This is a genomic window from Klebsiella sp. GW_Kp182 (assembly GCF_040062275.1).
GTDB classification, from domain to species: Bacteria; Pseudomonadota; Gammaproteobacteria; order Enterobacterales; family Enterobacteriaceae; genus Klebsiella; species Klebsiella michiganensis.
Genome location: NZ_JBEAFQ010000004.1, coordinates 111,363 through 167,876, shown reverse-complemented (window position 1 = coordinate 167,876; position 56,514 = coordinate 111,363). Strand labels below are relative to the sequence as shown.

Genomic DNA, 56,514 nt, shown 5'->3' with positions numbered 1-56,514 from the left:
GCGATATGCTGGCGCAAATGCAGGCGCAGGCGAGCTAACAGCACCGCGGGCGGCGTGGTTTTCAGGATATAATCGCTGGCGCCCATTTCGAGTGAGAGAATATGGTTCATATCGCTGTCCAGTGAAGTGAGCAATACGATTGGCCCCTGCCACTGGCCGCGTAAATCGCGGCACAGCGTCATACCGTCTTTACCCGGCAGCATGATATCCAGCAGCACCAGGTCCGGCTTTTCGCGCGCGATAACCTCTTCCGCCCGATCGCCGCGCGGTTCTACCACCACGTCCATATCGTGTTTGCCAAGGTAGGCCGCAATCAGTGCGCCGACCTCGGCATCATCCTCAACGAAAACAATTTTATTCATATTGTGTATGCTTGCACTCATCTTTTAATCGCTTGAATCTCTTTACCTGCATCGCGGCTGAGGTGGCGCATTCAGTATCTGAAGTCAGGTGCCTATTCATTCGCTACCGCCATTGTAAACCATCCGGACATTAATATGAGCTATATATTAGCCATGAAATTCGCTATGATTCCCGGAGCTGCGGTTCAGGACTATTTTTTGCGGAGCCAGACAATGATTCAGATACGAGCAGAAGCATTGCGCATTAAGGGAACAGGGTGCGGCACAATGTGGGCACGGGCTGTCAGGACAGCGCGTGCCCACATAGAAAATAAGTACCGGTACGCTAGCGCGAATGATGGGGAAGCCTTATTGCGGCCTCTTTTGCCTGGCGCCGTAGGGGCACAAGGCGAACTTGCAGAGGCTTCTTCGATTGCAGATGAGCAGCATAGGGTTCTGATTACCGGGGCATTCAATATTCTTTGAAAATGTTGACCATAAATTTTCCGTATAGGGGAATGCATGAATAACCTGTAAATCGCCGGGCACACCATTAATGAAAACTTCATTTTGTGTGATGTTAATAACCGAACCAATGCTCAAAAAATAATCCCCACTATACCAAATAATTAATTTCAGATTTTTGGCACTTGCCGCAACTGAAAAACCTGTTCCTGTTACAGGACATACAAGGCTATTTTCAATATTCCACTGCATGCTTGACGCTCTCCGGTAATTTACGAGCATTTTCGCGTTGATGAATATATTTTGATTAAGTTCATGGCCATTTTTACTTTGCGTGAAGCAGGTCCGAACATGGAGATTCCTTTAACTGGTTCTTATGCTGATTAATATAAAATAATAACAATTAGATGAGTGTCTAATACTAGTAATGATAATAGCAACAAGTAAAAGATTCGAAAAACTGGCATGAGCTGAACTAAATGGCTGCATTGAGGATTGTGAACAGAATAAAATTCTGTTCTGGATATCAGGAACAGATCGAAAGATTGTGAAATCATATAATTACGATCATATCTACTACCGCGCCTGTTATTAACGGCAAAGTATGCTTCCTTATGAAATCGGTTTTATATTGATGTAAATCAAAATAATTGGTTTTATTTAGCCATTTTGCTAAAAAATGGCTATGTGCGCTTATTCAGGATTTGCGCAAAAAGAATAATTTCAAAATAACCTCTTATGATAAAAATCAACCATATCAATTAACCACTTTCACTCTATTTTGCCAGTATTGATTTGAATCATTTAGTGCAAAACAATAGCTGCACTGAAGCGGTGCGGTTATTGAGCTGGGCATTTTGTAAATGCCCGTCAGGCAAGCGCGCCAGACTTTAAAATCTGTGTAAATACGTTAGGAAGAGATGCGCCGAAAATAGGCTAATTTGATTTGTATCTAAAAATACGAAAAATAATATGTTATACGTATAACTCAATAATCAGAAAAAACATTCTCTTTTTGATTTAATGAATGTATTTAGCCGAAGAGTTTTTAAGGCAGCAAAAACGGCCATCTAATAACGCGCTCCGCTTGCCAGGGATATCATCCATGCGAACGGTTATCGCCAGGAGCGGATATTCGGCATAGGGGGGGGCGGCAGTGATGAGACCGCTAAAAAATAGGTCTTTTGCTTCTACACGGTATCGGCCGCTCTTGCGCGTTTATAATTGTCGGCGCTTCCGTTATGCTGCGGGGTCTTGTTGTTTAAATGTTAAGGCTAAAGGAATGGGGTTGTTGATAAAAGCGCTGCTCGGCGCGCTGGTCGTTGTCCTGATTGGCGTGCTGTCTAAAACGAAGAACTACTATATCGCCGGGTTGATTCCGCTCTTTCCGACCTTCGCCCTGATCGCGAACTATATCGTTGCCAGCGAGCGGGGGATCGAAGCGCTGAGAACCACCATCGTATTCGGGATGTGGTCGATCATTCCGTACTTTATCTATTTGCTCTCGCTATGGTATTTCACCGGCGTTATGCGCCTGCCGTTCGCTCTGGCAGGCGCAGTGGGGTGCTGGAGCCTCTGCGCGTGGCTGTTAATTATCGGCTGGAGCCGTTTCCACTAGCGCAGATGGCGGCCGCCGTCGACGGCAAATGAGCGACCGGTCACGTAGCGGCTGCTGAACAGGTATTCGATCAGGTCGCTAATCTCTTTTTCACCTGGCGCGATTTTCATCAGCGATTTATCAAGCGCCTGCTTGCGGTATTCCGCGTCATCGCCTTCGTTAAATAAAATCAGCGAAGGGGCGATAGCATTGACCTTAATTTCCGGCGCCAGCTTGCGGGCGAACGAGCGGCTCATATTATCCAGCGCCGCTTTGCTGGCGGCGTAGGCAATGTGTTTGTCGCTGCCGCGCTCCACAACGTAGTCGGTGATATGGATAATGTCGCTGGCCGCATGGCCGTGGCCGCGCAGCAGGCTCTCCAGGGCATGGTTGAGCAAGTAGGGGGCGTTGACGTGAATTTGCATCATGCTGGCGAGCACCGTGGTTAACGGCACCCCGGGCTTTTCCGCCATCCAGCCGCTGGCGTTATGGATGATGGCGCGCAGACCGCTGCCGGCGTGCGCCTTCACCTCTTCGGCGAACGCCAGAATGCTATCGTCAGTGCTGAAATCCGCGTGCAGACAAACGGCGCCCGCTTCACGTAGCGCGTCGATGGCGGGATACCAGGTGCGGTAGCTGATAATAACGGGCTGCTGCCGGGCCAGAAAATGGCGGGCCAGGGCGAGGCCGATACGACGGCCCCCGCCGGTAATCAGGATTGGACGAGGCTGGATGTCAGCCATGGGTATCTCCTTTGAGTTCAGCGGCAGGGTAACCGCTTACCCTACCAACATCCACGTTGCCGGTACGGCGGCAACCAGCAAAAAACCAATTAATGCCAGGTCACGGCGTTTGAGCGGGCGATCGTGCTGGTGTGTACGACGGGCATACAGGAAAACCAGAAGACCCGGAGCGTAAAGTATCACTGACAACAATAAATGCACAGGGCCGGACGCATATAATAACCATAAGCCATAAATACAGGCACCGACACCGACGGCCTTGTGTAGCGGGCGCTCAGCAATCTTCAGCAAAAATGCGCCGACGAGAAAGTAGGGCACCAGGATCATCTCAGAGGCGATGGTCAGCAGCGTGTTGTAATCTGAGCCGGTAAGCCAAATCAATACCAGCGAAGCCTGTACGCTGACGTTGGTGAGCCACAGCGAAGCCGACGGGGCATTGTTTTTATTGGTCCGGGCAAACAGGCGCGGGAAGGCTTTATGCGTTGCTGCCAGATAGGGCACCTCCGCCGCCATAATGGTCCAGCTCAGATACGCGCCGCAGACGGAAATAATCAGCCCGGCGGCAATAACAATCTCCCCCCATGAGCCCATCATGTTGACCATCAGCCCGGCCATTGAGGGGTTGCGTATTTCCGCCAGCTCGCTACGCGGCACGACGCCTAACGAGAGAAGCGTCACCAGCAGATAGACCGCCAGCGCGGAGAGTACTGCCAGCAGCGTCGCGCGGCCAACATCCTGTTTATTACGCGCGCGTGCGGAAACAACCACCGCGCCTTCGACGCCGATAAAAACCCACAGGGTGATCAGCATGGTGTTTTTCACCTGCTCCCATACCGGTACGCCCAGCGCCAGGCCGCTGAAATCCAGGCGGAATGTCTCCATACGAAACGCGATGGCGGCCAGCGCGATAAACGCGCCGAGGGGCAGCAGTTTGGCCAGCGTCGCGGCCAGGTTGATACCCGCGGCCGTTTGTACACCGCGCAGCACCAGGAAATGGACAATCCACAGCAGGACGGAGGCGCCGACGATGGATTGCCAGGTGTTGCCGTCGCCAAACAGGCGCAGCTCGGGGGTATCGGTAAAGAAGCTTAGCGCAGAGAAGACGATAACCAGATAGGAGACATTGGCAACAACCGCGCACAGCCAGTAGCCCCAGGCGGAGCAGAAGCCTATCAACTCGCCAAAGCCTTCCCGGGCGTAGGTAAAAATACCGCCGTCGAGTTCGGGGCGAATGCGGGTGAGCAGCAGCATGGCAAAGGCGAGGAACAGGATCCCCACGCCGGTGATACCCCAGCCGATAAGCAGTGCGGAAGGGCTGGCGACGGCTGCCATATTTTGCGGCAGGCTGAATACGCCTGCACCCAGCATTGAGCTGAGAACCAGCGCGGTCAGGGCGCTAAGGCCCAGTTTCTTTTCCATTGCATTCCCGAGGTGACAATCATCAAACTAAGAATATTTATTTGGCGAAATCGCATAAAAATGGAGGATTGCGCTAAGGCGCGGGATTTTACGGAGTGTTTTGTATGCATGCAATGGCGAGAAATGAAAAAAAGAAAAAAGGCGGCAGATCGCCGCCTTTTTGTTCAGCTCAGACGCCGTTATTTATACAGGTCGGCGCTGATGGTGATGTTGCCACCGCGCTCCTGCCACTGGCGGGTAATATGGTAGTACTTCGCGCCTTTCTTCGCCGCGCGCTTAGCCGTCTGGTAGGAGATTTCCGTCATGTTACCGTAGTTACCGGTGAACTTGATGCTGTCGTATGGCACCATCTGCGCGGCGGTGATTTTGTTCACTTCCTCGACTTTGGTACCGTCCGGCAGAGTGACGGTGTAACGCCCGCCTTTAGAAGATTGCGTTTCAAAGAAGCGGCCTACGCCGGTGCCGGAACCGACCGCTGCGGTGGTCGCTACGCCCGGGATCTCCACTTTCTTCGCGGCTTCTCCGCCTTCAGCCAGCGCAGCGCGACCGGCTTCTGAATCTGCCGGGATAGCGTCCGGGCTTTGCAGAACGCGTTTTTTGGCATCGGCTTTGTAGATATAGGCGGTGATTCGCTGGTTGCCGCCCTGGTTGGCATCAACCTGGCGCACGATAAAGAAGGAGGCGGCGCCCTTGGCCTTAGCGGCTTTGGTGATGGCGTCGTTAACTTCCGGCTGGCTGCGGTAGAAGCCCTGTACGGTGACGGTATCAAACGGCTCCAGCTCGACGGCCTGGTCCTTCGGTAATTCCATTACGCCGTTAATCACACGATTTTTCGGCGCGTCGGCCTGCGGGGCATTTTCTTTATAAAAATCGGCCGTTACGCGCAGGTTGCCGCCGCTGCCAAAATCAGACGTGTCGACAACATAAAAGGATGCTGCGCCATCTTTGTCTGCTTTACGGGAAACGGCCTGCACCGCGTCGCCAATGGCGTTAAAACGGCCGGTAACCACTACGCGATCGTAGGGCTTCAGCGCTGCCGCCTGCTCCGGAGTCAGCTCGGTCGCTGCATGGGCAGACAACGCGGTTGTAGCCAGAAGAGCAGACGCCAGGAGTGAGTTCTTAAGCTTCATAAAAATAATCCTTTGCCTTGCGCAAACCATGTACTGGTATTGTTGTTGACTGAAAACATTTGATTATTGCATTTATCGTGAGTGACTGTCTGCGTCAATTTTCAGTTGTCGCCCTAAACGTATACTGCAGAAATATAACATTTTTCGATATGTTGAAAAAACAGCCGCTTGACCAGCAAAATCGATAATCGATATCACTTTCATAAGTTAACGTAATGTTAATGCGATGATCAAGACGGCGATAAATGGTGAATTAACCCCTCTGCCAAGCGGATTATCAGGCGCTGGCATAAAAATAAGGTAAATATTGCTGCCTGGCACGGTTAGCCGTGCGTTTTACCAATAAAATCAAAATTTCTGTTTTATTGCTGTAGATCACAATCGGTATTTTCAGTAGGTTATAAAAAGTTTGTTACTGTTTTATTTTTTCAGACATATGTTGGAAGGCACGTTCATCCGCCTTCGCGACGGTCGTTTGTAAGAAAAGTAAACCATCATCAAAAACCGATGGAAGGGAAAACTATGCGTATTGGTGTACCAAAAGAGAGACTAGCCCTGGAAACCCGGGCCGCCGCCACGCCGAAAACGGTGGAGCAGCTGCTGAAACTCGGGTTCAGCGTCGCGGTAGAAAGCGGAGCAGGTAAGCTGGCCAGTTTCGACGACGAGGCCTTCGTTCAGGCTGGAGCGGAGATCGTTAGCGGTGATGACGTCTGGCAGTCCGACGTCATTCTGAAAGTGAACGCGCCCGATGACGAAGAGATCCTGCTGCTTAATCCCGGCACGACGCTCATCAGCTTCATCTGGCCGGCGCAAAACCCGCAGCTGATGGAAAAACTGGCGGCGCGTAATATCAACGTGATGGCGATGGATTCAGTGCCGCGTATTTCGCGCGCTCAGTCGCTGGATGCGTTAAGTTCGATGGCTAACATCGCCGGCTATCGCGCAATCGTTGAAGCCGCCCACGAGTTTGGCCGCTTCTTCACCGGGCAGATCACCGCGGCAGGTAAGGTTCCTCCCGCGAAGGTGATGGTTATCGGAGCCGGGGTTGCCGGTCTGGCGGCCATCGGCGCGGCTAACAGCCTCGGCGCAATCGTCCGCGCGTTTGATACCCGTCCGGAAGTGAAAGAACAGGTGCAGAGTATGGGCGCCGAGTTCCTTGAGCTGGATTTTAAAGAGGAAGCGGGCAGCGGCGACGGCTATGCCAAAGTCATGTCTGAAGCCTTTATCAAAGCCGAGATGGCGCTCTTTGCCGCGCAGGCCAAAGATGTCGACATCATCGTTACCACCGCGCTGATTCCAGGTAAACCGGCGCCGAAGCTGATTACCCGCGAGATGGTTGACTCCATGAAGTCCGGCAGCGTGGTGGTTGACCTGGCGTCGCAAAACGGCGGCAACTGTGAATACACCGTGCCGGGCCAGGTGGTTACCACCGCCAACGGCGTGAAGATTATCGGTTATACCGATCTCCCTGGTCGTCTGCCGACGCAGTCCTCACAGCTGTATGGCACCAACCTGGTTAACCTGCTTAAGCTGCTGTGCAAAGAGAAAGACGGCAATGTCGTTATCGATTTTGATGATGTCGTTATCCGCGGCGTTACCGTGGTTCGCGAGGGTGAAATCACCTGGCCCGCTCCAGCCATTCAGGTATCTGCTCAGCCGCAGGCGGCAGCGAAAAAGGTTGAAGCGCCAAAAGCAGAGGCGAAACCGAGCTCGCCGCTGCGCAAGTATGCGCTGATGGCGCTGGCGATTATTCTGTTTGGCTGGCTGGCAAGCGTGGCGCCGAAAGAGTTCCTCGGCCACTTTACCGTTTTCGCGCTCTCCTGCGTGGTCGGTTACTACGTCGTATGGAACGTCTCCCATGCGCTGCATACGCCGCTGATGTCGGTCACTAACGCGATTTCCGGCATTATCGTGGTAGGGGCATTGTTACAGATAGGCCACGGCGGCTGGGTCAGCTTCCTGAGCTTTATCGCGGTGCTGATCGCCAGCATTAATATTTTTGGTGGTTTCACCGTCACTCAGCGCATGCTGAAAATGTTCCGCAAAGGATAAGGGGTAACAAATGTCTGGTGGATTAGTTACAGCTGCATACATTGTTGCCGCGATTCTGTTTATTTTTAGCCTGGCGGGGCTTTCCAAACACGAAACCTCCCAGCAGGGGAACTACTACGGCATTGCCGGGATGGCGATTGCGCTGGTGGCGACCATTCTGGGGCCGGATAGCAGCAACGTCGCGTGGATCCTGCTGGCGATGGTTATCGGCGGCGCGATCGGTATTCGCCTGGCGAAGAAAGTTGAAATGACCGAGATGCCGGAGCTGGTGGCGATTCTGCACAGCTTCGTGGGCCTGGCGGCGGTACTGGTTGGCTTTAACAGCTATCTGCAGCATGAAACCGGTATGGAACAGATTCTGGTCAATATTCATCTGACCGAAGTGTTCCTCGGTATCTTCATCGGCGCGGTGACCTTTACGGGTTCCGTTGTGGCGTTTGGCAAGCTGTGCGGCAAGATGTCTTCTAAGCCGCTGATGCTGCCGAACCGTCATAAGCTAAACCTGGCGGCGCTGGTCATTTCTTTCCTGCTGCTGATCGTTTTCGTGCGTACCGACAGCATCGGCATGCAGGTACTGTGCCTGCTGGTGATGACCGTGATTGCCCTGGCGTTTGGCTGGCACCTGGTGGCCTCCATCGGCGGCGCGGATATGCCGGTCGTGGTATCAATGCTGAACTCCTACTCCGGCTGGGCGGCAGCGGCGGCGGGCTTTATGCTCAGCAACGACCTGCTGATCGTAACCGGTGCGCTGGTAGGTTCTTCCGGTGCAATTCTGTCCTACATCATGTGTAAGGCGATGAACCGTTCGTTCTTCAGCGTGATTGCCGGCGGTTTTGGTTCTGACGGCACGGCGTCCACAGGTGATGAAGAAGTGGGCGAGCACCGTGAAATCAGCGCCGAAGAAACCGCTGAGATGCTGAAAGGTTCTCAGTCGGTCATCATCACCCCGGGCTACGGCATGGCGGTTGCGCAGGCTCAGTATCCGGTCGCGGAAATCACTGAGAGACTGCGCGCGCGCGGAATCAAAGTGCGTTTCGGTATTCATCCGGTTGCCGGGCGTCTGCCGGGCCATATGAACGTCCTGCTGGCGGAAGCGAAAGTCCCGTATGACATCGTGCTGGAAATGGATGAGATCAACGATGATTTCTCCGATACCGACACCGTACTGGTCATCGGCGCTAACGACACGGTGAACCCGGCCGCGCAGGACGATCCGGGCAGCCCGATCGCCGGTATGCCGGTGCTGGAAGTGTGGAAAGCGCAGAACGTCATTGTATTTAAACGTTCAATGAACACCGGCTACGCTGGCGTACAAAACCCGCTGTTCTTTAAAGAGAACACCCACATGCTGTTTGGCGATGCCAAAGCCAGCGTCGATGCGATTCTGAAAGCGTTGTAAGGCCTGGTCGTTTAAAACCTGTGCTTCTTAAGCCGTCTCTTCTGAGACGGCTTTTTTATATAGGTGACGAAGGGGTTATTTGCTCATAAAATAATCAGGCGAAGGTGTTACAATAGGCTGTTTTTCACCCAAACTGAGGATATTATGGATACCGAGTTAACCCCCACGCAACTGGCCATCGAATTTCTGCGCCGTGACCCCGCTGCTTTAACCCCCGCGCAGTATCTGAAAAAGCTGAAATTGCTGGAACTTGAGTTCGCCGATTTAATGGCGCTTTCGTCCATGGAGCTTAAAGAAGAGATCGATCACGCCTGGCGCTTAGGTATCCACTAACGTTTTCGTTACCCACAAAGCTGTTGAAATCGGGGCCAAATGGCCCTTTATTTTTGTTAATGGGATGCTAAAAAATCCCCCGCGCGGGCGGGGGATGACGTCTTATTACCACGAATGAAGTCAACGGACTAATCGCCTTCTTCGTCGTCCAGCTCAACCGGCGTCTGGTACTGGTCCGGCTTCAGAGCCAGCAGGTCGCAGCGCAGGTGGTCAATAACCTGTTCAGCGGTATTGCCGAGGAAGGCTGCCGAGAGTCCGGTTCGACCAATCGTACCCAGTACCACGATCCCCGCCTGAAGATGCTCTGACAGGTCGGGAATGACCTCCTCAGGTAACCCTTTTTCAACGTGGGTGCGGCCTTCATCGATGCCGAATTTTTGCCGCAGCGCTTTCATGGCAAGCAGATGCTGACCGCGAATGGCGTCGTTATAGACGCTGGGGTCAAAATCAGGGAGCTCAATCGCGATATTGATGGGCGTGACGGGATAGGCGCCCACCAGGTGAACCTCTGTATGGTTAACCTGTTCCGCCAGCTCAATGGTTTCTCTGACCAGTTTTTCATTGAGCGCGTTGTGGTAGTTCTCTTCACTGGCGAGATTGACCGCCACCAGCGCTTTACCGCCTTCCGGCCACGGCTGATCTTTGACCATCCAGACCGGACATGGGCATTTACGCAGCAGGTGCCAGTCCGTTGGGGTGAAAATCACCGCTTCCAGCTTGTCGTGCTGGTGCGCCATCTTCAGCACTAAATCATGCTTGTCGCTGATGATTTCCTGAATAATGGCTTCGAAGGGACGATTGTGCCACACCACTTTAATATCAATGGGCACGCCGGACTCTATATAGAATTTTGCCTGCTCGCGGATCCAGGCGGTACGCTGCCCGATGACGCCCTGGCGCATGGCCGTGCGTTCGTCGGGGGAGAGCAGGGTGGTCATTTCATAAGAAAAATCATAGATCGGCAAAAAGGCTTTGATGCGGCCACCAATCCGTTGGTGCAGATACACCGCGCGCCGCAATGCAGGCTGGTCGTCCTGATTGGGGTCGATTACTACCAGCATGTTCTGATACTTCGCCATACAGGGTCTCCTTACAACTGTAACTACAGTCTGTATTAAAAAGATAACCTATATGGATGAAATGAAACAGGGGATGAGCCTGGCCAGATCAACAAATTAGAAAAAAATTCGCGATCCGGCCGGATACGGGAGGACTATCAGGCGACGTTGCGGGCCTGGCCAGCAAGCTGCGCCAGCAGGTCGCTGTTTTCGATGGTGATATATTTGCCTTTAACCGCCAGCATACCGCTTTTCTGGAAACGTCCCAGCAGGCGGCTGATGGTTTCAACCGTCAGGCCCAGATAGTTGCCGATATCGCCACGGGTCATGGTGAGGCGGAACTCACGCGGCGAGAAGCCGCGCTGCGCGAAACGGCGGGACAGATTGTAGATAAAGGCCGCCAGGCGCTCCTCTGCGTTCTTTTTAGAAAGCAGCAGGATCATATCCTGATCGCCTTTGATCTCGCCGCTCATCAGACGCATCATCTGCTGACGCAGGTTCGGCATCTTACCGGAGAGGTCGTCCAGCGTTTCAAACGGAATCTCGCAGACCATTGAGGTTTCCAGCGCCTGGGCAAAGCTCGGGTGGTGGGCGGTGCCGATAGCGTCAAAGCCGACCAAATCGCCGGCCAGATGAAAACCGGTGATCTGCTCATCGCCCTGTTCGGTGATGGTGTAGCTTTTAATGGTGCCAGAACGAATTGCATACAGCGATTTCAGCTCATCACCGGCTTTGAACAAGGTCTGTCCTTTCTGGATAGGCTTTTTCCGCTCGATGATGTTATCAAGCTGGTCAAGCTCATGCTCGTTCAGAGTAAAAGGGATGCAAAGCTGGCTAATGCTGCAATCCTGGCAATGGATTGCACAACCGCCAGACTGAATGCGTCGTATAATTCGCTTTTCCGGGATCATAAGTCTGCTCAGGCTTTAATTGATATTGGTCAATTTTAACATCTTTTTGGTGAGCAGGTAAGTCTCGAACCCCTGAAACACGTAATATTAAAAGGGTAAATCAGTTACCCATTTTATCTCATTGATTATGAATAAGTTATCTGGCGATGTTGGATTGTAAAATTACCGGAAGATTCCAGAAAAGGCACTTACGGTCAAAGGAGCAGATAGCCTTCGTGACGCAATAGCCACTCTTTTCGCTGCACGCCGCCGGCGTAACCCGTCATGGTGCCGTTACGCCCGATCACCCGGTGGCAGGGCACCACAATACTGACAGGATTTGAACCGTTGGCGGCACCCACGGCGCGCGCCGCGCCCGGACGTCCCAGCGCCTCCGCGAGCTGACCGTAGTGCATGACCTGGCCGCAGGGGATGGTGCGCAGCGTTTGCCAGACTTCCCGCTGAAACGGCGTCCCGCCGGTGGCGGTAGGTAAGGTGTCGATAACGGCGAGATCGCCCGCGAAGTAATCGCTAAGCTTACGGCTCAGGTTACCGGGATTACGCGAATCAACGCGTTGGTAGCCTTCACGGCGATAATGAACATCCAGCAGTTGTTCCATGCGGTCGCGGTGCTGATCCCACTCAACGGCCCGCAGGTTAAACTGCTCATCGCAAATCACCCACAGCGGCCCCAGCGGGGTGTCAATTTTATCTTGCAACAGCGTGAGCATCGGTCCTCCTTCAGCGAGGTTATTTTGGCAGGGCATCACCATAGCACGACGCGATGTGGGCAAACCATACTCCGAAAAGGTCAACAAACAGGGTCAGCATGGACTATTAATTATGAGGTGAGGAAAGCGATGTTTATTTTTACATTCACTCGCAGACGCGTTGGCAAGGCGATTTTGCTACCTTTATCCGGCGGCGAATTCACCGGCAACCATCCGGCGCGGCAGATAAACAGACTGGCTTTCCTTGAGTCCATGATTTCCCGGCGTTTCTGCGCGGGTTTTTACCAACAAAGGTGGTGATATGCAATATATGATGACTGGCGTTGTAATTGTGATTATCAGCGGCTTAGTAATTCATCTGATCGCTTTGGCGATTGAAGGACTGTATAAAGTCATCAGTAACCGCACGACCTGGCGTTAACGTTTTTGTGGCCTTCCCTGGCCTGTCGCGACGTTAAGGTAATCGCGGATAAATACCCGGTCCGATGGGCAGCCCCACGAGGTACCAGCCAACCAGCAGCAGTAGCCAGACGGCAAGGAATATTAATGGATAAGGCAAGACCAGCGAGTAGTAGGTTCCAAGCTTAGCGTCGGGCCGGTAGCGCTGTAAGAAGCCGAGAAATAGCGGCACAAACGGCGATACCGGCGCCAGCGGCAGCACCGATGAGTCGGCGATGCGAAACAGAATCTGCGCGAATGCCGGGTGAAAGCCCAGCAGCATAAACATCGGCACGAAAATCGGCGCCAGAATCGACCAGATTGCCGAACCGCTGGCGATAAACATACACAAAAAGGCGGATAGCAGCGCCAGGCCGACAAACGCCGGTACGCCGTTCATTCCCGCGCTCTCCAGCAGATCCGTCAAGCCGACGGCCATAAATTTCCCCATATTGCTCCAGTTGAACATGGCGACGAACTGGGCCAGCGGGAAGACCATCACGATAAAACCTGCCATCTCTTTCATCGGCTCAATCATCAGCTGAGGCAGATCGGCCTGGCGGCGAATTTTGCCGGTGGCGATGCCGTAGGCCAGTGAAACGACGAAGAAGAAAAAGATAATGAGCGGGACGATCCCTTTTATAAACGGCGAAGGCATCACGGTATGCTTGATGGGATCGCGCAGGATACCGTTTTCCGGCACGACCATCAGCGCGATCGCCGCCACGAATAACAGCGCGGCCACGCCGGCCACGCGCAGGCCGAAGCGCTGTTCCGGCGTCAACGTCTGCAGCGTTTCATCGCTGTTGCCTTGCCATTGCCCTAACCGCGGTTCCACCAGTTTATCGGTAATCAATCCGCCAACCAGAGTGAGAACGATCACTGAGGTTGCCATAAAATACCAGTTATCAATCACGCTGACGTGGAGCGAGGCGTCAAGGGTTTTTGCCGCTTCGGTGCTGATGCCAGAGAGCAGGACATCGGTGGTGACGATGAGCAGATTGGCCGTGAAGCCGCAGCCGACGCCGGCGATGGCCGCCAGCAGCCCGGCAACCGGGTGGCGGCCGACGGCGAGGAACATCAGGGCGCCCAGCGGCGGCATAATCACCAGCGCGGCATCGGAAGAGATGTGGCTAAAGAAGGCGATAAAAAGCACCATATAGCTGGCGTAACGGGCGCTAACGTGGGATGACATTTTCACCATCAGCGAAGGCAGCAGGCCCACTCGTTCCGCAAAACCGGCCCCCAGCACCAGAGCCAGAATGGCCCCCAGCGGCGCGAAACCGCTGAAGTTCTTAATGACGTTCGGCAAAAACCAGTGCAATCCTTCAACGCTAAGCAAATTTTTCACCACCACTCGCGAGCCGTCGGTGGGGTTCTGTACCCCGACGTTCAGCGCCGACAGGATGGCGGTGGCGACCATTAACGCCACAATCAGATAGATAAACAGTAAAAACGGATGCGGGACCTTGTTACCTATTTTTTCAACCCAGCCATAAAGCTTACCGGTGGGGGAAGGCGACGGTATGGATGACATACTCATGGGCGTTCCTCAGTTGTCGTTGTTGTGTTGGTTGTCTCTTTACCCCTGGGCGTGTCAGCCGTTATTTTTTTGGCGATTACCGCGTTGCCGTACTCCATCCAGGGGGCTTTTATTATTTTAAAATCGAAGGGTTGATCTCCTGTGGAATGGGGCACCGGTAGGGCCTTTCGGCTAAGACCTGCGCCAGTTCCTGCTGGCTGGCGGTCAGTAACGCCCTGTCGCTGAACAGACGAATGGCCGTCGCGCCCAGCACTTTCCCCGCCAGCAGCATCCCTTTGTGGGCGATGGAGGTTCTGCCCTGGCTCACCAGTTGCCAGGAGTGCAGCGGCGTCCCGACGGCAAAACAGGGGCTGAAGCACTGGGCCACGGGGGCCTTCCAGCTCACGTCGCCGACGTCGGTAGAGCCCGCAAGGATGTTGTCCGTTGCCGCCCACGGCGCCACTTCATCGATCAGGCGCGTTTCGCGGTGGCGGCGGGCGAACGCTTTCCCGTCCTCGCCGCCGGTGTCGGCAATGTTTTTCAGGCTGTTATTGATATCGTTCGCGCTCAAGGTTGCGCGAATTTCGGCGGCGAATGCGCGCTCTTCCGCGCTCCAGGGCGGCGTGCCGTAATGGCAAACCGCCTGATACATCGCCGCTTCCAGCGTGCGGTTGGGCAGATAGCTGGAACAGGCTTTTTCGAAGCGACAGCTGACGCGGGTCTCGGTCATCAACGCCGCGCCCTGGGCGATTTTCTCGATCCGGGCGAAGATTTGCTGCGCGTCGGCCATTTCCGGCGCGCGAATGAGATACAGCACCTCCGCCTGCGCCTGGACAACGTTGGGGGAGACGCCGCCGGTATCGGTGATGGCGTAGTGCACCCGCGCCTTTTCGATAATATGTTCGTTAAGGAAGTTGCTGCCGGTGGTCATCAGCGTCACGGCATCCAGCGCGCTGCGGCCCAAATGCGGCGAGTTTGCCGCGTGCGCCGCGGTGCCGGTAAACCGCCACGCCGCCTGAATGTTGGCAAGGGTGCGGGTGCTGAACATCCCGGCCCAGGCTTCCGGATGCCAGGTCAGAGCGGCATCGATGTCATCGAATAACCCCTCGCGGACCATGAAGGTTTTCCCCGAGCCGCCTTCCTCGCCGGGACAGCCATAGAAGCGAAGCGTGCCGGCGCCGCCCTGTTGCTGCAGCCAGTTCCTGGCGGCGACCGCGGCGGCGAACGCCGCCGTACCAAGCAGATTATGCCCGCACCCGTGACCGTTTTCTCCCGGCGTCGAAGACGCGGGTTCCGCGCAGTGGGCCTGCTGGCTGAGCCCCGCCAGGGCGTCAAATTCGCCGAGGAGGGCAATCACCGGTTGGCCCGCGCCGAAGCTGGCGATAAAGGCGTTGGGGATCCCGCCGGCATTGCGGGTCAATTGAAAGCCTTCCGCTTCCAGCGCATCGGCCAAACGCGCAGCGGACCAGAATTCCTGAAAGCGGGTTTCCGGATGGTCCCAGATATCATCGGCAATGGCGCAAAAATCGTTGCGCCGCCCCTCAATAACGTCATCGACAAATTGATAAACGTGTTCCATTACACACCTCGCTGCCAGGGAAAGTTCAGGGCGACGCGTGCTAACGTTTCGACGGCCAGGGTCATCACGTTCTCGTCGAAATCGAATTTTTCATTGTGGTGACCGGCGCTCAGTTCCGTGCCGAATATCATGTATGAGGCGAGACCGCCGCGCTCCTGGACCCGGGCCATCATCAGGGTGGCATCCTCGGAACCCGCCGGGGCAGCGATACGATCGACAGCCTGTTTAACGCCGGGGACCTGGGCCGTCTGCTGGCGCAGATAGTCCACCCACGCCGGCGACGGGGCGCTGGAGGTGGCCGCGCCCATCAGCTGCAGCTGGTAACTGGTTTCATACATGATCGCCGCGCCGGCGATCGCCTGTTTAGCCCGCTCAAAGACGTACTGGTTAATGGCATCGGTTTCGCCACGGGTTTCGACTTTTAATAGCGCGGAGGAGGGAACCACGTTACGCCCGGTACCGGCCTGCATGACGCCGACATTAACCCTTGATGCCCCGGCGCTGTGCGGCGCGATGCTGTGCAGGGCAAGGGCGGCCTGGGCCGCCGCCAGTAGCGCGTTACGGCCATCTTCCGGTTTACCACCAGCGTGGGCGGCGACGCCGCTGAACTGCACATCGAATTTGGTGGTGGCCATAAAGTTATCGCCGCCGCAGACGACGGTGCCGGCAGGGACGCCGGTACCGATATGAATGGCGGTAAAGTAATCCACCTCATCAAGTACGCCCGCCGCGACCATGGCGCGCGCGCCGCGGGTACCTTCTTCCGCCGGCTGGAAAATCAGCACCATCGTCCCGTTGAGCTGCGCGGCATACTCCTTCAGAACGTGCGCCAGACCCAGCCCGATTGCGGTGTGACCGTCGTGGCCGCAGGCATGCATCATGCCGTCGTTGCAGGAGGCAAAACGATCGCGATGCGGACGGTGACTATCGTCATGCTGCTCGTTGAGATCGAGCGCATCCATGTCGACGCGAAACGCCAGCGTCGGCCCCGGCCGCCCGGTATCGAGGGTCGCCACCACTCCGGCGAAGCCGCCTTCAAACGCCGGTAGCCAGCGTTCAGGCGCACCCTGCGCGCGGGCGCGCTGGAACGCCTGCGCCAGCGTCTCTTCATCAGGCAGGCCCATACGGCTATCGGCATCGATAACGTCGCGCCCCAGCGCCAGCTGATAACCCAGACCGTCTAATACTTCCGCCACTTTGCTGGCGGTGCGGAACTCCAGCCAGCCGGATTCCGCATGCAGGTGAAAATCGCGACGCCATTCGGTCATTTTTGGCGCCAGCTGGTTGATGAAATCATAAAGTTGCGGCATAACCTTTCCCGTTATAAGCAAAAACTGTGATGGTGTTCACGAAGTGATAGCCTTTACTTATCACCCATCACTTTCATGCACTCTCATCCTTAACCTGCCACAGCACAATCGATTACAGTAGATGTCATTTTCTTCTGTCTGATAAACACTGGTTATCACTCACAACATGTCATTTCAGATTAAATTTCACCACATTCGCGCCTTCGTTGAGGTCGCGCGCGAAGGAAGTATTCGCGGCGCCAGCCGGGCGTTGGCGATTTCGCAGCCGGCGTTGACCAAAGCGATTAAAGAGCTGGAAGAGGGGCTCTCCGCGCAGCTGTTTGTGCGCCGTAGCCAGGGGGTGGCGTTGACCGAAAATGGCGAAAGTTTTTATCAACATGCGAGCCTGATCCTGGAAGAGCTGCGGGTGGCGCAGGATGAATTGCTGCAACGTCAGGGCGAGCAGGCCGGGCAGATTAATATCGGCCTTGGCGCCAGCGTAGCGCGTTCGCTGATGCCTTCGGTTATTTGCCGCTTTCATCAGCAGCATCCGCTGGTGAAGGTGCGGATTATGGAAGGACAGCTGCTGGCGATGATTAATGAACTGCGTCAGGGTGAGCTGGATTTCACCATCAATACTTACTATCCCGGCCCCTACGATCATGAATTCAGCTTTGAGAAGCTATTTGAGAAACCCTTCGCGGTATTCGCCCGCGCCGGTCACCCGGCGGCACACGTCACTTCACTTACCGAGCTGCTCGATCACCACTGGACGATGCCGACGCCGCGCGGTAGCTACTTCAAACAGCTGCAGGAGATGTTTAACCAGGCCGGACTGGCGCCAAAGGTGGATATCGTTTGTGAGACCTTCTCTTCGTGCATTAGCCTGGTGGTGAAAAGCGATTTTCTCAGCATTCTGCCGGTCGAACTTGGCAACGACCCGATGATGGCGGATAAGCTGGTGATGATCCCCATTCGAGAAGCGTTACCCAAAGCCACCTATTTTCTGATTCAGCGCCGCGATACGCGGCAAACGCCCTTAACCGCGTCATTAATCACGCTGTTTCGTCGTCAGAGCCGACAACTATTTCCATAATCGCGCAGAGGTGGCTAAACGCGTTGAGGAGGCGCCGCGAGACGGCTATAGTAACCACCCGGTAGTAGCTGGAGGAGCGCGCATGAACCTTGACGACAAATCCCTATTTCTTGGCGCCATGGAGGACGTTCAGCCTCTGAAACATAATCACGACGTTCACTGGCACCCCGCGCGCAATACTCGCGCCGCGCTGCGGATTGATCCCCTGCAGCTGGATAACTTTCTGACCACCGGCTATCTCGATATTGTGCCGCTGGCAACCGCCCTTGAGTTTAAGCGGGAAGGTCTGCAAAGTGGCGTCCTGGAGAAGCTCCGGCGCGGCAAATACGGCCAGCAGGCAAGCCTCAATCTGCTGCGCCAGCCGGTGGAGAAGTGCCGACAGAATCTGTTTGCTTTTGTGGTCCAGGCGCAAAAAGAGGGGCTGCGTAATGTGCTGATCGTGCATGGCAAAGGGCGCGACGATAACGCGCACGCCAATATTATTCGCAGCTACCTGGCGCGCTGGCTGGTGGAACTCCCGGAAGTCCAGGCGTTCTGCGCGGCGTTACCGCACCACGGCGGCAGCGGCGCCTGCTACGTGGCCCTGCGGAAATCGGCGGAGGCAAAGCAGGAAAACTGGGAGCGCCACGCCAAGCATAGCCGCTAGCGCATCAACAGCGTCAGTTCCCGGGCTGCTTTCTGTAGCTCGGGTAACACCCGCTCCAGCATCTCGTGCATGGAGACCTGCCCGGCGTGTACGCCGACGTTCAGCGCCGCCTGAATCTGCCCCTGAGGGTTAAAGAGCGGCACCGCCAGCGAGCGCAGCCCCATCTCGAGCTCCTGATCGTTAAGCGCGTAGCCCTGCTGGTGCACGCGCTTAAGTTCGGTACGCAGCTTTGCAACCGAATCAACGGTTTGCGGGGTATAGCGAATCATCGTGACCCGGCCCAGCATATCGTTCAGCTTCTCCTCCGGCTGATAGCTCAGCAGCACGCGTCCCATGGAGGTCGCCCAGGCGGGCAGGCGGCTGCCGATGTCGAGATCGATGGTCATAATGCGCGAACTCGACGCGCGAGCGATATAAAGAATGTCGTCGCCGTCGAGAGTGGCGATGGAGCAGGACTCATTGAGCATTTCGCTTAAATGCTTCAGCACCGGCTGCGCCGAACGCGCCAGCGGCGTGGAGGCAAGCCAGGCGTGGCCCAGCGCCAGAATTTTCGGTCGCAGCTGGAAATTTTTACCATCTTCGGCGTAAACAAAGCCCAGTTTGCTCAGCGTATACAGGCAGCGGCGCACCGCCGCGCGCGGAATGCCGGTCTTTTGGCTGATCTGCGAAATTGAGAGCAGCGGGCGCTGCGGAGTAAACGCCTGGATCACCTCCAGCCCGCGCGCCAGCGAAGCCATAAAGTTCGGATCGCCCTTAAACGGATCGCTATCGCCCGTCAGTAAATCATCTGGATGCTTCTCCATTTTCTTCTCCGTATTTGCCGTCGATCACATTCTTTCGCTAAACATACACGATGTTCGATTATCGCACCATATTTCGATTATCGCCCTTGACCAGCATCGTTAAGCGGGTCACATTTTGTGCGAACAACGAATAAAAGTGCGATTACCGCACATACAGGAGCGACCTGATGATTGATAAAAGCGTGTCGACGCTACGTGATGCCATCGCCGGGATCCACGACGGGGCGACCATAATGATTGGCGGTTTTGGCCCTGCCGGGCAGCCGACGTACCTGATAGATGCTCTGATAGAACAGGGGGCCCGTGATTTAACCATTATCAATAACAATGCGGGCAACGGCGAAGCCGGCCTGGCGGCGCTGCTGAAGGCCGGTCGGGTGCGAAAAATGATCTGTTCGTTCCCACGTCAGGTTGATTCGCAGATTTTCGATGAGCTTTATCGCCGCGGCAAAGTTGAGCTGGAGCTGGTACCGCAGGGCAACCTCGCGGCGCGGATCCAGGCGGCAGGCGCTGGCCTCGGCGCGGTGTTTACCCCCACCGGCTACGGTACGCCGCTGGCAGAGGGGAAAGAGACCCGCGAAATCGACGGGCGTCATTACGTGCTCGAATACCCCATCAGGGCCGACTTCGCGTTGATCAAAGCCCACCAGGGCGACCGCTGGGGAAACCTGGTTTATCGCAAAGCGGCGCGCAATTTTGGCCCGATTATGGCGACCGCCGCGAAAACCACCATTGTAGAAGTTTCGCAGCTGGTGCCCTTGGGCGATCTCGACCCGGAAAGCATCATTACCCCGGGCATTTTTGTGCAGCGCGTCTACTCCCTGGAAAACCTGATTGCCGCTAAAAGCGCCTGAGGAACTCTTAATGCAAAAACTGACTCGCGATGAGATGGCCCAGCGCGTGGCCCGCGATATTCCCGAAGGCGCTTACGTCAATCTGGGGATCGGCTTGCCCACCCGCATCGCCAACTATCTTCCTGCCGATAAAGAAATCTTCCTGCACAGCGAAAACGGCCTGCTGGGGATGGGGCCGAAACCGCTGCCGGGGGAAGAGGATCCGGAGCTGATTAACGCCGGGAAAGAGTATGTGACTCTGCTCAACGGCGGCTGCTACTTTCACCACGGCGACTCCTTCGCCATGATGCGCGGCGGGCACCTCGATATCTGCGTGCTTGGCGCCTACCAGGTTTCCGCCAGCGGCGATCTGGCGAACTGGAGCACCGGCGCGCCCGACGCCATTCCTGCCGTCGGCGGAGCGATGGATCTGGCCATTGGCGCTCGTCAGGTCTTCGTGATGATGGATCACCTGACCCGCGAAGGGGAGTGCAAGCTGGTAGAGCACTGCACCTATCCGCTGACCGGCGTCGGCTGCGTCAGCCGTATCTACACCGACCTGGCGGTCATCGATATCAGCGAAAGCGGCCCGGTGGTGCGGGAAATCTTTAACGGCCTCTCTTTTGAGGAACTGCAGCGCATCACGCCGGTGGCGCTGACTTTTGCACAACTGGCGGAAAGCGCGTAAGGAACCTATGATGAATCAGGCATTTATCTGTGATGCGGTGCGGACGCCGTTCGGCCGCTTTGGCGGTACCCTGGCCACCCTGCGCGCCGACGATCTGGCGGCGCTGCCGCTGAAAGCGTTGCTGGAGCGCAACCCGGGACTCGATCCGGCGCGTATTGACGATGTGATTTACGGCTGCGCTAACCAGGCGGGGGAAGATAACCGCAACGTCGCGCGCATGGCGCTGCTGCTGGCCGGTCTGCCGGAAAGCGTACCGGGCAGTACCGTAAACCGCCTGTGCGGTTCCAGCCTTGATGCGATCGGTATCGCAGCGCGCGCGATTAAAAGCGGCGAAACTCAGCTGATGATCGCCGGCGGCGTGGAGAGCATGTCGCGCGCGCCGTTTGTGATGGGCAAGGCCGAAAGCGCCTTTAGCCGTACGATGCGGATGGAAGATACCACCATCGGCTGGCGCTTCATTAACCCGCAGATGAAAGCGCTGTACGGCGTGGATTCGATGCCGGAAACGGCGGAAAACGTGGCGGACGATTTCGCCATTTCGCGGGAGGACCAGGATGCGTTTGCGCTGCGTAGCCAGCTGCGTACGGCGGCGGCGCAGGAGGCCGGACGCTTTGCCGACGAGCTGATTGCCGTCTCGGTGCCGCAGCGTAAGGGCGAACCGCTACTCTTTAGCCGCGATGAGCACCCGCGCAGTACCACGGCGGAGGCGCTGGCCAGGCTGCGCGGCGTTGTGCGCGCCGACGGTACGGTGACGGCAGGTAACGCTTCCGGAGTCAACGACGGCGCCTGCGCGCTGCTGCTTGCCAGCGAGCAGGCGCTGGCCGCCAATGATTTACAGCCGCTCGCCCGCGTGGTGGGCGTCGCGACGGCAGGGGTGGCGCCGCGTATTATGGGATTTGGCCCGGCGCCGGCGGTACGTAAGGTGCTGGCGCAAACCGGGCTAACGCTTGGGCAGATGGACGTCATTGAACTGAATGAGGCCTTTGCCGCTCAGGCGCTGGCGGTCACGCGCGATCTGGGTCTGCCCGACGATGCGGCGCACGTCAACCCTAACGGCGGCGCGATAGCCCTCGGACATCCGCTTGGCGCCTCCGGCGGCCGTCTGGCAATGACCGCGGCGTACCAGCTGCGCCGTACCGGCGGGCGCTATGCGCTGTGCACCATGTGTATCGGCGTCGGTCAGGGGATCGCGCTGATTATAGAACGCGTTTAAGGAGCCATAATGAGTTTGTTGACCCCGATGATGCGCACCAGTCCGCTGACCGCCTGGTTCAGCGATGCGCAGCGGGTACAGGGGATGCTGGATTTTGAAGCCGCGCTGGCTCGCGCTCAGGTCGAATGCGGCCTCGTGCCGCAGGCGGCGCTTAATCCCATTATTGAGAGTTGCCGGTACGAAAACATCGACTTCTCCGCGCTGGGGCAGGCCGCCGCCAGCGCCGGGAATCTGGCGATCCCGCTGGTCAAACAGCTGACCGCGCGGGTTAAACAACGGGATGACGCGGCGGCGCGCTACGTACACTGGGGGGCGACCAGCCAGGATGCTATCGACACCGGCTTTATCCTGCAACTGCGCGGCGCGCTGGCGGAAACGGACTCCCTGCTGCAGCAACTGCTCGACGCGTTAGCCCATCAGGCGGCGCGCTATCAGGATACGGTGATGCCCGGGCGTACCTGGATGCAGCATGCGCTGCCGGTCACCTTCGGTCTGAAACTGGCCGGGACGCTGGATGCGCTGCTGCGCTGGCAGGTGCGTCTGCGAGAGATGCGCTCAAGGGTGCTGGCGCTGCAGTTTGGCGGCGCGGCGGGCACCCTCGATTCCCTTAAAACGCAGGCGCCGCGGATCGCCGGCGCGCTGGCGAAAACCCTCGACCTGCAGCTTCCGGACGCGCCGTGGCACAGCCAGCGCGACCGGCTGCTGGAGGTGGGGGCATGGTACGCGGGCGTCTGCGGCACGCTGGGTAAATTCGCCAATGATTTTTCTCTGCTGATGCAAACCGAGGTTGCAGAGGTGGGTGAACCGGTCGCCGAAGGACGCGGCGGATCGTCTACCATGCCGCACAAACGCAATCCCATCTCCTGCGCCGCTATTTTGACCGCCGCCCAGCGTACGCCCGGACTGGTGGCAACGCTCTATGCCGGGCAGATCCAGCAGCACGAGCGGGCGCTGGGCGGCTGGCAGGCGGAGTGGGAAACGCTGCCGGAGCTGATAACCCTCGCCGGCGGCGCGCTGGCGCAGAGCGAAACGCTGGTCCGCGACATGCAGGTCTTCCCGCATAAGATGCGCGCCGACCTCGATATCACCCATGGCCTGATTATGGCCGAGGCCGTCACTCTGGCGCTGGCGGAGTTTGTCGGCAAAGCCGAGGCTCATCACCGGGTTGAGGCGCTGTGTCGCCAGGCGCTGGATGCGTCACGTTCGCTGTTAAGCGTGCTGGAAACCGATCCGCTGGTCAGCGAGCATCTCTCCGCCAGCCGCTTAACCCAACTGCTGGACCCGACAACGGCGACCGGCAGCTCAGCACTCTTCGTGCGCCAGGTTGTGGCGCGCTATAAGGAGCAACGTTATGAATGTTGATTATCAGATAGATGGGCCGCAAGACGCGCCGGTCATCGTTCTCTCTAACTCGCTGGGCACTACCCGGGCGATGTGGCAGCCGCAGCTTGAGTCGTTAACGCAGCATTTTCGCGTGCTGCGCTACGATACCCACGGCCATGGCGCCACCCGTAAAAACGGTAAAGTGACGCTGGCGCAGCTCGGCGAAGATGTGATTGCGCTGCTCGATCATCTTAATATCGCTAAAGCCTGGTTCTGCGGGATTTCAATGGGCGGCCTGACCGGCCTGTGGCTGGGGCGCTTTGCCCCTGAACGTTTTCAGGGGCTGGTCGTTGCCAACACCGCTGCGCGTATTGGCGACCAGGCCGGCTGGCTGTCGCGTGCCCGCACGGTGCGTCAGGAAGGGATGGCAGTGGTCGCCGCAGGCGCCGCGGACCGCTGGTTTACCCACGCATTTCGCCAGAAGACGCCGGAAGTGGTGGAAGCATTGTGTCACCAGCTGACCCATATCGATGCTGAAGGCTATGCGGCCTGCTGCGAAGCGCTGGCCGCCGCCGATCTGCGTGGAGAGGTCGCGCAGATCGCGATTCCGGTGCTGATCGTCGCCGGAGAAAGTGACCCTGTCACAACGGTGGCGGACGCCAACTTCCTGCATCAGCAGATCCCGGTCTCTGAAGTCGTCGTGCTGGCGGCTTCGCATTTATCGAATATCGAAGCGCCGCAGGCGTTCAGCTCGGCGCTGCTGGGTTTTGTTCAGGGGGAAAAGCATGGACGATAAACAGCGGTATCAGCGGGGAATGGAGGTCCGGCGCAAGGTGCTCGGCGATGCTCACGTCGATAAGACGCTGGAAAAGCTGACGCCGCTGAATGAAGAGTTCCAGGATTTTATTACCCGCTACGCCTGGGGAGAGACCTGGACCCGGCCGGGGCTCGATCATCATACCCGCAGCATGATCACCATCGCCATGCTGATTGCGCTGAACCGCGAAGCAGAGCTGAAAATGCATCTGCGCGCGGCGTTTAATAACGGCGTCACCCGCGATGAGCTGAAAGAGCTGATTATGCACTCCGCGCTCTACTGCGGCCTGCCCGCCGCCAACGCCACGATGCATCTGGCGCAGCAGGTATTTGAAGAGATGGATGCCGTTTAGCCGCCAGGCAGGTTTGTCGCTCATCTCAGGCCGTCATGCGACGGCATTCGACGGTTACCCGCCGCCAGGGGCGGGTAATATCATCCTCTTTGCTGCGAACAGCCTGCGCACTGCTTATTCTGGATCTGCTGGAAGAAGTCATTGCCTTTGTCATCCACCAGAATAAACGCCGGGAAGTTTTCCACTTCGATTTTCCAGATGGCTTCCATCCCCAGTTCAGGATAGGCCACGCACTCCAGGCTCTTGATGCTCTGCTGCGCCAGCACCGCCGCCGGACCGCCGATGCTGCCGAGGTAAAAACCGCCGTGCTTGTGACAGGCATCGGTGACCTGCTGGCTGCGGTTGCCTTTGGCCAGCATCACCATGCTTGCGCCGTGGGATTGCAGCAGGTCGACGTAAGAGTCCATGCGGCCTGCGGTGGTGGGGCCAAGGGAGCCGGACGCATAGCCTTCCGGGGTTTTCGCCGGGCCGGCGTAGTAGATCGGGTGATCTTTGACGTACTGCGGCAGTTCCTCACCGTTATCGATAAGCTCTTTCAGCTTCGCGTGGGCGATATCGCGGGCCACAATAATGGTGCCGTTGAGCGTCAGACGCGTCGAGACCGGATGGGCGGAAAGCTGGGCCAGAATCTCGCTCATCGGCTGATTAAGATCGATGCTGACGACCTTGCCTTCGCCCTGCTGGCGCAGATGTTCGGGAATATACTGACCCGGGTTGCTCTCCAGTTTCTCAATCCAGATACCGTGGCGGTTGATTTTGGCTTTGATATTGCGATCAGCCGAACAGGAGACGCCCATGCCCACCGGGCAGGAGGCGCCGTGGCGCGGCAGGCGGATGACGCGGATATCGTGGGCGAAGTATTTGCCGCCGAACTGCGCGCCGAGACCGAGGTTTTGCGCCTCCACCAGCAGTTCCTGCTCCAGCTGAATATCGCGGAAGGCCTGGCCGTGTTCGTTGCCTTCGGTCGGCAGTTCGTCGTAATAGTGGGTAGAGGCCAGCTTCACCGTTTTTAGCGTCGCTTCTGCCGAGGTACCGCCAATCACAAAGGCGATATGGTACGGCGGGCAGGCGGCGGTACCGAGCGTGCGCATCTTCTCAACGAGATAGTTTTTCAGCTTCGCCGGAGTGATTAACGCTTTGGTTTCCTGATACAGATAGGTTTTGTTGGCCGAGCCGCCCCCTTTGGCCATACAGAGGAATTTATATTCATCGCCGTCGACGCTGTAGAGGTCGATTTGCGCAGGCAGGTTAGTCCCGGTATTGACCTCTTTGTACATATCCAGCGCGGCGTTCTGCGAATAGCGCAGGTTATCCTCGGTATAGGTGTTATAGACGCCGCGGGCGAGGGCCGCTTCATCACCGCCGCCGGTCCACACGCGCTGGCCTTTCTTACCCATAATAATCGCCGTGCCGGTATCCTGGCAGGTGGGCAGCACGCCTTTAGCCGCGATTTCAGAGTTGCGCAGGAACTGCAGCGCCACGTACTTATCGTTATCGCTGGCTTCAGGGTCGAGAAGGATCTGCGCGACCTGTTTTTGGTGGGAAACGCGCAGCATAAACGCCGCATCGTGGAAGGCCTGCTGTGCCAGAAGGGTGAGGGCCTGAGGGTCTACTTTGAGGATCTCCTGGCCTTCAAATTCGGCCACGGACACGTGCTCTTTGCTCAGCAGATAGTATTCAGTCTTATCTTTTGCTAGCGGAAAGGCTTCCTGATAGACAAATGGTTTAGTCGACATTGCTTTGCTCCCTAAGAGTAAAACCGCCGGGGTTCGGCCCGACGGTTATGAATCAGAACATCATGGACATCCACGGATAGCCAATCAGCAGCAGGGCGGCCAGGAAGATGGCGCCGAAAATGGTGCCGAGACGCCAGTAGTCTTTGGTCGGCAGATAGCCGCTGCCGTAGTAGATTGGGCTGGGGCCGGTACCGTAGGGGGTGATAATCCCCATCACGCCGAGCGAGGTCACCATCAGCAGTACGAACACCTGCATATTCATCCCCGGAATGGTGGAGGCGATAGTCAGCATGGCCGGCAGCAGCGCGGTGGTGTGCGCGGTGGTGCTGGCGAACAAGTAGTGCAGCAGATAGAACGCCAGCAGCAGGACGACGGTCGCGACGCCCGGGGAGATGCCGCTCATCAGCGCGCCGCCTTCTTTACCCAGCCAGGCGATAAAACCGGTGGAGGAGAGGCCGTCGGCCAGCGCCACCAGGGTCGCGAACCAGGCAAAGGTATTCCACGCCGCTTTGTTGCTGGTGATATCGTTCCACGAAAGTACGCCGGTCCACAGCATCAGCACGATAACCAGCAGAGCGGCCAGCGCCGGTTCAATCCATTCGGCGGCGAAGATCCACATCATCAGCGCAAAGCAGACGAAGACCAGCAGCAGAATTTCATTGCGCGACAGGCGGCCAAGTTTTTCCAGCTCGCGGGCGGCCCACAGCGGTACTTCATCGTTGACTTTCACTTCCGGCGGGTAGAACCAGTAGGCCAGCAGCGGCATTGCCAGAATCAGCAGGATACCCAGCGGCAGGAAGGCGATAAACCAGGTGCCCCAGGAGATATTAATGCCGACGATGCTTTTCACCAGCGCCAGCGCCAGCAGGTTCGGCGCCAGTGCGGAGAGAAACATCGAGCTGGTGATACAGGCGGCGGTAATGGCCACCCACATCAGGTAGGAGCCGATACGGCGCGCGCTCGGGTCGTTGGGCTTAGAGCCGTACAGCGGCGGCAGGTTAGCGATAATCGGGTAGATAGTCCCCCCGCTGCGCGCGGTGTTGGAGGGGGTAAACGGCGCCAGCAGCAGGTCGGCGAAGGTGATGGCGTAGCCCAGCGTCAGGCTGCGGCGGCCGAGGTACTTCACCAGAATAAGCGCCAGACGGCGGCCAAACTGGGTCTTATCGTAGCCGGCGGCAAACATAAAGGCGCCGAAGATAAGCCAGACGGTGGAGTTACCGAAACCGCTCACCGCCCATTTAAAGGAGGCGCCGGCAAGCTTGAACCCTGGCGCGGCCAGCTGTTCAGGGCTGAACAGCAGCCACTGGCTGCACAGCGCAATCACCACCACGCCGGTAATACCGATGACCGCGCCGGGCAGCGGTTCGAAGATCAGACCGACGATCACGCCGACAAAAATGGCAAAGTAGTGCCAGGCGTAAGGGGGAAGGCCGTCGGGCACCGGGACGAATAAGAGTAAGACGGCAACGATAATGGGCATCGCCATCATCAGCAGACGTTTATAAGCAGCATTTGTTGCTGCACCGGCAGGCGGTATGGTTGTCTTTTTCTCTTTCATAATGAGTATCTGCAAGTAGTTAAAAATAGGGTTTGGTCATCGCTTAACCGTTCGATTTCTTTAGTTGCAAAACTTTCTTTAATTATTAATTGTCGGTTTTGGTTATTGCGCTGACTGTTATTTAACGCGCTTCGTTGGGCGTTAAATTAAAATATTGGGTTATTTATATATTGCGCTTTCATGCGTCGTTGCAATTGATTTAGATCAAAAAAAGCGGGTTGTTAGCCACTTTTTTATTATTACGAATAACCCTGTTTAGTGAGGTGTTTATTTGTCTGAAATTTGGCTTAATGTTAAATCACGAATGATTCCATGAACTGATAATGTATTTATCTTATTGAATTTTATCATTTTATATTGATATCCTCCTGGCGGTGCATGTTAAAAATGGTTTCAGATTTGTTATTGGCTATATCCACTATGTGAACGAATTATATTTAATTAATAATACAAAGGAGGTATCGATGTTATTGTTGGTATTAAATAGTTTTTTAACTAACGTAATTATTTTGGTAACTAAAAAAAGCGCTATATTATTGGCATGACTTAAGGGATTACCAAATACAAACAAAAACAATTCCGTCACCCAATTCTCAATTTTCAATATTTAAAATCTGGAGCGTCATTATGACCAGTCATCCACGAATTTTGCGTCCTTTTACTTTACCGAACGGTACTGAGCTTAAAAACCGCCTGTTAATGGCGCCGATGACCACCTGCACCGGTTATTTTGACGGTACCGTGACCAGCGAACTGGTTGAGTACTACCGCGCTCGCGCAGGCAGTATCGGCACCATTATCGTTGAATGCTGCTTTATTGATGACTACGGTCTGGCGTTCCCCGGCGCCATCGGTATCGATAATGATGAAAAAGTGGCTGGCCTGGCGAAAATTGCCGCCGCCATCAAGGCGGAAGGGTCAAAAGCGATTCTGCAGATCTACCACGGCGGCCGGATGGTCGACCCGCAGCTTATCGGCGGACGCCAGCCGGTTGCCCCGAGCGCGATTGCCGCGCCGCGCGATGGCGCAGCAACCCCCCGCGCGCTGAGCGGCGCTGAAGTCGAGGGCATGATCGCGAAGTTTGGCGAAGGCGTACGCCGCGCCATTCAGGCCGGTTTCGACGGCGTCGAGATTCACGGCGCGAACACCTATCTGATCCAGCAGTTTTATTCGCCAAATTCTAACCAGCGCGACGATGAATGGGGCGGCAGCCGCGATAATCGTGCGAAATTCCCGCTGGCGGTACTGGACATCACCCACAAAATGGCCCGCCAGTACGCCGACGATGCCTTTATTATCGGCTACCGGTTCTCCCCGGAAGAGATGGAAGTCCCCGGTATCCGTTTTGCTGACACCATGTATCTGCTGGAAAAGCTGGCCGCCCGCGGCGTCGACTATCTCCACTTCTCGGTTGGCGCCACGCTGCGCCCGTCGATTGTCGATATCACCGATCCCACGCCGCTGATTGAAAAATATTGCGCCATGCGCTCTGAAACCCTGGCTCAGGTGCCGGTGATGGGCGTGGGCGGGGTAGTGAACGCGGCCGATGCCGAGCAGGGTCTGGATCACGGCTACGACCTGATGGCGGTGGGCCGCGCCTGTATCGCGTATCCTGACTGGACGGCGCGCATTGCCGCCGGCGAAGAGCTGGAGCTGTATATTGACAGCACCCAGCGCGAAGCGCTGAACATCCCGGAACCGCTGTGGCGCTTCTCGCTGGTGGAGGCGATGATCCGCGATATGAGCATGGGCGATGCCAAATTCAAACCGGGGATGTTCGTCGAAACCGTTCAGGACGACGCTAACGAGCTGGTGATCAACGTCAGCCTTGAAAACGACCGCATTGCCGATATCGCACTGGCGGCAAGCCCGGTACAGACCGTCGAGTTCACCACCAGCTTTGAAGAGATCCGCGAGCGGATCCTCAGCGCCAACACCCCACACGTGGATGCGATTTCCGGCGCAACCAGCCAGAGCGAAGCGGTGAAAAAGGCGGTTTCCAAAGCGATGTTGAAGTCCAGTAAAGCGCTGGCCGCCGAAGAGGGCGCGGGCGATGCGGCGCCGAAAAGCTACGATGTGGTGGTGGTCGGCAGCGGCGGAGCCGGTCTGGCGGCCGCGATTCAGGCGCACGATGAAGGCGCGAGCGTTCTGATCGTTGAAAAAATGCCGACCATCGGCGGTAACACCATTAAAGCTTCTGCCGGGATGAACGCCGCAGAGACCCGCTTCCAGCGCGTGAAAGGTATTGAAGACAGCAAAGAGCTGTTTTACCAGGAAACGCTGAAAGGCGGTAAGAACAAAAACGACCCGCAGCTGCTGCGCCGCTTCGTGGAGAATGCGCCGGAGGCCATTGAGTGGCTGGCGCGTCGCGGCATTATGCTTAACGATATCACCACTACCGGCGGGATGAGCATCGACCGCACCCACCGTCCGCGCGACGGGTCGGCGGTCGGCGGCTACCTGATCAGCGGCCTGGTGCGTAACATCACCAAACGCGGTATCGATGTCCTGCTGGATACGTCGGTGGAAGAGATCCTGATGACCGACGATGAGGTGAGCGGCGTGCGCCTGCTCACCGATGAAAACGAATCCGTAGTGGTACAGACGAAGAGCATTGTGGTGGCTACCGGCGGCTTCAGCGCCAACAGCGCGATGGTGGTGAAATACCGCCCGGATCTGGCGGGCTTTGTGACCACCAACCATAAAGGGGCGACCGGCGGCGGTATCGCGCTGCTTGAACGCATCGGCGCGGGCACCGTGGATATGGGTGAAATTCAGATTCACCCGACCGTCGAGCAGCAAACCTCGTACCTGATTTCCGAGTCGATTCGCGGCGGCGGGGCGATACTGGTGAACCCGCAGGGCAACCGCTTCTTCAACGAAATGGAGACCCGCGATAAGGTTTCCGCCGCGATTATCGCGCTGCCTGAGCACTTCGCCTATATCGTCTTTGACGAGCACGTCCGGGCGAAAAACAAAGCCGCCGATGAGTACATCGCTAAAGGTTTCGTCACCAGCGCCAGCTCGCCGCGTCAGCTGGCGGAGAAACTGGGGATGGATTACCATGCTTTTCTCAATACGCTGGAACGCTACAACGGCTTTGTTGAAAAACAGCATGACGATGACTTTGGTCGTACCACCGCGCTGCGTGCGCCGATCAATGAAGGCCCTTACCATGCGATTCGTATCGCCCCGGGGGTTCACCACACGATGGGCGGCGTGACCATTAACACCGATACCGCGGTGCTGAATGCCGGTCATCAGGTGATTGCGGGCGCGTTTGCCGCGGGCGAAGTGGTTGGCGGCATTCACGGCGGTAACCGTATCGGCGGTAACGCGGTGGCCGATATCATTATCTTCGGGACCCTCGCGGGCCATCAGGCGGCGAAACGCGCCAGAGGTTAAACGTCAGCGACACCCGCCGGGCTGGCAAATAGACGGCCCGGCTTCTTATCTCTCTGAGGAGTGCGATATGTCCGACAACCGCGTCTACAGCTACTCCGCCGTACTGATGGGTTCGCCCATTCTCCTCAAGCTCTACGTTCATGATGAACCGCTCGCCTCCCGCGTCTTTCAGCTGATTAAAGGCTATGAAGATCTTTTCACCGTTAACCGCGCGCACTCCCAGGTGATGGATATCAACCATGCCGCCGGGCGCCATCCGGTGACGGTGAGCCGCCCGGTGTATGCGCTGATTAAATGCGCCAAAGCCGCCAGCATGGTGCGGGACAGCGCGTTTAACCTGGCGATCGGCCCGCTGGTGAAGCTGTGGCGCGTTGGTTTTCAGGGCCAGAGCGTGCCCGCCCCGCAGGATATTGCCGCTCGCCTGACGTTAACGCGTGCGCAGGATGTGATCCTCGATGACGCCGCCAGCAGCGTCTACCTTGCGCGGACGGGAATGGAGATCGATCTTGGTGCCATCGCGAAAGGCTATATCGCCGACCGGGTGCGCGACTATTTGCGGCAGCAGGGCGTGAACGCCGCGCTGATTAATCTCGGCGGCAATGTCCATACCCTGGGCGAATGGTCAATTGGGCTGAAAAAACCGTACTCAGCGGCGGATGCGCTGATTGGCAGCATTGCGGTGGCGGGGCAATCGGTGGTGACCTCGGGCATTTACGAACGCTACTTCGAGCAGGACGGCAAACGCTGGCACCATATTCTCGACCCGCGCAGCGGCTACCCGCTGGATAACGAGCTGGAGAGCGTAACGATTATTTCCGCCGACTCGCTGGACGGCGATATCTGGACCACCCTGATCTACGGTCTTGGCGTAGAGAAAGGCTGCGCGGCGCTGCGCCAGCGCGAGGATATCGAAGCGATTTTCGTCACTAAAAATCGCGACGTTATCCTCTCTTCACAGCGTCGTTTCCGCTTTCAGCTGCTGGATGACGGCTACCGGCTTACTGGCTGTACTGCTTAAGCAGGCCGTACTGTTCCGCTATCAGGTGGTAGCGGTACACCGGACGTCCCGTGGCGCCGTAGTGGATACTGGTGTACAAAATATTAATTTGCGCCAGCCAAATCAGGTATTTGCGGCACGAAACCCGGGATATATTTACCGCTGCCGCCAGCTCGTCGGTGGAGAACTCCACGTCCGGATGGGCATCAATCCACTGACAGAGGGTGCGCAGCGTCTGGGGCGTCAGGCCTTTCGGCAACTTGCGGGCGTCAGCGGCTTCCGGTACGCCGCCGTGCAGCAGCCGGTCGACATCCGCTTGTTCATAATAGGGTTGACCGGTCATCAGCTTACGCTTTTCGCGCCAGGCGGTGAGCGCCTCTTCAAACCGTGGAAACTGGAAGGGTTTGATCAGATAGTCCACCACGCCGTAGCGCATCGAGGCCTGAACCGTCGCGGCATCCGCGGCGGAAGTAATCATAATCACGTCGATGGCCCGTCCGGACGCGCGAATGGCGGGCAGCAGATCCAGACCGCTGTCCTGCTGCATATAGACATCCAGCAGCACCAGGTCTATCTCCAGATCCTTGTCGTTAATCATCTCCCTGGCTTTACTCAACGTAGACGCCGTGCCGCTGCAGCGGAAGCCGCTGACCCGTCCCACGTACAGGCGGTTCAGTTCGGCAACCATGGCATCATCGTCAACAATTAATACATTTATCACGCACTTTTCCTTTTACTGTCCCACGGGAGATGAACAAAAAATTGAGTAAATACGCCGGGTTCGGATTCCACGGCCAGCGATCCGCCCAGTTCGCGAAGCTGCTGGCTGGCGAGAAACAGCCCGACGCCGCGGTTTTCGCCTTTGGTGGAGAAGCCTTTATTAAAAATATCATCGATAAACGCTTCCGGGATACCGGGACCATCATCGCTGACTTCGCCGCTTAACCAGCCGTTCTGGTAATGCAGCAGCAGGCCGACTTCGCCTTCGGCCTGGCCGCTCATGGCATCCAGCGCGTTCTCGATTAAATTACCCAGAACCGTAACCAGTACGGTGACCTGTTTTTCATTCGGGCAGTCCGGCACCAGGCTCTCATCGGCGAGAGTGAGGGTAAAACCCCGCTCCTTAGCGCGCTGAATTTTACCGATCAAAAAGCCTGCCACTACCGGTGATTTAATCCGGTGCTGGATTTCGCCGATATCCGCCTGATAGGTGTGGGCGGTCTGCAGCACGTACTCTTCCAGCTTATCGTAGCTTTTCATATTCAACAGGCCGAGGATCACGTGCAGCTTATTCATAAATTCATGGGATGTGGTACGCAGGGCGTCCACATAGTTCACCATCCCGTCAAGCCGCTGCAGCAGCTGGCTGACTTCGGTTTTGTCACGGAAGGTGCTGATGGCGCCGACCACGTCATCCTCGTCGCGGACGGGGACCGTGTTGCTGATCAGCAGCAGACCGTTACAGCCCAGCTCCCGATCGTAAATCGGCTCGCCGGTTTGCAGCACTTCCTGCAAATCCGCCAGCAGCGGCGTTTGCGCGATATCGTTCCCGGGGCCGTTAAACAGAATATCGCGCGCGGCGGGGTTAATCAGCGTCACCTGGCCGTCGCTATCCACCGCCACCACGCCCTCTTTTAATGAGTGCAGCATCGCCTGGCGCTGCTGGAACTGCGTTGAGATCTCCTGCGGCTCAAGGCCCAGCAGGACGCGCTTCAGGCCGCGAACCAGGCTCCATGTACCGACGGCGCACACGAGCGCGCTGAACAGCACGGTCAGAATCACATCCCAGCGGCTGGCGGCGATCTGCGTATCGACTTTGCTCAGCGAAATGCCAATCGCCACCACGCCGATTTGCCGGCGGCTATCGTCAAACACCGGGGTGAAGACGCGCAGCGCCGGAGCCAGCACGCCGTGGTTGACGGCAACGTTCTCTTTGCCCGCCAGCGTGGGCCGGATGTCATCGCCGATAAAAGGTTTGCCGATAATCTGGCTATTGGGATGCGAGTAGCGAATGCCGTCCATATTGGTGACGACGGCAAACAGCAGGCCATTGCGCCGGGTGACGGCCAGCGCCAGCGGCTGAATAATGCCGCTGTCCGGCGGCAGCGTCAGGCCGCGCTTGACTTCCGGGGTGTCGGCCAGCGTCCGCGCCACCGCCAGCGCCGTATCTTTCACGCCGTCGCGGGTGGCGCCGCTAATCTGCATAAACCACAGGGCATAGACCAGAATCAGTACTGAACCGATGACGCTGCCGATCATTAAGGTCACGGCGGTGCTCAGCTTCATGCTCATTGCGCGTTTACGCGCGGGCTGCTGCGCGAATTCATTCATACCGACCCCAGGAGAAAACGGATAGAGGCGTATTATCGCTGAATGCGCGGTTTTCATAAAGCCGCGTAATAAAAGCAAAATCAGCCAGACGGCAATTCTGGCGGACGCGATTTGCCGCCGACGGCCAGCAGATAGTCAATAAACGCCCGCAGCGGCGATGCCATCTGCTTACGGCTGGGGTAGTAAACGTAAAACCCGGGAAAAGCCGGGGTCCACTCTTTCAATAGCTGGACTAGCTGGCCTGTCTCCAGCCAGGGATCGACCTGATGGGCAAACTGATAGGCAATACCGGTGCCCTTGAGGGCTAACGGCGTCAGCATGGCCGGTTCATCGACGACGATCGGCCCTTTGACCGCAATCTCGTAGCGTTCGCCGTCGCGCTGAAACTCCCAACGATAAACGCTGCCGTCGCTGGGCCTGCGATAAGTCAGACAGGGGTGCTGCAGCAAATCCTGCGGCTTTCGCGGATGCGGCGCTTGCGCCAGATAGTGCGGAGAGGCGACGACTTTCATTTCAAGGTCGCCGCTTAGCCCGACGGCAACCATATCCTGATGGAGCTTTTCACCGAGACGAATTCCGGCGTCAAAACCGGAAGAAACGATATCGACTAAAGCATCGTCGGTAACAATATCCAGCTCAACGTTGGGATAGCGTTGCATAAATCCGCCCAGCAGCGGCGCCAGATAATGAATCGCGGCGATGCGCGACACATTGAGGCGCAGGCGGCCCGCGGGCGCGCTGGCCGTCCGGGCATCGGTAACCGCGTCTTCCAGCGCCGCCAGCGCAGGAGCCAGCCGCTGCATCATGCGCTTGCCGGCCTCGCTCGGCGCGACGCTGCGCGTTGTCCGGTGTAATAAACGTACGCCGATGCGCTCCTCGAGACGCCGGATGGTTGCGCTTAAGGTGGAGGTCGTGACGCCGAGATGCGCCGCCGCCCGGGTAAAACTGCCTTGCTCAACGACCATCGCGAAGGCTCTTAATTCCGCAAAATCACTTCCGCGCATTATGGCTATTACCCCAAACAGTCATATTGATAATACTGGTATTATCAAACGGTTCTTCGCTGGTTACCATCCTGATAAATGTGATTACGCAGAGAGGGGCAATGACCATGGCGAGATTTAGCGCAAAAAGAGTTCTTATCACCGGTGCGACAAGCGGAATCGGGCTTGCCGGGGCAAAGCGCATCGATAGCGAAGGCGGTTGGGTGATCGCCACCGGGCGCGATCCCGGACGGCTGGCGTCTCTTCGCCGGCAGCTATCGGATCGGGCGCGGGTCATTGACAATGATGCCAGCGATCCGCTGACCGGCGCGGCGTTGGCCGAGGCGATCGATTCATCCGGCGGGCTTGATGGCCTCTGGCTCAACGCCGGATACGCAGCGGTTGGGGAGCTGTCGCAGGTGGATGCCGCGGCCTTTGATCGCATGATGGCGACCAACGTGCGCGGGCCGGTTCTCCAGATGGCGGCGCTCGCCGGAAAGCTTAATGCGGGAGCCTCGGTGGTGGTGACGGCGTCCACTTCCGCTCATGAAGGGGCCGCGGCGGCAAGCCTCTATTCGGCGACCAAAGGCGCGCTGATTTCGTTAACCCGCTGCTGGGCCTCGGCGTTAGGGGAACGAAATATCCGCGTTAACGCGCTGGTTCCCGGCCCGATTGACACCCCATTTCGCCATTTTATGCGCGACGAGGTGCGCCGCGAATTTGAAGCCTCGGTGGTGAGCCGCCTGGCGCTTCACCGCCAGGGGACGGCGGCTGAAGCGGCTGATGTGGCGCTGTTTCTGCTTTCCGACGCGGCGTCCTTCGTGAGCGGTAGCCAGTATGTCGTGGATGGCGGCCTGACGTTGCGCTAATAGCGCATTGGCCTCGCCTCGCAACCTCGGCGCGCCGAACGCGCCGCTGGTTGGATAACGACCAATCGGCAGCTGAATGGCTTCAGGGGGATGAAAACTGTGACTCCGGTGGCGGTAAAGCGCGTCGCTTAAGCTTTACACTGCCATTAATAGCCATGGTCAATGAAAGGGTTTGCCTCAGGCCTGCGCTTTCGTCCCGGAAGGTTCTTTCGCGTTTAAATGGAGGTTTTTATGAGCAGTAAGCCAACCGCTTCAATGATGGAACGACGCCACCCTGAAACCACCCATATTGATAGTCTTGCCACCCTCGATATGCTGACGCTGCTGCATAAGGATGATAAGCGGATTGCCGATGCCGTTGAGGCCTGTTTGCCGGCGATCGCGCGCCTAATGGATAACGCGACGGCGACGCTCAGCCGGGGAGGGCGGCTGGTGATTGTGGGGGCCGGGGCATCGGGTCAAGCCGCCGCGCAGGCGGTGAATGAATTTACCCCGGAGGGAAAACATTCGCTTGTCGCCCTTATCGCCGGAGGAGCGACCGCCGCGCGGCAGGAGATGGAAACCGCCGCGAGTCATTACGATCTTGGGGCTTTCGAACTTGAGGCTCTACGATTCAGCAACCAGGATATGCTGCTGGCGCTGACGGTTAGCGGCAAAACGCCGTGGGTCTGGGGCGCGATGCGCCACGCCTGGTCGCTGGGGGCGCCGATTGCGGTTGTGACGCAGCAGCCCACCAGTGAAGCCGCGCAGCTGGCGGATATCATTATCGCCCCGCAAACCGGGCCGGAAGCGGTGGCGGGTTTCGGGAATCCGAAAGCGCGCATCGCGCAGCGGCAGATCCTGACGATGCTGACCACCGGGCTGGCGATTCGCGAAGGACGGGTTTATGAAAACCTGCGCGTCGATCTGCAGGCCAATACGCCGCACGAGGCCGAGCGGCAGATAGCGATCGTGATGGCGGCGACGGGGGGCTCGCGCAGCGAGGCCAAAGCCGCGCTGGCCAGCTGCAATCAGCACTGCCGGACGGCAATACTCATGCTCCTCAGCGGGCTGGATGCCTGGCAGGCGCGCGAGCTGCTGGCAGAGCATAACGATCATCTGCGGATTGCGCTACGCGCGGCGCAGACGGTTGCCTGAACTTAACCCGACGGCGCGTATTTCCACAATACGCGCCGGATAACGCAAAATAATCTGGTCATACACAGCATCGTTATTCCATACTCTTCATCCGCTTACCCGGGTTTAATTCCCCTTCTGAAAATGGCCATCGCAAGGCGTATTTATTGCTGCTGGCGAGGAATTTACTTTTTTAAGTTAAAAAACCAGGTTAACAATAATTAGCTATGTGTGCGGATGTGTAAATGATATTTTAAAATAAAGTAAAAGTGCGTTAATATGCACGCTCTTATTACACTTGTGCTATGTGATATTTCTATTATGCCTGCAATTAAAAATACGATTATATCTATGACCGCATTAGCGATGTTCGTCAGCTCGGCGACCTTCGCAAATGACGATACCTCGAAAAAAACCGATTTCCTGCTGATTGGCGGCGGTATTATGAGCGCGTCGCTGGGGACCTGGCTGCAGGAATTACAGCCGGACTGGAAACAGGTGATGGTTGAGAAGCTGGATGGCGTCGCGCTGGAATCCTCTAACGGCTGGAACAACGCCGGTACCGGGCACTCCGCGAATATGGAGCTGAACTATACGCCGGAACGCCCGGACGGCACCATCGACGTCAGCAAAGCGCTGGATATTAACGAACAGTTTATGATCTCCCGCCAGTTCTGGACGGCGCAGGTCAAACGCGGCATTTTGCACGATCCGCACTCTTTTATTAACTCCACGCCGCACATGAGTTTCGTCTGGGGAGATAACGTTGATTATCTGCAAAAACGCTACGCCGCGCTGCAGCAAACGACCTTATTCCAGGGGATGAAATTCTCCACCGATCACGCGCAAATAAAACAGTGGGCGCCGCTGGTGATGGAAGGGCGCGATCCGCAGCAGCGCGTTGCGGCAACCTGGACTCCGGTGGGTACCGACGTTAACTATGGGGAAATAACCCGCCAGCTGATCGGTAGCCTGAAGAAAAATAATAACTTCACGCTGCAGACCTCTTCAGAAGTCACCGATTTTAAACGCAATGCCGATAATTCCTGGCACGTGACGATTAAAAACGTTAATAGCGGTGAAGAGCAGGCGATCGATGCGAAATACGTATTTATCGGCGCCGGCGGCGGCGCGCTGAAATTACTGCAAAAAACCGGTATTCCGGAAGCGGATAACTATGCGGGTTTCCCGGTAGGCGGCTCTTTCCTGATGACCGAAAACCCGGCGGTGACCAATGCGCACCAGCAAAAAGTTTACGGTCAGGCCTCTGTAGGCGCACCGCCGATGTCGGTCCCGCATCTTGATGCCCGTTTCCTCGACGGCAAGCGCGTGGTGCTGTTTGGGCCATTCGCCACCTTCTCGACGAAATTCCTGAAAAACGGTTCGTTCTTCGACCTGCTTAGCACCACCACCACCGATAACGTTCTGCCGATGACCCACGTAGGTCTGGACAACTTCGATCTGGTGAAATACCTCATCAGCCAGGTGATGCTGAGCGACGACGACCGTTTTGCGGCGCTGAAGGAGTATTATCCTGGCGCGCGTAAAGAGGACTGGAAGCTGATTCAGGCCGGTCAGCGCGTGCAGATCATCAAAAAAGATGCAGAGAAGGGTGGCGTACTGAAGCTGGGTACCGAAGTGGTGGTCGATCAGCAGAAAACCCTCTCCGCGCTGCTGGGCGCTTCGCCGGGGGCTTCTACCGCCGCGCCGATTACCCTGAACGTTCTTAAGCAGATGTTCCCTGAGCAGTTCCATTCAGCGGAATGGCAGCGCCGTATTCACGATATCGTCCCGAGCTACGGCCAGAAGCTGAACGGCAACGTCGCGCTGACCCAGCAGGTTTGGGATGATACCGCGGCGGCGCTGCAGCTGACCAAACCGCCGGTGATTGAGATGAACGCCACCGCGCCGGTGATGACCGCCAAACCGGCAGAGCCGAAGGCGGAAACGTCGCCGCAGCACGATATGGCGCTGTAAGCCCACGTCGTTGACATTGCCCGGTGGCGGCTGACGCTTCACCGGGCCTACTGGCCTCTCTTCGCTGCCCCGGCGAAAACGTGACATTGCTCTAATCTCTCCCCCCGCGCTGATATCCCCCTTCCGGCTAATCCTTCATTCGTTAATTGTGGTTATACTGTCTTGAAATCACGAAAGAAAATGCTAAGAAGACCGAAACGCGGAGCCCAGGGCAATGAAAGACGACATTAATCAGGACATCACCTTCCGCAAGCTGTCGGTATTTATGATGTTTATGGCGAAAGGGAACATCGCCAGAACCGCTGAGGCTATGCAGCTGAGCGGCGTCAGCGTCCACCGGGCGCTGCATACGCTGGAAGAGGGCGTCGGCTGCCCGCTGTTTATTCATAAAGGGCGCAACCTGCTGCCGCTCCCGGCGGCGTGGACGCTGCTGGAGTACTGCCAGGACGTCATGAGCCTGATGACCCGCGGCCTGGAAGCGACGCGTAAAGTAGCCGGCGTCGGGCAGGGCCGGCTGCGCATCGGCACGCTTTATTCCCTGACCCTTGAAACCGTGCCGCGCATTATTATGGGCATGAAGCTGCGTCGGCCGGAGCTGGAGCTGGATCTCACCATGGGCTCCAATCAGATGCTGCTGGATATGCTGGAAGATGACGCGCTTGATGCGATCCTGATCGCCACCAACGAAGGTGAATTCAATAATTCGGCTTTTGATGTGGTCCCGCTGTTTGAGGACGATATCTTCCTCGCCGCCCCGGCGACGGAACAGCTGGATACCACCGCTCCCGCCGAGCTGCGCGATTACGCCAGGCGCAAGTTTGTTTCGCTGGCGGAAGGGTTTGCCACCTATGCCGGATTTCAGGACGCCTTCCAGGTGGCCGGATTCGAGCCTGAAATCGTCACCCGGGTTAACGATATCTTTTCGATGATTAGCCTGGTGCAGGCGGGCGTAGGCTTTGCGCTGCTGCCGGGACGAATGAAAAAGGTGTATGAAAACGACGTACAGCTGCTGAAGCTGGCGGAGCCGTATCAGATGCGCCAGCTGATCTCCATTGTCTACTCACACCATCGCGAGCGCGACGCCGACCTGCTGGCGCTGGCGGCAGAAGGGCGGATGTACGCCCGCAGCCTCAGCCGTTAAGCCGGTTCGCCAGGTGACGGGCAACGTCGATACCGCTGCGCTCCAGCGCAATACACTCCCCCTGCCAGCCCGCCTGGCGGGTGAGACAGGTCAGCACGCCGCCGGGCGGCATCTCGATCGCCAGCCGCGCGTCCCGTTCGTCAGCGGCGATCATCGCTTCCTGCCAGCGCACGGTTCGCGCCATATTCCGCGCCAAATCGTCGGCAATGCTTAACGGGTCCCATAAAACGCGCGCCGTGGAACCGCTCAGATAGGCGCAGCGCGGGCGCTGCAGCGTGACGTCAGAGAACGCTTTTGCCAGCTTAGCCGCCGGTTCATCCAGCAGCGCGCAGTGGGAAGGTACGCTGACCGCCAGCCGCTGTGCTTTACCGGCGCCAGCCGCCAGCGCCAGCCGGGCCACGCGGGCCATCTCGTCGTCGCGTCCGGCAATGACAATCTGCGTTTCCGCGTTCAGGTTGGCAATATAGAGGTCGCTGTCGGCAATCAGCTTTTCCACGCGGTCGAGCGTCAGGCCCATAATCGCCGTCAGCCCGTAGCCGTGAGGATAAGCCTGCTCCATTAAATCGCCGCGCAGCGCCACCAGCCGCAGGGCGTCGGTGAAATCCAGCGCGCCGGCCATCACCGCCGCCGGGAAAGCCCCTATCGACAGGCCGCTGACCATGTCCGGATTTACTCCCTGACGCTGCAGCTCCCGCGCCCAGGCTGTGCCTGCGATCAGCAGGCACAGCTGCACCGCACGGGTATGTTTTAACGCGGCGGCGGTATCTATATGGTCTACTTCATCGCCGAGCACGGTTCGCGCTTCAGCGAGGATATTCTGGCGGTCGGGAAGCGCGGCGAGCATATCCGGCCGCTGGTTTCCCTGACCGGGAAAGGTAAAGAGAATTTTCATGCTTCCTCCCTGTTCCACGGCGCAGCGGTCAGGCGCGCGCCGCGGGACGTTTTCAGCAGGACGCGGCCATCGCGCAGCCACTCATTTAGCGCGAAAGCCCCTGCGGGCGTTTCGACCTGGGTATCCGCCCGGCAGGGCAGCTGCGCGACGCGGGACTGCCAGGCGAGCAGCGCTTCGCGAGCGATCGGCTGCGGCGCGCGGATCAGCAGATCGAGATCGCTGGCGGCGTGAAGCACCGGAATCTCGGTGGCCAGCGCGTAGCCGGTGCTGCCGGTAATGCCCCAGCGCCACGGCCAGGGGTGTAAGGTCAGTGATATCGCCGCCTGTACCGGCGGCTGGGAGACAAACGGCGAGCGCAGGAGCTGTTGGCGATCGGCGAGGGTTTCCGGGCTGACGGTACGGACGATATTTTCCCTCTGTACCCAGCCTGCGGCCCGCTGATCGCGCTTCATCCCCCGTACGCCCACCGGAATGCGGGCGTTAGCATCAACGTCGCGTCGTACCACCACCGGCAGGCTAATACGCCAGTGCTGCGCGACCCAGGACTCCTCAATCGCCTCCAGCGCGGCGGCATTATTCAACCAGACTAAATCATGAGGACGCGGCGTTGATGACATCGTTAGATTCCTGACGTTAAGGTGATAAACAGCGGCAGCGACAGAATACACAGAACCGAGCTTAACAGCAGCACCGCTTCCGCATCCGGCGACTGCACGCCAAAGCGGTTGCCGAAGACCACGCCAAAGAAACCGGCCGCCAGCGCAATCATCAGAATGGCGGTAATGGCGATAGAGCCGTGCAGCCCCAGCAGCATCACCAGACCCCAGGCGATAAACGGCTGCACCAGCAGTTTGACGATAGTGGAAGTGGCAATCAGCGCATTGAGCTGCAGCTTACGCGCCGACAGAATCACCCCGGTCAGGAACAGCGCGGCGGCGGTCGCCGCCAGGCCCAGCGGTTTGATAGAGGCGAGCAGCAGATCCGGCATTTTGATACCGATGGCCGAAAGCACGACCCCCAGCAGCGGACCCCAGACAATCGGTTTTTTCACCGAACGCCACATCAGAACCGGCAGCATTGCCAGCGTCGAGCCGCTGTTCTCTCCGGCGGCGAGCGCTTTTTCACGTTCCAGAATCAGCAGGCAGAACGGCGTCATCAGTACCGATCCGCAGGCGATGGAAACGGCGACGGAAAGGGAGGTGGATGCGCCTTCGCCGAGCACGCTGCCCAGAATCGGCAGGCCAAGCGCGGCGTAGTTAGGCAGCGCGACGGTCAGGGTCAGCACGGCGGCATCCTGCGGCGAGCGCTTGAAGACGCGGGTCGCGAGGAAGTAGATGGCCGCATAGGTAATCCACATCGCCCCGGTCAGCACCAGCACCAGCGGCGATTGCGCGACAATACCGCTCCACGGCGTTTGTACCGTGGCGCTGAACAGCGTGGCGGGCAGGGCGAAGTCCATCACGAAGATGTTGAGTAAAGAGACGTTTTTGTTATCGACCATTTTGGCCTTGCCGGCCCAGAAGCCCAGCAGCATGATGACAAAAATCGGCGCGAGGGCATGAATAATCACATAAGTCATAAATCACCTGTAAATGAAAATAGAGTACTGGCGCGATTGTTATAATTTCTAAAAGCGGTTTATTTCCGGGGCGCGCGATGGCGCCCCGGGCGGCCGCTTCCGGCAGGTTTTCTTCTACTTAGGGACTGACTACCAGCTGGCGCGCATGCGATCGCGCACCTGTTGGGAACTACGGCGGTTCTCCGCGCCAAGGCGGCACTTCAGCGAGACATCCCGGCGGGCGTCAGCGATGGCGTCGCGCAGGGTGTCGGTGACCAGCGTCAGATCGCGGGCGTCCGGCGCGTCAGGATTGCTGATATCCAGCAGGGCGGAGAGCAGGCCGAGCGTTGCGTAGTTGCTGACGTCATAGGCCATCGGCGGAATGGTTGCCGCCAGTTTCTCCAGCGCCTCAACGGTGCGCAGGGTGATCCGCGCGGCGGACTCTTTACCCATCGCATGCACCAGTACCCCGGCGTCGTTAAAGGCGATCAGACGATTGGCCTGGTAGCCGTGGGCGAGAAACGCCCCGGACATCGCTTTGCCGACGATCAGGCCAATCACCGGATGTCCGGCAAGCCGCGCCTTGGCGTAGGCGCCCGCGGCGCCCGCCAGCGCCTGATGAATACCGAACGCTTCTTCGCGACGGCCATAGGCCTGGCTGGGGACATCGATAACCGCGATAATCGGGCGCTTCACCGCGTTATTGGCATCGGCGTCGATGGTTTCGTTGACCACTTTGGCCAGCGTCCAGCCTTCGAGCAGGCCGACTTCACCCTGAGCGGCGCGTGGATAATGGTTATTAGCATCCGGCACCACGGCGATAAAACGGGCGGTTTCACCGTTAAAATCGGCATCGGCAACCTGCACCGAGGGGCACAGACCGGTCATTAGCGGGGCGTTCGGCGCCAGCTGGTTTAGCCACAGCGCGGCGCGGTTTGTGAACTGGCTCATTATTTCTCCTCCCGGGCGAATAGCTGTTTGATCTGAGCGGTATCCGCCTGCTGGCGGGTATCGAAATGGGTCAAACGGGTCAGGAAATCTTCATATTTGTCGCTGCGATGCTGCGCGGGCACGCCTTTGGCAATGGCTTCGTTCATCGCGCTTTTCACCGCGTTGATGCCATCGCCCACCAGGGCATCCACCAGACCGCTGGCGTAGCGAATTTCGCCGCCGGTCATGCTCCAGATAAACGGACGGTCGCGGGAGTCGTACTCTTCAATCCCCGCTTCCTGTTCAATCACCTGCGGTCCGTTGAGGCCCAGACGCGCTTCACGGGTGACAATCAGGTAGCTGCACAGCGCCGCGGCGATGGACATCCCGCCGAAGCAGCCGACGGTACCGGCGACAATGCCGATTACCGGGGTGTAGCGGCGCAGGTCGACAATCGCGGCGTGAATATCGGCGATGGCGGCAAGGCCCAGATTGGCTTCCTGCAGGCGCACGCCGCCGGTTTCCAGGCACAGAACCGCCTGGGTAGGAATGCCGTTGCGGTTATCTTCCGCCGCCAGCTCAAGGGCGGCGGCCATTTTCGCGCCGGAGACTTCGCCCATGCTGCCGCCCTGGAAGGTACCTTCGATGGCAATGACTACCGCCGGCTGGCCGTTAATGGTGCCTTTTGCGACGACCATACCGTCGTCGGACTGCGGGACGATGCCCTGCGCGCCGAGCCACGGGGACATAATGCCGTCAAAGGGATCCAGCAGTTCGCGATAGCTGCCGTCATCCAGCAGGGTGCGGGCGCGTTCACGGGCGCGGAGTTCAATAAAGCTGCGATCGTTACGCATGAGCCACCTCCTCAAAAACCTGTTCAATACGGATCCGCGCGACGCCGGGCGTGGCGCCGAAATCGTGGATGATCAGCTGTCCGCCGGGCAGGCCGTTAATCAGGCTCAGTCGTTCGAACAGCGCGTTCCAGCGCGCCTGGCTGTTGTCCACGGAGGTGGTGATTTCGACGTTGAGCGTATCGCTCTGTCCGGCGGTATAGAGCACTTCCATATCGCCGGAGCCGACAACGCCTGCCAGCGCTTTGCCGCTGAGGGCGCGGTTGGCAGGGAATGACAATTTAATCTGTTCCATAACATCCTCTGAATGCGTTAAGCGGAAACCCGGTCGAGAAACAGGGTGGCGGCAAGAAGATCCGCCGCGCCACCCGGCGAGGCGTTCTGCGCCAGCATCTGCACGTCGAGCCGCGCCAGCGCGGCGCGCCCCCTGGCTGTCGCACATCCTCCTGCCGCCAGCACCTCGCCTGCGCCTTGCCGCATCGCCTCAAGGCCCGCCATTCCGGCGCGGGAGAGCACGCAGGTATCGCTAAGCGAGGTCATAATCGCCATCAGCGCGTCAAGCCGGGCCTGATCCTCGCTGGCTCCCGCGGCCCGACTGCGCAATAGCTGCGGCAGCGCCAGGGTGGTGATGTGCGGAAAAGCGCGCTGCGCTTCTTCCCGCGCGCCGGGAACCTGCCAGCGGCGGCTGGCGCGCAGACCTTTACTGAAGGTCTTTGGCGCGCAGGCGTCCGGCAGACGGGCCAGGGCGGCGGCGGTTTCCGTAATTCTCTGTGCCTGACCCTCCTCCCCGAGCATCGCCGTCGCGCTGACCAGCAGGCCCAGCGCCCAGATAGCGCCGCGATGGGTATTGACCCCGGCGGTCGCCTGCATCATCCGCGCTTCGCCTTCGCGGCCAAGCCGGCCAACGGTTTCGCGCAGGGCAACGTCGGCCGGACGCCGCCAGCTCTGCTGAGCCAGCGCGTGAAACGTCGGCTGCAGGCTGTGGGCCGAACGCTCCATCAGGGCCAGGTTCAGGTCCTGATGCGCGCCGTTGCCGCGGCTATCCACCAGGCCCGGCTTGGGGCTGAGTCGCGCTTCGTCAACCAGGCAGGCGCTGGCGGTCTGGGCCAGCCAGCGGGCCCGGGTTTCAGCAACGTGGGGAGAGAGTTTTTTCATTACCAGCTCCGGAATTTTGCCGGTGGGTTGTACAGACCGTCGGACCACTCCACCAGATCGGCTACGCTGCCGGCGGCGAGCAGAGAGCGGGTGGCGTCGCTGCGGCGGATACCGATATCTTCCGGATAGACAACTTTGCCGCTTTGGCGCAGTGCGGCCACGCGTTTGGCGTCAACGCCGAGCCCGATATCGGTGATCCCGGCCACGGCCGCCACCATTGCCCGGCGCTCTTCCAGGCTTTCCGCCCGATAGAGATAGGCGATGCCTTCTTCGGTCAGCACGTGGGTGACGTCATCGCCGTAAATCATCACCGGCGCCAGCGGCATTCCGGAGGTTTTGGCGACCTCAACGGCGTCGAGTTTTTCCACGAAGGTCGGTTTCACGCCCGCCTGGAAGGTTTCCACCATCTGAACGACCAGCTTTTTACCGCGCTGCATCGGATCCGGTTCGGTGATCATGTTGAGCCATGCCGGCGTAGCGTGGCGGCGACCGTGCGGGTCGTGGCCCATATTCGGCGCGCCGCCGAAGCCGGAGAGGCGGCCGCGGGTCACCGTCGAGGAGTTGGCGTAGCCGTCAACCTGTAAGGTCGAGCCGATAAACATATCTACCGCATACTGTCCCGCCAGCTGGCAGAACGCGCGGTTGGAGCGCATGGAGCCGTCGGCGCCGGTGAAGAAGATATCCGGACGCGCGCGAATGTACTCTTCCATTCCCAGCTCTCCGCCGAAGCAGTGCACGCTCTCGACCCAACCGCTTTCAATTGCCGGAATAAGGGTGGGGTGCGGGTTCAGCGTCCAGTGTTTACAGATTTTGCCCTTCAGGCCGAGCTGTTCGCCGTAGGTCGGCAGCAGCAGTTCGATGGCGGCGGTGTTAAAGCCGATCCCGTGGTTCAGGGATTGCACCTGATGCTCGGCGTAGATTCCTTTAATCGCCATCATTGCCATCAGGATATGTTCCTGCTTAATCAGGCGCGGATCGCGGGTAAACAGCGGCTCGATAAAGAACGGTTTATCCGCGACGACCACGTAGTCAATCCACGAACCGGGGATATCTACGCGCGGCAGATCGCACTCGTCATCGACCAGTTCGTTAACCTGCGCAATAACGATGCCGTCATGGAACGCGGCGGCTTCCACCAGCGCCGGGGTATCTTCGGTGCTCGGCCCGGTGTACAGGTTGCCCTTGCGGTCGGCTTTGTAACCGGCGATCAGCGCGACGTTTGGCGACAGGTCGACGTACAGGCGAGAGTAAAGTTCGATGTAGGTGTGGATAGCGCCGATTTCCAGCAGGCCATCTTCCAGCAGCTGCGAAATACGCAGGCTTTGGGTACCGGAGAAGGAGAAATCAAGCTTGCGGGCGATACCTTTTTCGAAGAGGTCCAGATGCTCGCTGCGCCCGACGCTCGGCATAATCATATGCAGGTCGTGAATTTTTTGTGGGTTAACTTCCGCCAGCATCCGCGAGAGGAAATCAGCCTGTTTCTGGTTGTTGCCTTCCAGCACCACCCGGTCGCCGGGGGCCAGCAGTTGCTCAAGAACGGCGACCAGCTGGTCGGTGGGGATCACTTTGCCCGAGACCTTCGCCTCGGTCAGTCGCCGCTGTTTTTCCGTACGGCGACGGTTCCAGACGCGTCCCGTCGTTTGTTCGGCACTCATTATTAACCTCCTGATTCGACGAATCGTTTTGATTGTCCTGGTGTGGAAGTAAGTGTGCGTCGCGAGGTGGCGGGCATCAATTAAGGCCGATGGCGAATCGTTAGCGTAAGAGTAATGATTGGCGGGGCAGAGATGTGATGACGATCAATAATGATTGCGAATGATTGGTCTACGAGCAGGGGACGTACCGGGTTGAGGCATTGGCACGGCTTCCCGGCTCGCACTGCGTTTAGCCGGGCTACGGGTTAAGGGCGTCTGCGGGCCGGTAGCCCGGACAGATGCGCCGCATCGCCTCCGGGGAAGTTCAGCGGCTCCGCGCTCTGCTCCCGGGGGCGGCGCAAAGCGCCTGCCCGGGCTACAGTTAAGGGCGTCTGCGGGCCGGTAGCCCGGACAGATGCGCCGCATCGCCTCCGGGGAAGTTCAGCGGCTCCGCGCTCTGCTCCCGGGGGCGGCGCAAAGCGCCTGCCCGGGCTACAGGTTAAGGGTCGTCTGCGGGCCGGTAGCCCGGACAGATGCGTCAGCATCGCCTCCGGGGAAGCGTGCGCAATGGCGTTAGTTTTTACTCAAATCACTCAGCAGAAAGGCAATACTTTGCCCGGCCACCGTCTGTTCGAGGGCGATTTTGACGATAATCGTCAACGGTACCGAGAGTAGCATACCCACCGGGCCCAGCAGCCAGCCCCAGAAGATCAATGACAGGAAGACCACCAGCGTCGACAGCCCCAGCCCGCGGCCCATAATGCGCGGTTCAAGAATATTGCCGAACACCAGGTTAATCACCAGATAGCCTGCCAGGACCACCAGCGCTTCGTACAGACCGCCAAACACCAGCACCTGCAGGATCGGCGGGATCGCCGCGAGCACCGAACCAATGTTGGGAATGTAGTTGAGCGCAAAGGCCAGCAGTCCCCACATAAAAGCAAAGCGGACGTCCAGCAGCACCAGCATTCCCCAGACCACCAGGCCGGTCACCAGGCTGATGGCGGTTTTTAACACCAGGTAGTGGGAGACGCTATCCAGCGCGCGCTGAATCGCGCCCATTCCCTCCACCGGCCGCGACATCAGCTGCTGCAGCTTCGCGGGAAGCTGCGGCACTTCCAGCAGCATAAAGACCACCGTCAGCAGCAGCAGGAAGATAGAGGACATCGCGTTGGAAAGCTGGGTGAGCAGGCCGGTCACCAGCGTCATCACCGCGTTGGGGTCAATATACTTGTTCAGCTCCACCACCGACACGGTAAAGCCGAAGCGCTGTAGCCAGGGCGCAACGGTCTGCATCGGTTCATAGAGATAATTACGGTACTGCGGCAGGGTGCGCGCAAGCTCGTTAAGCGACGTGCCGAGCGAGGCCAGCAGCACAACGGCCAGCAGGACAATCACGCCGACCAGGAGCGAAATAGCCAGCACCCGCGGTACCCGGCAGCGCACCATGAGCTGAACCAGCGGGTTTATCACCACCGCCAGAAAGATCGCCAGAACAAAAGGAACGATAATATCCGCCGCGAAGCGAATGCCTGTCAGGATGATAACCAGCATGCCGAGCATGATGACTATTTTTAAGCCGTTAAGCGTGATGATGGGTTTGGCCATACCGCTCCCTGCGAGAGAAAAAATGGGGTCTAATGTGAGTCATTGTAGACGTTGGCAAAGTCGGCGTCTCAGCGCGTCGCGTCCGCTAAAATGAAAAAAAACGACCAATTAATCAATAATGGCCGGAACGATATCATAATGGTGATTGCGATCGGAAAAAACTAATCCAAATCAAATACCAGAGGTAAAGAACTGCAAAGACTTTGAGTTAAATGTGGCGTTATGGTACAAATCTGCGTGTGTATAACTACAGAGGACAATTTTGATCCGCAAATGACGAGAAGCAATACCGCGGATAATTGTAATTTTATGGACAATCAGTTCAGGATGTATATTTCTTTTCACCCTGCAGTATCCCTCTCTCACTCCCGCTTTCTCGGCGAGCAGCACTGGCGCTCGGCGCTTTAGTCTTCTTCTCTCTGCCTGAGCTGGCGCGCTGCGCACGGCTAATTTAACGTCAGAATTTTTCCGGTTTACTTCTCTGTAAGCCGCCATGGATTATATTCTCAAGCAGGAGAAGGGATCATGTTTTATTGGATTTTATTAGCTTTAGCTATCGTTGCTGAAATTACCGGCACGTTGTCGATGAAATGGGCAAGCGTAAGCGGCGGCCATACTGGTTTTATTTTAATGCTGGTCATGATCGCGCTTTCTTATATTTTTCTGGCTTTCGCGGTGAAAAAAATCGCCCTCGGCGTGGCCTATGCCCTCTGGGAGGGGATCGGCATTTTACTGATCACTATCTTCAGCGTCCTGCTGTTTGATGAGACGCTGTCGACGATAAAAATCGCCGGCCTGGTGACCCTGGTCGCCGGGATTGTTTTGATTAAATCGGGGACGCAGAAAGCGGTGAAGCCGGGCAAGGAGAAAGCGCATGCAACAGTTTGAGTGGGTCCACGCCGCCTGGCTGGCGCTGGCGATTGCGCTGGAAATTTTGGCCAACGTTTTTCTGAAATTTTCCGACGGCTTTCGACGTAAATTCTACGGCATTATGTCGCTGGCGGCGGTCCTGGGCGCCTTTAGCGCGCTTTCGCAGGCGGTCAAAGGAATTGACCTGTCGGTGGCCTATGCGCTGTGGGGCGGTTTCGGTATCGCGGCGACCATTGCCGCCGGCTGGGTGCTGTTTGGCCAGCGGCTGAATCATAAAGGCTGGGCCGGTCTGCTTCTGCTGGTGGTCGGCATGGTGTTAATTAAACTCGCCTGATATGATGCCGCCTGTGAATGCGGGCGGCAAATTCTGCTCTCTGTATTACGCTTAAAAAAGAGCCAGTTCGGCGTATTTTGCTGCCGGCCGATATGAGGGCAGAACATGATTCATTTGCCAGGCTGGCGCAATATTCCCTCCGCCAGAACGCTGTCCATCATGATTGTCCTCGCCGGGATCGGCTTAATCGTGTCCATTGTTTCGCTTCTTTATCTCACCCAACACCTGATCGGCCTGAAAGCAAACGAAATTGATAAGCATCGTTCCGTGCTATCGGTGGATGGGGCGGTGCAGACCTCGGTGAACCGCGTGCTGTCGCTGGTGATGGATAACGCTATCTGGGATGATGCGGTGCATCAGACCTATGCCGACAGGCTCGATCCGCAATGGCTCTACAACTCATGGGGATCGGGTTTTAAAATCAATAATCTCTATGACGGCACTTTCGTACTCGACCAGCACTATCGGGTGCTGTGGGGATCGTTTCGCAGTGAGAGCTTTACCGAGCAGGATGCCCAATTCCTCGGCAACGGTTTTCGTGCGCTTATCTCGCAGCATGCCGCCGCGCTGCGCAGCGGTAAAAGCGCTTATGCCGGCATCACGCGAACCCGCGCCGGTATTGCGTTTATTGGTATTGGCCTGATTCGCCCGACGGCAGGGCGGCTACAGGTGCATGATGATACGCGTCGCTATCTGGCGATCACCCGCCATATCAACTCGCAAATGCTTGAGCGCCTGGGCGACACGTTTCAGATTCGCAACCTGCACGTCACGCCAGGCGGCGGTGAATACAGTATTCCGCTACGCACCCAGGCCGGGGAGATCGTGGGTTACCTGAGCTGGCAGCCGGGGCTTCCCGGCGCGGAAGCCGCGCGGGCGGCCTCCGACAGTATGCGGCTGATTGCCGCCGTGGCGGCTGGGCTGATCCTGCTGTTTATTCTCTTCAGCTACCTCGGGCTTTACAAGCTGGCGCGCGGCGAAAAGCTGGCGCGCGACAGTGCCATGACCGACTGGCTGAGCCGCCTGCCAAACCGACGGGCGCTGATCGAACGCCTTAACCAGGTGTGCGAAACCTCCCAACACCAAATGCAAAGCGTGGTATTTATCGATCTCGACGGCTTTAAGGATGTTAATGATAACTACGGCCATGACGTTGGCGATGCGCTGATTATTCATATCGCTAAAGAACTTCGGGAGCGCGTTCCGCCTGAAGGGATGCTGGCGCGTATGGGCGGCGATGAGTTCGCGATGACGGTAAGCGGCGAACAGGCGGTAAATCAGGCGCTGGCTTTTGCCTGGGCGGTACTGGAACTGTTAAAAGCGCCCGTTATCCTCAACGAGCGAAAAATTTATATCAGCGCCAGTATCGGTATCGCCAGCGGCCTCCCGGCAAGCTGCTCCAGCACCGAGCTTTTTCGCCGCGCTGATATTGCCATGTACCATTCGAAGAAAACCGGCAAAGGGCGCACGACCTGGTATGACGAAGCGCTCAGCGACGCGCGGCAGTATCAGCTGAATATCGAAAATGGCATTCGTCAGGGACTGGAGAACGAAGAGTTTGATGTCTGGTATCAGCCGATTGTCAACGCCGATACGCTGGTTATGGAAGGCGTGGAAGCGCTGCTGCGCTGGCCGCGGCGTCCTCAGGGGGCACTGCCGCCGGATGCGTTTATCGGTATCGCCGAAAGTAGCGGTTTGATCTACGCGCTTGGCCAGTTTGTGCTTGAACGCGCCTGTAGCGAACTGCAGCCACTGGACGATCTGCTGCTGTCGGTGAATATCTCCCCGGCGCAGTTCCGCGATCCGGAGTTTGAGTCGCGGGTGGTGCAGGTGCTGGGCCGCTGTCATTTCCCGGCCCGTCGGTTACAGCTCGAAGTCACGGAGAGCTACGTTCTGGAGAATCCCGAGCGGGCGAAGTCGGCCATTGAGAACTTAAGGGCGCTTGGCATCGCGGTGGCGCTCGATGATTTTGGCACCGGCTATTCCAGCATCGGCTATTTACGCAGCTTCAGCTTCGACAGTCTTAAAATCGACAAATCCCTGGCCGGGCTGGTGGATGTGGATACCCAGGCGGCGGAGCTGGTGCGCGGGACCGTCCGTATTGCCGGAGCGTTAGGCATCACGGTGGTGGCGGAGGGCGTTGAGAATCAGCAACAGCTGGCGCTGCTGCGGCGGGCGGGATGCGACAGATTGCAGGGTTTCTTCTTCAGTGAGCCGATGCCCGTCGCGTCGTTATTGCAGCTGCGCCAGCAGCAAGGCTGACCGCTTACTGGGCAGCCAGCGCTTCAAGCTTATCGCGAAAGCCGGTGACGGAGATGGCGCGGTTGTCCGCCCGCCAGCGATCTTTTGGTCCAGGCGCCGAACTCTGCACCGCAATCACCTGCCAGCCGTCGTCGGTTTTCAGCAGCAGCGGCGAGCCGCTATCCCCCGGCAGCGTATCGCACTGATGAGAGAGCACCGATGTCTGCGCCCAGCCGGTGACTACGCAATCCTGGTGGGTATAGAGATTATCCAGATGATCTTCCGGATAGCCAGACTGAGTCACTTTTCGTTCTGCGGTTTTTAGCGCGGCGGTCAGATCGGCTTTGCTGCCGCTAAAAATCGGCACCGGCGTAATGCCGGAAGGGGCGTAGCGCAGCACGATAAGGCCAAAATCCCACGGCGCCGCGGCGCTGGGAACTATCCAGCCATCGCCGTCCGCCTTAAGCCGTTTCCCCAGCGAAGGATCTACGCGGCCTTCAATACCGTGAATTTCGTACACCCAGCCGCCTTTACGCGAGATAAAACGCAGCGCGACGGGTTTATCCGGTTTGCCTTTGGGCGGCGTGAGCAGGCAGTGCCCGGCGGTGAGCGCCAGATTGGGGGCGATAAGCGTGGCGGTACAGAGATTACCGCTGGCGGTTTCCAGTTGCCCAATCGCATCCCAGGGATCGTCCGTGGGGTTGCTGACCGGTTTTCGGTCGTCGTGACCAAAAAACAGCGTCTTAATATCTTTTGCACTCATGCCATCATCGTCGGCCTGGACCAGCGCTGGAAACAGGGAAATTGAACACAGTAATAACAGGACGTCTCTACGCATATCACTCTCTGGGGAGATAATTATGTATATTGAAAGTAGCAGCAGATTTAAGTTTATGAAAGTTAAGAATAATTTTAATTAAGCCAGGCGGCAGGCGAAATCAGCAAAAAACGCCAGTCGCTTACGGATGAATGGCGTGAATTCAATATGTTAACGCCATTTTCCTGCGGCGTTATTTCCGCAGAAAAGGGCAGCGGAAGCAACATAAATCGTGTATCCGAACGTACAACCGGCGGGTGCCGAATAAAGGATTTGCGGTTCAGCTTTTTCTCAAGGCAGTTAATGGCGAAAACGGCCAATATCACGCAAAAAAAGAGATATCTTCACAGGAAAATCGGACTTCTTTACCTGTTTATCACTTACTTTCAAAGCGAAACATTTTCTCACCGAAAACGTTGTTATTGCTATCACCTTGTTGAGCAAACAGAGATGTTATCCCGGCGATGATATCTGCAATGTCAAACACCCGATGTACGGGAGGATTTATGTCTAAACAAGGTATTCGCGCATTGGTTTACGTTTCGCTGGTATCAGCAATGATTTGGGGCGCGACGGGCTATCTGCTGGTGACGGCGGTTCACGTTCTTTAATCCGCGGCCTCATCGTGGCGGAACCAGGCAGGTTTAAGCGGCGGGCTGAGCGCGTTTTGCGGCCAGCGCCGCCCGTACCGGCGTTTGATTGATAGATAAATCCCCGGGCAGGCCGCCGGTGTTCTCGTCAGCAAAATCTTCGTCCCTTACATTTTATCTTCCGGGCGCTAACGCTGCCGGTAATGTTGCGTGAAGGTGCCGTTGCGCAGCAGGTAACAACAAAGCGTAGCGGGGTGATGGCAGGTTTGGCGACCGCATTAAGCGACCCCAACGATATTCTCTTTTTTTCGCAGTCTATTCATATCGCCGACGGTATCGGCTGCTGTCTGGGGCTGTTGACGGCGGTGTGGGTGCGTATCGACCGGAGCGTGCTTTCGCTTGATATTCTGGCGGTTCGTCGTTGGCTAGCGGCGCGTTACGTCAAACGTTTGACGACGGTCTCGGCGACAACCTGTGGCAGCAATAGGTTTAGTAAAGAAAAAAACGGCTGGCGACCAGCGCGCAGATAATCAGCAGGATCAGGATGAGCTCAAAACGATAGCGCCGCAGCATGGTGCTCTCCAGAAAAAAACGGCGCTGAAGCCAGCGCCGATATCATATCACATCGCTTAACCCGGGAGATTAAGCAGCCGGTTGTGCAGCTGGTTTAGCGGTATGATGTTTGGTGGTTTTGTGGTGTTTTTTCGCTGCCTGTGCTTTCTGAGCTACTGGTTTAGCAGCGGCTTTTTTGTGTTTCTTAGCGGCCTGAGCTTTCTGGGTGGCAGCCGGTTTAGCTTCTGCTTTTTTGTGCTTTTTAGCGGCCTGCGCTTTCTGGGTGGCAGCGGGTTTAGCGGCTGCTTTTTTGTGCTTTTTCGCAGCCTGTGCTTTCTGCTCAGCAGCCGGTTTCGCAGCGGCGGTATGGTGTTTCTTGTTGTGGGTCGCTTTAGCGGTGGTGCTGTGAGTTGCAGCAGCCGGCGCCGGAGTCGTGGTGGTGGCAGCATCGGCAGCGAAAGCAACAGAAGACAGACCCATTGCAGCGGCAACGACCAGAGCTAATACTTTTTTCATTCTGATATCCTCGAAAAGGTTTCTTGTTTCAACCCCACTGCGGGGCCGTTGAAAGAACTATATGCCTGTCTTATCGAGGTTTCCGTGAGTGTTTGGTATCGGCGTGTAACCATATGTACAACGCGCTGCTACAACAATGGGACACGGCGTCGGGCGCGGCCCGACGCCGGTGATTTACAGATAACGCGAGGTAAGGTGCTGGCGGAAATAGTCGCTGTTAAGGTCTTCTCCGGTTGCATGCTGAATCAGCTGCGAGGTGGTAAAACGGCTACCGTGCTGCCAGATATTTTGCCGCAGCCAGTCAAACAGGGCGCTGAAGTTACCGTTGGCGATATCGCTTTCCAGCTGCGGCAGCGCCCGTCTGGCGGAAGCCATCAGCTGAGCGGCGTACATCGCGCCAAGCGTGTAGGAAGGGAAATAGGCAAAACCGCCGTCGGTCCAGTGGATATCCTGCATACAGCCGTCGCGATAGTTGCCGAGGGTGGAAAGTCCCAGCCAGTGCTGCATTTTTTCATCCCACAGCGCCGGAATATCCTCGACCTCAATATCGCCATCAATCAGCGCGCGTTCAATTTCGTAGCGCAGAATAACGTGTGCCGGATAGCTCACTTCGTCAGCGTCGACGCGGATAAAGCCCGGCTTGACGCGCTGATTCCATGCGATGAAGTTTTCGCGGCTAAAGGCCGGCTGTTCGCCAAAGTACTGGCGTACCGTTGGCAGCAGACGCTGCAGGAAGGCGTCGCTACGGCCAAGCTGCATCTCGAAAAACAGGCTTTGCGATTCATGGATCGCCGTGGAGCGGGCGAGGGCAATGGGCTGATCGAGCCAGTTGCGCGGCAGGTTTTGTTCATAGCGCGCGTGGCCGGTTTCGTGAATGACGCCAAACAGCGCGCTGAGCAGGTCGTTTTCGTTGTAGCGCGTGGTGATACGGACGTCCTGGGGCACGCCGCCACAGAACGGGTGGGCGCTGATATCCAGGCGTCCGCCGTCAAAATCAAATCCCAGCACGCGCATCGCCTCCAGCCCCAGCTCGCGCTGGTCGGCAATCGGAAACGGCCCTTGAGGTTCGATGAGCGGCGTTTGCGCCTGCTTCTCA

General features: G+C 57.6%; 51 protein-coding genes (2 of these 51 running past the window's edge). 22 read left to right on the top strand and 29 right to left on the bottom strand.

Annotation, left to right across the window (positions count from 1 at the left end; genetic code table 11):
- Together rstA and iraM are read right to left on the bottom strand one after the other, a co-directional pair.
- A protein-coding gene (gene rstA, locus ABLU88_RS06365; protein ID WP_004851385.1) for a two-component system response regulator RstA crosses the window boundary here: on the bottom strand, window positions 1-362 show its 5' portion. It extends 355 nt beyond the left edge of the window; 362 of the gene's 717 nt are visible here — the first part of the coding sequence; it begins with the start codon at window positions 360-362; the stop codon falls past the left edge of the window.
- A 348-nt stretch (window positions 363-710) separates the two neighbouring features.
- Window positions 711-1,058, bottom strand: coding sequence for an anti-adapter protein IraM (gene iraM, locus ABLU88_RS06360; protein WP_014229571.1), 348 nt, complete (start codon window positions 1,056-1,058; stop codon window positions 711-713).
- A 1,030-nt stretch (window positions 1,059-2,088) separates the two neighbouring features.
- Between iraM and ABLU88_RS06355 the strand changes: the two genes are divergently transcribed.
- Window positions 2,089-2,424 carry a GlpM family protein gene (locus tag ABLU88_RS06355; RefSeq protein WP_014229570.1) on the top strand — a complete coding sequence of 112 codons (336 nt, stop codon included), beginning with the start codon at window positions 2,089-2,091 and terminating at the stop codon, window positions 2,422-2,424.
- Here the strand turns inward: ABLU88_RS06355 and folM are convergent.
- The 3 genes from folM to ydgH form a co-directional block, all read right to left on the bottom strand.
- On the bottom strand, window positions 2,421-3,146 hold the full coding sequence (gene folM / locus ABLU88_RS06350; RefSeq protein WP_014838648.1) for a dihydromonapterin reductase: 726 nt from the start codon (window positions 3,144-3,146) through the stop codon (window positions 2,421-2,423). The two genes, ABLU88_RS06355 and folM, sit on opposite strands and share 4 nt — an antisense overlap.
- A gap of 36 nt (window positions 3,147-3,182) precedes the next feature.
- Entirely contained in the window at window positions 3,183-4,565 is a 1,383-nt protein-coding gene (locus tag ABLU88_RS06345) for an amino acid permease (protein WP_014229568.1), read from the bottom strand.
- Window positions 4,566-4,744: 179 nt separating this feature from the next.
- Window positions 4,745-5,695: a DUF1471 family protein YdgH gene (gene ydgH / locus ABLU88_RS06340; RefSeq protein WP_032748948.1), complete on the bottom strand. Its 951-nt coding sequence runs from the start codon at window positions 5,693-5,695 to the stop codon at window positions 4,745-4,747.
- Window positions 5,696-6,217: 522 nt separating this feature from the next.
- On the opposite strand from ydgH, the gene pntA reads away from it, so the two are divergent.
- The 3 genes from pntA (at window position 6,218) to ABLU88_RS06325 (ending at window position 9,479) form a co-directional block, all read left to right on the top strand.
- Window positions 6,218-7,747 carry a Re/Si-specific NAD(P)(+) transhydrogenase subunit alpha gene (pntA, locus tag ABLU88_RS06335; protein ID WP_348836227.1) on the top strand — a complete coding sequence of 510 codons (1,530 nt, stop codon included), beginning with the start codon at window positions 6,218-6,220 and terminating at the stop codon, window positions 7,745-7,747.
- Window positions 7,748-7,757: 10 nt separating this feature from the next.
- Window positions 7,758-9,146, top strand: a complete 1,389-nt coding sequence (gene pntB, locus ABLU88_RS06330) for a Re/Si-specific NAD(P)(+) transhydrogenase subunit beta (RefSeq protein WP_004851370.1) — start codon at window positions 7,758-7,760, stop codon at window positions 9,144-9,146.
- A 144-nt stretch (window positions 9,147-9,290) separates the two neighbouring features.
- Entirely contained in the window at window positions 9,291-9,479 is a 189-nt protein-coding gene (locus ABLU88_RS06325; protein WP_004102581.1) for a YdiH family protein, read from the top strand.
- A 128-nt stretch (window positions 9,480-9,607) separates the two neighbouring features.
- On the opposite strand, the gene uspE is transcribed toward ABLU88_RS06325, so the two are convergent.
- The 6 genes from uspE to ABLU88_RS06295 all read right to left on the bottom strand — a co-directional run bounded on the left by uspE (window position 9,608) and on the right by ABLU88_RS06295 (window position 17,007).
- The gene (gene uspE, locus ABLU88_RS06320; protein WP_348836226.1) at window positions 9,608-10,558 is read right to left on the bottom strand and encodes a universal stress protein UspE; all 951 of its coding nucleotides are present in this window, start codon (window positions 10,556-10,558) and stop codon (window positions 9,608-9,610) included.
- 137 nt (window positions 10,559-10,695) lie between these two features.
- Window positions 10,696-11,448: a fumarate/nitrate reduction transcriptional regulator Fnr gene (fnr, locus tag ABLU88_RS06315; RefSeq protein WP_004851364.1), complete on the bottom strand. Its 753-nt coding sequence runs from the start codon at window positions 11,446-11,448 to the stop codon at window positions 10,696-10,698.
- A 194-nt stretch (window positions 11,449-11,642) separates the two neighbouring features.
- A complete protein-coding gene (gene ogt, locus ABLU88_RS06310) occupies window positions 11,643-12,158 on the bottom strand; it encodes a methylated-DNA--[protein]-cysteine S-methyltransferase (RefSeq protein WP_014229564.1) in 516 nt (171 codons plus the stop codon).
- A 454-nt stretch (window positions 12,159-12,612) separates the two neighbouring features.
- The gene (abgT, locus tag ABLU88_RS06305) at window positions 12,613-14,139 is read right to left on the bottom strand and encodes a p-aminobenzoyl-glutamate transporter (protein WP_025105810.1); all 1,527 of its coding nucleotides are present in this window, start codon (window positions 14,137-14,139) and stop codon (window positions 12,613-12,615) included.
- A gap of 112 nt (window positions 14,140-14,251) precedes the next feature.
- Entirely contained in the window at window positions 14,252-15,697 is a 1,446-nt protein-coding gene (locus tag ABLU88_RS06300; RefSeq protein WP_048262176.1) for a M20 family metallopeptidase, read from the bottom strand.
- The gene (locus ABLU88_RS06295; RefSeq protein ID WP_048262175.1) at window positions 15,697-17,007 is read right to left on the bottom strand and encodes a M20 family metallo-hydrolase; all 1,311 of its coding nucleotides are present in this window, start codon (window positions 17,005-17,007) and stop codon (window positions 15,697-15,699) included. Before ABLU88_RS06295 ends, ABLU88_RS06300 begins: the two co-directional genes overlap by 1 nt.
- A 166-nt stretch (window positions 17,008-17,173) precedes the next feature.
- On the opposite strand from ABLU88_RS06295, the gene ABLU88_RS06290 reads away from it, so the two are divergent.
- Together ABLU88_RS06290 and smrA are read left to right on the top strand one after the other, a co-directional pair.
- Window positions 17,174-18,082 carry a LysR family transcriptional regulator gene (locus ABLU88_RS06290; protein ID WP_014229560.1) on the top strand — a complete coding sequence of 303 codons (909 nt, stop codon included), beginning with the start codon at window positions 17,174-17,176 and terminating at the stop codon, window positions 18,080-18,082.
- Window positions 18,083-18,164: 82 nt separating this feature from the next.
- Complete coding sequence (gene smrA / locus ABLU88_RS06285) at window positions 18,165-18,728, top strand: DNA endonuclease SmrA (RefSeq protein ID WP_025105807.1); 564 nt, start codon at window positions 18,165-18,167, stop codon at window positions 18,726-18,728.
- Here the strand turns inward: smrA and ABLU88_RS06280 are convergent.
- Complete coding sequence (locus ABLU88_RS06280) at window positions 18,725-19,531, bottom strand: IclR family transcriptional regulator C-terminal domain-containing protein (protein ID WP_348836225.1); 807 nt, start codon at window positions 19,529-19,531, stop codon at window positions 18,725-18,727. The two genes, smrA and ABLU88_RS06280, sit on opposite strands and share 4 nt — an antisense overlap.
- 167 nt (window positions 19,532-19,698) lie before the next feature.
- Here ABLU88_RS06280 and ABLU88_RS06275 point away from each other — a divergent pair, with 167 nt between their 5' ends.
- From ABLU88_RS06275 to pcaC, 6 genes are read left to right on the top strand one after another with little or no spacing between them, the layout of a single operon-like run.
- Complete coding sequence (locus tag ABLU88_RS06275; RefSeq protein ID WP_348836224.1) at window positions 19,699-20,385, top strand: 3-oxoacid CoA-transferase subunit A; 687 nt, start codon at window positions 19,699-19,701, stop codon at window positions 20,383-20,385.
- A gap of 10 nt (window positions 20,386-20,395) precedes the next feature.
- Window positions 20,396-21,052, top strand: coding sequence for a 3-oxoacid CoA-transferase subunit B (locus ABLU88_RS06270; protein WP_046876591.1), 657 nt, complete (start codon window positions 20,396-20,398; stop codon window positions 21,050-21,052).
- Between the two features lie 10 nt (window positions 21,053-21,062).
- Window positions 21,063-22,265 (top strand): 3-oxoadipyl-CoA thiolase, encoded by a 1,203-nt coding sequence (gene pcaF, locus ABLU88_RS06265; protein ID WP_004851337.1) that lies wholly within the window; start codon window positions 21,063-21,065, stop codon window positions 22,263-22,265.
- A 9-nt stretch (window positions 22,266-22,274) separates the two neighbouring features.
- Complete coding sequence (locus ABLU88_RS06260) at window positions 22,275-23,627, top strand: 3-carboxy-cis,cis-muconate cycloisomerase (RefSeq protein WP_049083973.1); 1,353 nt, start codon at window positions 22,275-22,277, stop codon at window positions 23,625-23,627.
- Window positions 23,617-24,384, top strand: a complete 768-nt coding sequence (gene pcaD, locus ABLU88_RS06255) for a 3-oxoadipate enol-lactonase (protein WP_064374897.1) — start codon at window positions 23,617-23,619, stop codon at window positions 24,382-24,384. Before ABLU88_RS06260 ends, pcaD begins: the two co-directional genes overlap by 11 nt.
- Window positions 24,374-24,757 carry a 4-carboxymuconolactone decarboxylase gene (pcaC, locus tag ABLU88_RS06250; RefSeq protein WP_046876593.1) on the top strand — a complete coding sequence of 128 codons (384 nt, stop codon included), beginning with the start codon at window positions 24,374-24,376 and terminating at the stop codon, window positions 24,755-24,757. The genes pcaD and pcaC overlap by 11 nt, the downstream gene beginning before the upstream one ends.
- An 80-nt stretch (window positions 24,758-24,837) precedes the next feature.
- Here the strand turns inward: pcaC and fumA are convergent, their stop codons facing one another.
- Both fumA and ABLU88_RS06240 read right to left on the bottom strand, forming a co-directional pair.
- Window positions 24,838-26,493, bottom strand: coding sequence for a class I fumarate hydratase FumA (gene fumA / locus ABLU88_RS06245; RefSeq protein ID WP_109240429.1), 1,656 nt, complete (start codon window positions 26,491-26,493; stop codon window positions 24,838-24,840).
- Window positions 26,494-26,545: 52 nt separating this feature from the next.
- Window positions 26,546-28,051, bottom strand: a complete 1,506-nt coding sequence (locus tag ABLU88_RS06240) for an anion permease (RefSeq protein ID WP_004851326.1) — start codon at window positions 28,049-28,051, stop codon at window positions 26,546-26,548.
- A gap of 627 nt (window positions 28,052-28,678) precedes the next feature.
- Between ABLU88_RS06240 and ABLU88_RS06235 the strand changes: the two genes are divergently transcribed.
- Window positions 28,679-31,456, top strand: a complete 2,778-nt coding sequence (locus ABLU88_RS06235; protein WP_047723732.1) for a flavocytochrome c — start codon at window positions 28,679-28,681, stop codon at window positions 31,454-31,456.
- 67 nt (window positions 31,457-31,523) lie between these two features.
- Window positions 31,524-32,474, top strand: coding sequence for an FAD:protein FMN transferase (locus ABLU88_RS06230; protein WP_014838638.1), 951 nt, complete (start codon window positions 31,524-31,526; stop codon window positions 32,472-32,474).
- Here the strand turns inward: ABLU88_RS06230 and dcuR are convergent.
- From dcuR to ABLU88_RS06215, 3 genes are all read right to left on the bottom strand, one after another.
- On the bottom strand, window positions 32,455-33,174 hold the full coding sequence (dcuR, locus tag ABLU88_RS06225) for a two-component system response regulator DcuR (RefSeq protein ID WP_004851320.1): 720 nt from the start codon (window positions 33,172-33,174) through the stop codon (window positions 32,455-32,457). The genes ABLU88_RS06230 and dcuR overlap by 20 nt on opposite strands.
- Window positions 33,171-34,784 carry a sensor histidine kinase gene (locus ABLU88_RS06220; protein WP_285925081.1) on the bottom strand — a complete coding sequence of 538 codons (1,614 nt, stop codon included), beginning with the start codon at window positions 34,782-34,784 and terminating at the stop codon, window positions 33,171-33,173. Before ABLU88_RS06220 ends, dcuR begins: the two co-directional genes overlap by 4 nt.
- An 80-nt stretch (window positions 34,785-34,864) precedes the next feature.
- On the bottom strand, window positions 34,865-35,788 hold the full coding sequence (locus ABLU88_RS06215) for a LysR family transcriptional regulator (protein ID WP_348836223.1): 924 nt from the start codon (window positions 35,786-35,788) through the stop codon (window positions 34,865-34,867).
- Window positions 35,789-35,895: 107 nt separating this feature from the next.
- Between ABLU88_RS06215 and ABLU88_RS06210 the strand changes: the two genes are divergently transcribed.
- The 4 genes from ABLU88_RS06210 to ABLU88_RS06195 all read left to right on the top strand — a co-directional run bounded on the left by ABLU88_RS06210 (window position 35,896) and on the right by ABLU88_RS06195 (window position 40,870).
- Window positions 35,896-36,636: an SDR family oxidoreductase gene (locus tag ABLU88_RS06210; protein WP_049082726.1), complete on the top strand. Its 741-nt coding sequence runs from the start codon at window positions 35,896-35,898 to the stop codon at window positions 36,634-36,636.
- Between the two features lie 231 nt (window positions 36,637-36,867).
- Window positions 36,868-37,773: an N-acetylmuramic acid 6-phosphate etherase gene (locus ABLU88_RS06205; protein WP_049082727.1), complete on the top strand. Its 906-nt coding sequence runs from the start codon at window positions 36,868-36,870 to the stop codon at window positions 37,771-37,773.
- A 300-nt stretch (window positions 37,774-38,073) separates the two neighbouring features.
- Window positions 38,074-39,729 (top strand): malate dehydrogenase (quinone), encoded by a 1,656-nt coding sequence (gene mqo, locus ABLU88_RS06200; protein WP_025105795.1) that lies wholly within the window; start codon window positions 38,074-38,076, stop codon window positions 39,727-39,729.
- 214 nt (window positions 39,730-39,943) lie between these two features.
- Window positions 39,944-40,870: a LysR substrate-binding domain-containing protein gene (locus ABLU88_RS06195; protein WP_004135593.1), complete on the top strand. Its 927-nt coding sequence runs from the start codon at window positions 39,944-39,946 to the stop codon at window positions 40,868-40,870.
- Here the strand turns inward: ABLU88_RS06195 and mdcH are convergent.
- From mdcH to ABLU88_RS06150, 9 genes are all read right to left on the bottom strand, one after another.
- Window positions 40,860-41,762, bottom strand: a complete 903-nt coding sequence (mdcH, locus tag ABLU88_RS06190; RefSeq protein WP_064380848.1) for a malonate decarboxylase subunit epsilon — start codon at window positions 41,760-41,762, stop codon at window positions 40,860-40,862. The two genes, ABLU88_RS06195 and mdcH, sit on opposite strands and share 11 nt — an antisense overlap.
- The gene (locus tag ABLU88_RS06185) at window positions 41,759-42,379 is read right to left on the bottom strand and encodes a malonate decarboxylase holo-ACP synthase (RefSeq protein WP_004851306.1); all 621 of its coding nucleotides are present in this window, start codon (window positions 42,377-42,379) and stop codon (window positions 41,759-41,761) included. Before ABLU88_RS06185 ends, mdcH begins: the two co-directional genes overlap by 4 nt.
- A 2-nt stretch (window positions 42,380-42,381) precedes the next feature.
- Window positions 42,382-43,341: an AEC family transporter gene (locus ABLU88_RS06180; protein ID WP_004851304.1), complete on the bottom strand. Its 960-nt coding sequence runs from the start codon at window positions 43,339-43,341 to the stop codon at window positions 42,382-42,384.
- 129 nt (window positions 43,342-43,470) lie between these two features.
- On the bottom strand, window positions 43,471-44,271 hold the full coding sequence (gene mdcE / locus ABLU88_RS06175) for a biotin-independent malonate decarboxylase subunit gamma (RefSeq protein ID WP_049082734.1): 801 nt from the start codon (window positions 44,269-44,271) through the stop codon (window positions 43,471-43,473).
- Entirely contained in the window at window positions 44,271-45,104 is an 834-nt protein-coding gene (locus ABLU88_RS06170) for a biotin-independent malonate decarboxylase subunit beta (protein WP_004851300.1), read from the bottom strand. The genes mdcE and ABLU88_RS06170 overlap by 1 nt, the downstream gene beginning before the upstream one ends.
- Window positions 45,097-45,396, bottom strand: coding sequence for a malonate decarboxylase acyl carrier protein (gene mdcC / locus ABLU88_RS06165; protein ID WP_004102520.1), 300 nt, complete (start codon window positions 45,394-45,396; stop codon window positions 45,097-45,099). Before mdcC ends, ABLU88_RS06170 begins: the two co-directional genes overlap by 8 nt.
- A 17-nt stretch (window positions 45,397-45,413) precedes the next feature.
- Window positions 45,414-46,256 carry a triphosphoribosyl-dephospho-CoA synthase gene (locus ABLU88_RS06160; RefSeq protein WP_103814302.1) on the bottom strand — a complete coding sequence of 281 codons (843 nt, stop codon included), beginning with the start codon at window positions 46,254-46,256 and terminating at the stop codon, window positions 45,414-45,416.
- Window positions 46,256-47,911 carry a malonate decarboxylase subunit alpha gene (mdcA, locus tag ABLU88_RS06155; RefSeq protein ID WP_004851289.1) on the bottom strand — a complete coding sequence of 552 codons (1,656 nt, stop codon included), beginning with the start codon at window positions 47,909-47,911 and terminating at the stop codon, window positions 46,256-46,258. Before mdcA ends, ABLU88_RS06160 begins: the two co-directional genes overlap by 1 nt.
- 552 nt (window positions 47,912-48,463) lie before the next feature.
- Window positions 48,464-49,498, bottom strand: coding sequence for an AI-2E family transporter (locus ABLU88_RS06150; protein WP_004119683.1), 1,035 nt, complete (start codon window positions 49,496-49,498; stop codon window positions 48,464-48,466).
- Window positions 49,499-50,023: 525 nt separating this feature from the next.
- Between ABLU88_RS06150 and mdtJ the strand changes: the two genes are divergently transcribed.
- The 3 genes from mdtJ (at window position 50,024) to ABLU88_RS06135 (ending at window position 52,964) form a co-directional block, all read left to right on the top strand.
- Entirely contained in the window at window positions 50,024-50,386 is a 363-nt protein-coding gene (gene mdtJ, locus ABLU88_RS06145) for a multidrug/spermidine efflux SMR transporter subunit MdtJ (protein ID WP_004851286.1), read from the top strand.
- A complete protein-coding gene (gene mdtI, locus ABLU88_RS06140) occupies window positions 50,373-50,702 on the top strand; it encodes a multidrug/spermidine efflux SMR transporter subunit MdtI (RefSeq protein ID WP_004851284.1) in 330 nt (109 codons plus the stop codon). The genes mdtJ and mdtI overlap by 14 nt, the downstream gene beginning before the upstream one ends.
- Before the next feature lie 105 nt (window positions 50,703-50,807).
- The gene (locus ABLU88_RS06135; protein ID WP_064377287.1) at window positions 50,808-52,964 is read left to right on the top strand and encodes a bifunctional diguanylate cyclase/phosphodiesterase; all 2,157 of its coding nucleotides are present in this window, start codon (window positions 50,808-50,810) and stop codon (window positions 52,962-52,964) included.
- Window positions 52,965-52,968: 4 nt separating this feature from the next.
- Here the strand turns inward: ABLU88_RS06135 and ABLU88_RS06130 are convergent, their stop codons facing one another.
- On the bottom strand, window positions 52,969-53,781 hold the full coding sequence (locus tag ABLU88_RS06130) for a serine protease (protein WP_014229539.1): 813 nt from the start codon (window positions 53,779-53,781) through the stop codon (window positions 52,969-52,971).
- Between the two features lie 772 nt (window positions 53,782-54,553).
- Between ABLU88_RS06130 and ABLU88_RS06125 the strand changes: the two genes are divergently transcribed.
- The gene (locus tag ABLU88_RS06125) at window positions 54,554-54,880 is read left to right on the top strand and encodes a hypothetical protein (protein ID WP_348836222.1); all 327 of its coding nucleotides are present in this window, start codon (window positions 54,554-54,556) and stop codon (window positions 54,878-54,880) included.
- 112 nt (window positions 54,881-54,992) lie between these two features.
- Here the strand turns inward: ABLU88_RS06125 and asr are convergent, their stop codons facing one another.
- Together asr and ABLU88_RS06115 are read right to left on the bottom strand one after the other, a co-directional pair.
- Complete coding sequence (asr, locus tag ABLU88_RS06120) at window positions 54,993-55,418, bottom strand: acid resistance repetitive basic protein Asr (protein ID WP_348836221.1); 426 nt, start codon at window positions 55,416-55,418, stop codon at window positions 54,993-54,995.
- 174 nt (window positions 55,419-55,592) lie between these two features.
- Window positions 55,593-56,514, bottom strand: partial view of a carboxypeptidase M32 gene (locus tag ABLU88_RS06115; protein ID WP_348836220.1) — the 3' portion only. Its footprint extends 566 nt past the window's final position; the window shows 922 of its 1,488 coding nt (coding positions 567-1,488); the start codon falls outside the window, past its right edge — the gene reads right to left on this strand; it ends in the stop codon at window positions 55,593-55,595.

What these genes read in the sequence shown, in the direction of transcription:
- ABLU88_RS06125 (WP_348836222.1), top strand. Translation starts at nt 54,554, where the DNA reads ATGTTGCGTGAAGGTGCCGTTGCGCAGCAGGTAACAACAAAGCGTAGC.
- ABLU88_RS06150 (WP_004119683.1), bottom strand. Translation starts at nt 49,498, where the DNA reads ATGGCCAAACCCATCATCACGCTTAACGGCTTAAAAATAGTCATCATG.
- ABLU88_RS06160 (WP_103814302.1), bottom strand. Translation starts at nt 46,256, where the DNA reads ATGAAAAAACTCTCTCCCCACGTTGCTGAAACCCGGGCCCGCTGGCTG.
- ABLU88_RS06195 (WP_004135593.1), top strand. Translation starts at nt 39,944, where the DNA reads ATGAAAGACGACATTAATCAGGACATCACCTTCCGCAAGCTGTCGGTA.
- fnr (WP_004851364.1), bottom strand. Translation starts at nt 11,448, where the DNA reads ATGATCCCGGAAAAGCGAATTATACGACGCATTCAGTCTGGCGGTTGT.
- ABLU88_RS06170 (WP_004851300.1), bottom strand. Translation starts at nt 45,104, where the DNA reads ATGCGTAACGATCGCAGCTTTATTGAACTCCGCGCCCGTGAACGCGCC.
- pcaF (WP_004851337.1), top strand. Translation starts at nt 21,063, where the DNA reads ATGAATCAGGCATTTATCTGTGATGCGGTGCGGACGCCGTTCGGCCGC.
- fumA (WP_109240429.1), bottom strand. Translation starts at nt 26,493, where the DNA reads ATGTCGACTAAACCATTTGTCTATCAGGAAGCCTTTCCGCTAGCAAAA.
- ABLU88_RS06270 (WP_046876591.1), top strand. Translation starts at nt 20,396, where the DNA reads ATGCAAAAACTGACTCGCGATGAGATGGCCCAGCGCGTGGCCCGCGAT.
- ABLU88_RS06230 (WP_014838638.1), top strand. Translation starts at nt 31,524, where the DNA reads ATGTCCGACAACCGCGTCTACAGCTACTCCGCCGTACTGATGGGTTCG.
- ABLU88_RS06130 (WP_014229539.1), bottom strand. Translation starts at nt 53,781, where the DNA reads ATGCGTAGAGACGTCCTGTTATTACTGTGTTCAATTTCCCTGTTTCCA.
- ogt (WP_014229564.1), bottom strand. Translation starts at nt 12,158, where the DNA reads ATGCTCACGCTGTTGCAAGATAAAATTGACACCCCGCTGGGGCCGCTG.
- ABLU88_RS06290 (WP_014229560.1), top strand. Translation starts at nt 17,174, where the DNA reads ATGTCATTTCAGATTAAATTTCACCACATTCGCGCCTTCGTTGAGGTC.
- folM (WP_014838648.1), bottom strand. Translation starts at nt 3,146, where the DNA reads ATGGCTGACATCCAGCCTCGTCCAATCCTGATTACCGGCGGGGGCCGT.
- ABLU88_RS06295 (WP_048262175.1), bottom strand. Translation starts at nt 17,007, where the DNA reads ATGCCGCAACTTTATGATTTCATCAACCAGCTGGCGCCAAAAATGACC.
- ABLU88_RS06185 (WP_004851306.1), bottom strand. Translation starts at nt 42,379, where the DNA reads ATGTCATCAACGCCGCGTCCTCATGATTTAGTCTGGTTGAATAATGCC.
- ABLU88_RS06210 (WP_049082726.1), top strand. Translation starts at nt 35,896, where the DNA reads ATGGCGAGATTTAGCGCAAAAAGAGTTCTTATCACCGGTGCGACAAGC.
- ABLU88_RS06135 (WP_064377287.1), top strand. Translation starts at nt 50,808, where the DNA reads ATGATTCATTTGCCAGGCTGGCGCAATATTCCCTCCGCCAGAACGCTG.
- mdtJ (WP_004851286.1), top strand. Translation starts at nt 50,024, where the DNA reads ATGTTTTATTGGATTTTATTAGCTTTAGCTATCGTTGCTGAAATTACC.
- pntB (WP_004851370.1), top strand. Translation starts at nt 7,758, where the DNA reads ATGTCTGGTGGATTAGTTACAGCTGCATACATTGTTGCCGCGATTCTG.
- ABLU88_RS06345 (WP_014229568.1), bottom strand. Translation starts at nt 4,565, where the DNA reads ATGGAAAAGAAACTGGGCCTTAGCGCCCTGACCGCGCTGGTTCTCAGC.
- asr (WP_348836221.1), bottom strand. Translation starts at nt 55,418, where the DNA reads ATGAAAAAAGTATTAGCTCTGGTCGTTGCCGCTGCAATGGGTCTGTCT.
- ABLU88_RS06235 (WP_047723732.1), top strand. Translation starts at nt 28,679, where the DNA reads ATGACCAGTCATCCACGAATTTTGCGTCCTTTTACTTTACCGAACGGT.
- ABLU88_RS06275 (WP_348836224.1), top strand. Translation starts at nt 19,699, where the DNA reads ATGATTGATAAAAGCGTGTCGACGCTACGTGATGCCATCGCCGGGATC.
- ABLU88_RS06280 (WP_348836225.1), bottom strand. Translation starts at nt 19,531, where the DNA reads ATGGAGAAGCATCCAGATGATTTACTGACGGGCGATAGCGATCCGTTT.
- ydgH (WP_032748948.1), bottom strand. Translation starts at nt 5,695, where the DNA reads ATGAAGCTTAAGAACTCACTCCTGGCGTCTGCTCTTCTGGCTACAACC.
- iraM (WP_014229571.1), bottom strand. Translation starts at nt 1,058, where the DNA reads ATGCAGTGGAATATTGAAAATAGCCTTGTATGTCCTGTAACAGGAACA.
- abgT (WP_025105810.1), bottom strand. Translation starts at nt 14,139, where the DNA reads ATGAGTATGTCATCCATACCGTCGCCTTCCCCCACCGGTAAGCTTTAT.
- mdcC (WP_004102520.1), bottom strand. Translation starts at nt 45,396, where the DNA reads ATGGAACAGATTAAATTGTCATTCCCTGCCAACCGCGCCCTCAGCGGC.
- smrA (WP_025105807.1), top strand. Translation starts at nt 18,165, where the DNA reads ATGAACCTTGACGACAAATCCCTATTTCTTGGCGCCATGGAGGACGTT.
- mdcA (WP_004851289.1), bottom strand. Translation starts at nt 47,911, where the DNA reads ATGAGTGCCGAACAAACGACGGGACGCGTCTGGAACCGTCGCCGTACG.
- pntA (WP_348836227.1), top strand. Translation starts at nt 6,218, where the DNA reads ATGCGTATTGGTGTACCAAAAGAGAGACTAGCCCTGGAAACCCGGGCC.
- mdtI (WP_004851284.1), top strand. Translation starts at nt 50,373, where the DNA reads ATGCAACAGTTTGAGTGGGTCCACGCCGCCTGGCTGGCGCTGGCGATT.
- ABLU88_RS06355 (WP_014229570.1), top strand. Translation starts at nt 2,089, where the DNA reads ATGGGGTTGTTGATAAAAGCGCTGCTCGGCGCGCTGGTCGTTGTCCTG.
- ABLU88_RS06205 (WP_049082727.1), top strand. Translation starts at nt 36,868, where the DNA reads ATGAGCAGTAAGCCAACCGCTTCAATGATGGAACGACGCCACCCTGAA.
- ABLU88_RS06215 (WP_348836223.1), bottom strand. Translation starts at nt 35,788, where the DNA reads ATGCGCGGAAGTGATTTTGCGGAATTAAGAGCCTTCGCGATGGTCGTT.
- ABLU88_RS06180 (WP_004851304.1), bottom strand. Translation starts at nt 43,341, where the DNA reads ATGACTTATGTGATTATTCATGCCCTCGCGCCGATTTTTGTCATCATG.
- pcaD (WP_064374897.1), top strand. Translation starts at nt 23,617, where the DNA reads ATGAATGTTGATTATCAGATAGATGGGCCGCAAGACGCGCCGGTCATC.
- pcaC (WP_046876593.1), top strand. Translation starts at nt 24,374, where the DNA reads ATGGACGATAAACAGCGGTATCAGCGGGGAATGGAGGTCCGGCGCAAG.
- ABLU88_RS06300 (WP_048262176.1), bottom strand. Translation starts at nt 15,697, where the DNA reads ATGGAACACGTTTATCAATTTGTCGATGACGTTATTGAGGGGCGGCGC.
- ABLU88_RS06220 (WP_285925081.1), bottom strand. Translation starts at nt 34,784, where the DNA reads ATGAATGAATTCGCGCAGCAGCCCGCGCGTAAACGCGCAATGAGCATG.
- uspE (WP_348836226.1), bottom strand. Translation starts at nt 10,558, where the DNA reads ATGGCGAAGTATCAGAACATGCTGGTAGTAATCGACCCCAATCAGGAC.
- ABLU88_RS06260 (WP_049083973.1), top strand. Translation starts at nt 22,275, where the DNA reads ATGAGTTTGTTGACCCCGATGATGCGCACCAGTCCGCTGACCGCCTGG.
- mdcE (WP_049082734.1), bottom strand. Translation starts at nt 44,271, where the DNA reads ATGAGCCAGTTCACAAACCGCGCCGCGCTGTGGCTAAACCAGCTGGCG.
- ABLU88_RS06240 (WP_004851326.1), bottom strand. Translation starts at nt 28,051, where the DNA reads ATGAAAGAGAAAAAGACAACCATACCGCCTGCCGGTGCAGCAACAAAT.
- mdcH (WP_064380848.1), bottom strand. Translation starts at nt 41,762, where the DNA reads ATGAAAATTCTCTTTACCTTTCCCGGTCAGGGAAACCAGCGGCCGGAT.
- mqo (WP_025105795.1), top strand. Translation starts at nt 38,074, where the DNA reads ATGCCTGCAATTAAAAATACGATTATATCTATGACCGCATTAGCGATG.
- ABLU88_RS06325 (WP_004102581.1), top strand. Translation starts at nt 9,291, where the DNA reads ATGGATACCGAGTTAACCCCCACGCAACTGGCCATCGAATTTCTGCGC.